This is a genomic window from Nonomuraea sp. K271, from assembly GCF_009908215.1.
Classification (GTDB): Bacteria; Actinomycetota; Actinomycetes; order Streptosporangiales; family Streptosporangiaceae; genus Nonomuraea; species Nonomuraea longispora.
In genome coordinates this window covers 1-56,928 of the sequence record NZ_JAAAHR010000035.1, presented here as the reverse complement: position 1 = coordinate 56,928, position 56,928 = coordinate 1, and the positions used below count along the sequence as shown (strand labels likewise).

The window sequence follows — 56,928 nt, the reverse complement described above, 5'->3', positions numbered from 1 at the left end:
CCTGGGCACACGCCTCGTCCAGCTCGTTCTGGCTGGTCGCGTGGACGGTCAGGTAGATCGAGACGCGGAACAGCCGGGCCTGCCCGCGCGCGATGCGCGAGGCGAGGTCCTGGGCGTCCTCGGCGGCCACCTCTGCGCTCGGGTCGAGGAGCCGTCCGTGCTGCTGGTCGCTGCGCAGCCCGGACTCCAGCCGGGCCAGTTGCTTGCGCAGCCGGTCGGCGGCGACCAGGGACGGCACCGGATCCACGTGCAGCGACACGTCCAGACGGCCGGGGTAGGTCAGCAGCGGCTCCAGCCACCCGGAGTGGACCTCCCGCGGATATCCGCTGACAGCCAGCGTCGCGCACAACCCACCGCCCACCCGCAAATGGGACGGCCGGACCAGCACCGCCTGCGGCCCCAGCCCTCCGCGATTTGACCGTGTACGTCGAAGTTTCACCGGTGCTCTCCCTTCGTGATGACCTCGCCGGGCGAGGCGAGCTGATCGGCAGGCAGGGGCGGCGCGGCCGGGTCGAAGCAGGACGCCAGTACGGCGCTCGTGGCCCCGGCGTTCAGCAGCCGGACCGTGATTCCGCAGCCCGGCAGCAGGCGCGTGGCCTCCTCCACCCGCCGCAGCGCACGCGCCGCCGCCGCGTCCTGCCCGCCGTCGCAGGGCTCGCGCACGATCAGCAGGACCTGGCGGCGGAGCAGGTCATGCCGGGCGGACAGATCAGCCAGGAATGAGGCGTGCCCGTGCGCGGCGGCCGTCAACGCCGGATGAGCCAGATCACCGGTGCCCTTCACCAGCTGGTTGATCGCCGGAGCGAGGTCCACCCGCTGGGCGCGCAGCAAGATCTGCGCCGGACCGGACAGCGAGTTGAGCCAGCGTCCGAACGTCGCCACGAGCGCGTCCTGCTCCTCGGGCGTTCGCAGGGCGAAGCTCACCGTGGACACTTCCGCCACTGCGGCGACGCCGTCCGGGCCGAGATCGATCAGCCCGTCCCCGATCACCCCGCGAGCAGGCAGCCGCAGTGGAGCCGAACGGGCGGCGGTGCGAGCGGCCACCCACTTCGGAGCCGCCGGAGTCTGGTCGAGCGAGGAGGTCAGAGCCTTCGGCGTGAACAGGTGGCGCAGCGCGGCCAGCAGATAACGGTCCAGCGGTACACCGTCACGCCGCCCGACGGCCAGCAGCAGCCCCGCCACCGCGACCGGCAGAGCTCCGGCGGCGAACACCAGCAGCCCGATGCGCTCGCCGGCGATCAGGTACGCGCCGTACAGCAGGGCCGCGGTGCCGCCGAGAATGGCCACCTGACGGGCGGTGAACCCGCCGACGATCCGGTCGTCCTGCTCCACGTCGGCGGGGATCCGGGTCGGCCAGCTCACCTGCGCTCACCTCCCGCATCAGGCGGGGTACGCCGTCGCGGAGCCGTGGTGTTGCCGGGGTAGACGGGCGGCAGGAACACGGCCGGCGGAACTGGAGGCCGAGGTCGGGAAGGAGGGTGGTGCTCGGACGACCTCTGGCCGGTCGAGCCCGGCTGTTGCACCCAGCGCTGGGGCTTAGCGCTGGTGTTCGTGACGCGGACCGGCGGCGCGGACGACGAGGGTGTGACCACCGTCGTGTTCCGCTGGGAGCGGGTGCCGGCCGGTGAGCGTTTGCCCTGGCCGCCTTGGGATGGAGGTCCGGAGGGCGGCTGCGGTCCGCGCTGACCAGCGGGACCGGGTGGGCCGCCACCGGGTGGACGGCGTGGGGGCAGCACCCTGCCCTGCATCCCGTGAGATGTCCGGACACCGGCAGAGGCACGAGCTCCCCGGCCCAGGTGCAGGGCGTTCAGCACGGGTGAGGTGAGCTTGTAGGCCAGGGCGTACTTGACGATGCGCGTGATCGTCGAGCCGCGCCCGGCCGTCTGGGCGAAGAGCCGCCGCGTGACCCAGCGAGGTATGCGGACCAGGATGATCAACATGCAGATGGCAAGGACCAGGTTGATGAGCTGGCCAGACGGTATGAGCCCGAGCACCAGGCGCCCGTCCTGGTTGAAGAAGATCCGTACCGTCATCACCAGCGCCAGCGACTGCGCCACCTGAACGGTCAGCAGCCCGGTGAAGGCCCGCCACCAGAACCTTGCCAGGCCATCGGTGTACGGGAGCGCCAGGCAGGCGAGCGCCAGCGGAGCGGCCACGACCAGCAGCAGCACCAGCGCGGCGCGCATCACGAAGGTGATCAGCAGCAGGGTCAGCAGGATGACCGCGACCAGCGCGAGCAGGATGTAGAAGCTCTCGTCCTGCGCCGGAGGAACGATCATGAACCGGAGCGTCGTCAATGCCCGCCGGCCGTCGAAGTCCTGACCGAGCAGCGCCTGTGACAGCGCGTTGGCCAGCTCGATGATCTTTCCGCAGATGGTGAAGCTCGTGTTCGTGGCCAGGACGGCGACCAGCAGCCGGGGCAGCACCTCTTTGACCGCGTACCGGGTCTGGACCGTCTCGTGCCCCATCGCCGCGATCGCGCCGATCGTGGCCAGCAGCACGAACGCGCTGTTGGCGATCACAGCGCTCGCCTGCCACAGGTCGTACACCCTGGGGCTGGCGGCCACGTCCGGTGTGGCGAGCAGCGTCATCGACAGGACCTTCAGCATCGGCTCGACCGCCAGCGTCACCAGGTTCGCGAACCACGAGTTGATCCAGCCCGCGATCCAGTCCCCGATACCGAACATCGACCTGGTACTCCCGATGGGGACATCCCCCGGCGGCAACAACGGCGGAGAAGGCACAGGGGAGGGCGTCGGCGAAGGGGTGGCGGCGGCAGGGGCTGCCGCCATAGCGGCAACACATCCGGAGATGACGGCAACGGTGCTGGCGAGGCGTGGCATGGCGGTCAACCGCCCACTATGCGCTTGAGCACGCTCATGAACAGCGGCGCCAGCACCGCGAGCGCGTATCCGAACGCCGCTGCTTTCAGTGCTGCCTTGGCCTTCTGGATCTCCCCGGGGTCGCCGCCGGCGATCAGATAGCGCAGCCCGCCGACGGTCAGCATGAGGGTGGCAAGCGTGGCCAGCAGGCCGATCAGCCAGTTCCGCAGGTTGGTGAACACCGTGTTCAGGTCGGCCGGCGCGGCGGCCAGCGCCGCGGTCGCCACCACGGCAACCAGCAGCACAGCGATTGCCGCCGCGGCAACGACCGACAGGACAAGGCCACGCAGGCAGCGCTTCCCGGACCGGGGTTGCCGCGTGTGCCGCCCCCTGGCTCGGCCGGCGACGGACGGGTGATTGGGAGAGATCCGCGCGGAGCCAGGGGTGGTGTCCCTGCCTCCCTTCAGCTCGGTTGCCGTGTCTGCATCCGAAGTTTCCTGGCTCCGCGCGGAAGAGGTGGGGGAAGGCGGGGTGGGTTCGGTGTCCGGCAGCCACAGCCTGCTGACCTGCGAGGCGTCGTGCCGGTTCTGCGGCCGCAGGACGAGGCCGCCGTCTCGCAGAGGTACGTCCTGCAGCCGGGTGAGCATGATCAGCTCGGCGTCGAGCTCGTTGAGCATCCCGTCGTCGACGGCGTCGAGGAGGACCAGATCGGGGTGGTGCCACGGGCGGCCCGCAGGCGGCGGCTCACCGTCCTGCCGCTGCCGCTCAGCCTTGGCCAGCAGGTAGCGGCGAGCGCTCTCGCCCGAGCAGCGGGCCGCCTCGCAGAGGCGGCGCCGGATGTGGGGCAGGTCGGTGTCCACGCGGTGCAGGGCCCGCAGGAACCCGGCCAGGATCGCGATGTCGACGTCCACAGGGTCTCCACACGCCAGCTCGCGTGTCAGGGAGAGGGCGGTCCTGCGAAGGGCTGGCATCGCCATGCCGGCGGCGGCGACGGTCCAGGCCGATTGCGGTTGCCTGGCCCGGGCGACGAGCTCCGTCCAGACGGCGTCTCTGGCCTGCTCGGTGACGTTCTGGCTGGTGAGCAGCACACGCAACTCCAGCAGCTCGATCGGCCCGCGAGGCAGGCCGGGCGCGAACGCCGTGCAGTCCAAGGACAGGCATCCGGGGCCGGTGCTCAGCAGTCGAAACGAGGTCTCCGCCGTGTCCAAGGGCGATTCGGTGAGGCGATGTGCGCTCATGTCGTGCTCCGATTCGAGAAAGCTCCCGTGGTCTCGAAACCGGTCTACGCAGCTCCTCAGAAACCACTCAGAGAGGCGTTGGGAATGGGCTCAGAAATTTCTCAGAAGAAGTGCCACCAGGACTGGGTCAGCGGTCGTGCACCCTTGTTTCTGAGCGACTTCTGAGCCCGCTGCTTGCCTGGTCACACGCCACCAACACCGTGATCGCGGTGCTGGAGGCGCGCATCCGGAAACCGTGTCCCGACAACAGCGATGGAGAAGTCGAATGACATCTTCGCGAGCATCAACAACCGCAAACTGACCAATCCCGCTCAGCCAGAAGCCCGGCGCCTGGTCATTTCACCGATCAGGCTTCAGACCGCTCGGGCCTTCACCGCCTGGACACACCGTTACCCTCTCGCGCCCACCGACGCCGAATTCGTCCTCGGCGTCCGCAACGGCAACGCGACGCTGGTCGGCGTCGTGTTCGCCGGCCCGCCCCGCTCGTGGCGAGACGACGACGGCTCCACGGTGGAGATCTGCTGCCTGGCCACCGACGGCACACCGGGCGCCGAACGAGCGCTCGTGGGGGCGACGTGGTGGGCGGCCCGGGTCAAGGGCTACCGGCGGATGGTCGTCGGCGCCTACCCCGGTGCTGCGCGCGCGAGTGAGGCGCTGTGGGTGGCCCGGACGGTCGGGGGCTGCCGATGACCGTATTGAGGCAGCCGTACTGGCACGACGACCAGGCCGCCATCTACCACGGCGACGCCCGGCAGGTGCGCTCCGAGATGCCCGCGGGCTCGGTGGACTGCATCGTGACGAGTCCTCCGTACTGGGGGCTGCGGCACTACTGCGACGGCCAGTACGGTCAGGAACCCACTGTCGAGGCGTACGTGGAGAACCTGCGCTCCGCCTTCGCCGAAGTCCGCAGGGTCCTGGCGGATGAGGGAACCTGCTGGCTCAACCTTGGCGACCTCTACGCCGCCAACTCCGACGGCTGTGCCCGCGGCGCGGACTTCAACCCGCGCCAGCCCCTCGTACGGCCGAAAGCCCGCCGGTCGGTACCGCCGAAGAACCTGATCGGCATGCCCTGGCGCGTCGCCTTCGCCCTGCAAGAGGACGGCTGGATCCTGCGCAACGCCATCGTGTGGCACAAACCGAACGCGATGCCGCAGTCCGTCCGTGATCGCCTGTCCAACCGGTACGAGCTGATCTTCCTGCTGGTCAAACAGCGGCGCTACGGCTTCGACCTGGACCCGATCCGCCAGCCCTACACCGGCGACCGCCCGATCACCAGACGGTCACGCTCGGGCGGCACAAAGCCGAACAGCATCACCACCCCTTGGCCGCCACCCGGCAAGTACGGCACGACCGGCCAGGACGCGGCAGGCCCGCGCCATGGGGCGGCAATGCGGCCCACGGGCGAGCGGCACACCGCCTGCCACCCGGGCGGGCGGAACCCCGGGGACGTGTGGTCGATCCCCACCCGCCCACTCAAGGCAGCCCACTTCGCCGCCTTCCCGATCGACATCCCGCTGCGGGCCATTGCCGTCGGCTGCCGCCCCGGCGGCAAGGTCCTGGACCCCTTCATGGGCAGCGGCACCACCGGCATAGCCGCCCGGCAACTCGGCCGCACCTTCGCCGGCATCGAACTGAACGCCGCCTACTGCGACCTGGCCCGTACCCGCTTCACGGATGCGGAGGGCCAGGGTGTCTGAACAGCCACAAAGGGCCTGCTCAGGGCCTCAGGAAATGACCACGGAGGCGTACCCTGCAGGGCCCGCACGGGTCCCCTCGGGCGGCGGAAGCGCTGGGCCCAGGCGCGAACTGCGAGTGGAGGTACCCGAGACGAGCCCGTCTCTGACCGCCGGGGCTGCTCGTGCGCTCCTGCGCATTCTCCTGACATGGAACGGCGCTGACACGACGTCAGCAGTAAGGGAGGAAGACTGAATGATCCCGTTCGCCTTCTGGGGGCGGGTGTCCACGGAGGACAACCAGGACCCCACCTCGTCGAGAAACTGGCAACTGTCGCGGTCACGAGCGCTGATCGAGCCTCGTGGAGGTGTGATCGTCGCGGAGTTCTTCGACATCGACAAGTCCCGATCGATCCCGCCGCAACGCAGGCCGCAGGCGGCCATCCTGCTCGGTGAGCTGCGAAACCCGAACCGCGGGTTCGACGCCGTCGTGGTCGGGGAGCCTCAACGCGCCTTCTACGGTAACCAGTTCGGCAACACCTTTGAGCTCTTCAACCACTACGGAGTGCCCTTGTGGGTGCCCGAGGTCGGCGGGGCGATCGACCCCACCAACGAAGCGCACGAGCTGATCATGCTGATGTTCGGCGGGATCAGCAAAGGGGAGCGCAACCGCATCAAGATGCGCGTCCGCACCACCATGGAAGCGCAGGCGAAGATCGAAGGACGTTTTCTGGGCGGTCGCCCGCCGTACGGTTACCGCCTGATGGATGCGGGACCCCATCCCAACCCGAGCAAGGCCGCCGACGGAAAGCGGCTCCACCGCCTGGAGCCGGACCCGCTGACAGCTCCCTACGTGGCAAGGATCTTCGAGGACTTCGTTCAGGGACAGGGCCTCTACCTGATCGCCGAAGGGCTGACCAAGGAGGGCATCCCATGCCCGTCCGCCTACGACAGGGCCCGCAATCGACACCGCTCGGGGGTCGCCTGGTCCAAGTCGGCGGTTCGAGCGATCCTCCTCAACCCGCGCTACACGGGTCGCCAGGTCTGGAACAAGCAGCACAAGCAGGAGGAGCTCCTGGACGTCAACGACGTCACCCAGGGGCACGTGACCAAACTGAAGTGGAACTCCGAAGAGCAGTGGGTCTGGTCGGAGGCGGTCGTCCACGAGCCGCTCATCGACACCGAGACGTTCGAGAAGGCACAGGCGCTGCTGTCGGCCAACGGGCGGCCGGCGAAGCAGCGCAAACCCCGAAGGACCCCGCGCCCCTACGTCCTCCGCCACCTGCTCCACTGCGGCGTGTGCGAGCGGCGCATGGAAGGCACCTGGAACAACGGCCGCGCCCACTACAGGTGCAAGTTTCCCGTCGAGTACGCCTTGGCGAACAAGATCGAGCATCCACGTACCGTCTACGTCCGCGAGGACCACATCCTCGCGGAGCTGGATCCGTGGCTCGGCCGGATCTTTGACCCAGCCGCTCTGGAGGAGACGGTCCGGGCTCTCATGGACGCCCAGACAAACGAGATGGATCGCATCGCCATCGAAGCCGCCCGCAAGACGATCGACGACTGCGATCAGCGGATGGCTCGTTACAGGGCGACCCTGGACGCGGGCGGTGACCCGCAGGAGGTCGGCAAGTGGATGGCCGAAACCCGGGCCGAACGCATGCAGGCCGAAGGACGCATGCGGACGATCAACAGGAAGCGTGAGATCACAGAGAAGGAGATCAAGGAGATGATTCCGGCGATGGCCGAGTTTCCCAAGATCCTGATGAAGGCCGATCCTGCGGACAGGAACGACCTCTACAAACAGATGGGCCTCCACCTCATCTATGACCCCTCGGGGAGGGTTGTCACAGTCGAAGCGAGGCCCAACATGTACCAGAGTGCGTGTCCGAGGGGGGACTTGAACCCCCATGCCCATCACTGGGCACTAGCACCTCAAGCTAGCGCGTCTGCCTATTCCGCCACCCGGACTTGGTGCCTGCACGCTGGACCGTCATCCCGCGTCGGCTCAGTAAGGCTAGCAAACTCTGAGGGGTGAGTCATACCGAGAATCCGGGCTCTCGCCGAAAGGCGGCTGCAGGAGTGCGGGTATGCCGGGTGATGGTGCGTGGCGGGGCGCCTGATGGCGTGCTCATGACGTACGCCAGAGGGCATTGGGCCTGTTGGGGATGGTTTGGGCTATGTGGCGTTGGCGATTTCCTGGTGCTGCGGCGAAAAGGCCTTGCGACAACCTTGAGTGCTGCTACGGTTACGGACCGTTGAGGGGTGAGTCCACGGACCGGCCTCGTCAACGCTGAGGAAGGGTTCTGGGAATTCGGGAGGTCACGTGGCGCGCGCGGCGATGCATCAGCCGGGGGAGAGGTCCCCCGCTGTGTGTCGCCTGTCCGTGGCCTCCCAAGGGCAGGACAAGGCCACCGATCGGGTCGACCGGATGGCGCGGTTCGCGGCTGGTGCCCGTCGGCTCGTCCTGCGGGCAACCGCCGTCGGTTCCCTCGTGGCCGCCGGATGGTTGCTCGCTGTTCTGTTCGGCATGCTCACCGCTGCTCCGGCGGCTGCGGACTCCACCGCGGCGACGGGAGCGTCCCACTCAACATCGGCTGCGGGGGTTCCCGCGTCCGGAACGTCGGCCGCGGAGCTGTCCGCGTCCGCAACGGCCACGGACTTGTACGAGTCCGTGGCGGCCACGGACTCGTACGAGTCCGCAACGGACATGGGCACGCCAGTGTCCGCAACGGACATGGGCACGCCTGTGGCCGAGATGCCCGCGGTCCCCTCCGCGGTCTCAGAAGTCGGCGCGTCGGCCGCCTCCCTCGGCCCCGGTCATGTCTCGGCGTCAGACAACGCCGAAGCCATGGCGGGGCGCACGGTCGACGGCCTCAACAGCCAGCAGGATCCTGGCCTGCCGACACCGTCCACCGCCGGCAAGATCCTGGACACCAACGGCTTGGTGCCCAACGGCGGTGGCAGCGGCCCGTTCGGGTCCGCCACTGGGGACGTCGCGAGGTCAGTGTTCGACCCGCGGCTCGAGGCACGGCGCTCACCTCCGGCGTACGTGCTGCCCCCCGTCGTCCGCACAGCGGCGGACGACCCTTCTTTCTCACCTGACTGATCCCCGCCCGGGCGCCGGTCGGTCTTTCGCGACGGAGTACGTCGCAGGCACCTCGACCCCCGCCGGGCCCGTTCTCTGAACAACACGGCAACACGGCAACACGGCAACGCGGCAACGCGTCGACGCGGCGGAGCGCGGCATCGATCCCCTCCGCCGGCGGGTGAACACGTCAGTTCAGCTGGTTCGCGAATCCGAGGTCTCCGCTGTGCGCGAAACCTCGCACGGCCTCGGGCTGTCCGCGAACCGTTCAGGTAATCCCCCCAAGAACCACAAGGAGCATCGATATGCGTACGTGGGCGAAGGCATCGACCCCTGCGGCCCTTCTCGCAGTGGCCGTCATGTCGTTCGGCGGCAGCGGCACCGCGCTGGCCGACACCTCGGGCGACGCGTCCGTCGGCGGCGGCAACCAGGTCGACCTGCCTATCTCGCTGCCCATCGACATCAGCGGCAACTCCGTCGCCGCGATCGGCTCGTCGGAGGCCTCCTCGCAGGGCGGCGCCGAGGTCGTGAACAACCGCGGCGGCGGAGGCAACCCCAACCGCACGTCGGGCAACGCGAGCATTCTCGGCGGCAACCAGGTCGACGCGCCGATCAGCGCGCCGGTCAACGCCTGTGGCAACGCGGTCTCGCTGATCGGCAGGTCCGACGCGGGCTGCAAGGGCGGGGCCGAGGTACGCCACCAGGGCAGGGGCAATACGGGCGGCAACCGTACGTCGGGCGATGCGAGCATTCTCGGCGGCAACCAGGTCGACGCGCCGATCAGCGCCCCGATCAACGCCTGTGGCAACGCGGTCGCGATCTTCGGCGGCGCGACGGCGGGCTGCAAGGGCGGCGCCACGGTGAAGAACTCCGGCAAGGGCGGCCCCGGCGGCAACCGTACGTCGGGCCGGGCGAGCATTCTCGGCGGCAACCAGGTCGTGGCCCCGATCAGCGCCCCGATCAACATCTGCGGCAACTCGGTCGCGGTCGTGGGGCGGGCGTTCTCCGGCTGCAAGGGTGGTTCGTCGGTCACCAACGGCGGCCCCAAGCGCGGCTACCACCACGGCGGTCACGTGGGCTCGCGCGGCAACGACACCGACGGCCGGTTCGGGGTGGGCAGCGGCAACCAGGTCGTGGCCCCGATCAGCCTGCCGATCAATGTCTGCGGCAACGCCGTGGGCAACGCCACGGCCGGGTGCGCGGGTGGGGCGACGGCGCACAACTCGGGCAAGGGTACGGGCGGCAACCGCACCTCGGGCCGGGCGGGCGTCCTGGCGGGCAACCAGGTCGTCGCGCCGATCACCGCGCCGGTCAACGTCTGCGGCAACGCGGTGGCGCTGGTCGGGCGGGCGTTCGCCGGCTGCAAGGGCGGCGCGCACGTGAAGAACCCGGGCAGGGGCGCGGGCGGCAACCGTACGTCGGGCAACGCGAGCATCCTCGGCGGCAACCAGGTCGTGGCGCCGATCACCGCGCCGGTCAACGTCTGCGGCAACGCCGTGGCCGTGCTGGGCGATGCCGCCGCCGGGTGCCTCGGCGGGGCGCACGTCGGCAAGCCGGGCCACGGAGGCCACAGCGGCTACGAGCACTTGGGCCGCACCAGGTTCGCGGCGGCCAAGGGCGGCGTACTGCCTGTGGTCCCGGCCGTGCCGGTCCTGGGCGGTACGCCCGACGTCGGTGGCGTCGGCGATGTCGCCAAGCTGCAGGGTGGCGGCCTGACCTCGCTGCCCCTCGTCGAGGACGCCTCCCGCACGCTGGGCCTGCCGAGTCTGCCCGGCCTGCCGGGGCTGCCCACTCAGGCGACGACCCCGGCCAACCCCGGTCAGGCGAAGACCCCGGCCAAGCCCAAGCGGACCGCCGTGACCCCGGCCAAGCCCAAGCGCACCGCGGTCAGCCCGAAGCGGACCGCCGCGTCCGCCGCGCCGGCTGACAGGGCGGGTCGCGCCCGGCCCTCCGGCGCCGCTTCGCCGCTCGCTCCGGCGACGTCGCTGGTCGCCTCGACCCCGGTCGGCGGCGCGGTGACCTCCGCCACTCGCAGCCTGCCCGTCGGCAACCTGGGCCTGATGAGCGCCGAGCAGCCGGCCGGCGTGACCGGGATGAACTCCGGCTCGCTGCTCGCCCTCATGCTGGGCGGCCTGTTCGCCGCCTCGGCGACCCTGTTCGCGACCGCCCGCCGGTTCCGTCCGAGCCGCAAGCACTGAGCAGGAAGCCGTAAGCGATCCAGCAGGACAGCGCAGGCGCCTGACCGCGCCTGACCAGATCGGCTGACCCTCGCGTCCGGCGAGCGGTCGGCGAGAGATGCTTTGCCCGTTCCGGGGGCGCGGCCCGGGGCGGGCAAAGCCATTTCCGCGTTCGGGTTCAGAGGGTGCGCCGGACTCGCATGATCTTCCGGCGCAGGCGTACGTGCCGGCTCCCGTCGGGGTGTACGCGTACGCGCGCGAGCTCCCACTGACCGTACTCTGCGTGTTCGGTCAGCAGTTGACGTGCTGCTTCGCGAGTGAGGTCGCGCGGAATGAAGATATCCATGTAGGAGTAGTCGAGCACAACGATTAGTCTCCAGGGTGGGTCAGGGCGCCATGCCGCTCGATGAGCCTTATTCTGCGTGCTTGTGGGTGGACCCGGAAGCCAGTGGGTAGCCCGGGGGGAAGGAAATTTCCGCGAGTCGGGTTACCTTTTCAGTCTGTGCCGACTCCCGGCAGGGGGATTAGCTAGCGAACAGCGAGGTAGGAAGCAGCGTGCCAGCCAAGAACGGCAGCGCCGGCGGAACACGCCTGGTGATAGTCGAGTCGCCCGCCAAGGCGAAGACCATCGCGGGCTACCTCGGGCGCGGCTACATCGTCGAATCGAGCATCGGCCACATCCGCGACCTGCCGGAGAAGGCCGACGACATCCCTGAGAAGTACAAGGGAGCGCCTTGGGCACGGCTCGGGGTGAATGTCGAGCACGAGTTCGAGCCGCTGTACGTCGTCAACCCCGACAAACGATCGCAGGTCAACAAGCTGCGGCAGCTGCTGAAGGACGCCGACGAGCTCTATCTCGCCACTGACGAGGACCGCGAGGGCGAGGCGATCGCCTGGCACCTGCGCGAGGTGCTCAAGCCCAAGGTCCCCGTGCACCGCATGGTCTTCCACGAGATCACCCAGCAGGCGATCCAGGACGCCGTGGCCAACCCGCGCGACCTCAACCTGCGCCTGGTGGACGCCCAGGAGACGCGCCGCATCCTCGACCGGCTCTACGGCTACGAGGTCAGTCCCGTCCTGTGGAAGAAGGTCAAGCCGCGTCTGTCGGCGGGCCGCGTGCAGTCGGTGGCGACGCGCCTGGTGGTGGAGCGCGAGCGCGACCGTATGGCGTTCACGCCTGCCCACTACTGGGATCTGCAGGCGTTGTTCGACACCGGCAAGGCGGAGGAGCGGCCGCGCGACTTCACCGCGACGCTGACCGTGGTCGACGGCAGGCGGGTGGCGCAGGGGCGCGACTTCGCCAGCACCGGCCGGCTGAAGAACGCCGACGTGCTGCACCTGTCGGAGGCGGCCGCGGGTGAGCTGGCGGGCCGGCTGCGGGGTTCGTCGTTCGCGGTCAAGTCGGTCGAGCGCAAGCCGTACACCCGCAAGCCCTACGCGCCGTTCAGGACGACCACGTTGCAGCAGGAGGCCAGCAGGAAGCTGGGGTTCTCCGCGAAATACACGATGCAGGTGGCGCAGCGGCTCTACGAGAACGGCTTCATCACCTACATGCGTACCGACAGCATCACGCTGTCGGAGACGGCGGTGGCGGCCGCGCGGTCCCAGGCACTCAAGCTGTACGGCGCCGCGTACGTTCCCGACAAGCCTCGCGTCTACGCCAGCAAGGTGAAGAGCGCGCAGGAGGCGCACGAGGCGATCAGGCCGTCGGGCGAGGAGTTCCGCACGCCGGGCGAGACCGGACTGTCGGGCGACATGTTCCGGCTGTACGAGCTGATCTGGCAGCGTACGGTGTCGTCGCAGATGAAGGACGCGGTCGGCGAGTCGATCACGGTCAAGGTGGCCGGCCGGTCGTCGGGGGGCGAGGACGTCGAGTTCAGCGCCTCGGGGCGGACGATCACGTTCTACGGGTTCCTCAAGGCGTACGTCGAGGGGTCGGACGATCCTTCGACCGACCGCGACGACTCGGAGAAGCGGCTGCCCGACCTGGCCGAGGGCGACGCGCTCAGCGCGTCCCGGCTCGACGTGGCGGGTCACTCGACCAAGCCGCCCGCCCGATACACCGAGGCGTCGCTGGTCAAGGAGCTGGAGGACCGCGAGATCGGGCGGCCGTCGACGTACGCCTCGATCATCGGCACGATCCTCGACCGCGGCTACGTGTTCAAGAAGGGCACGGCCCTGGTGCCGTCGTTCCTGGCGTTCGCGGTGGTCAACCTGCTGGAGCAGCATTTCGGCAACCTGGTCGACTACGACTTCACGGCCGAGATGGAGAAGGTGCTCGACGACATCGCCAACGACCGGGCGGAGCGGGTGCCTGAGCTGCAGCGCTTCTACTACGGCGTCGACGGCGACGAGGGCCTGAAGGAGATGGTCACCGACCTCGGCGACATCGACGCCAAGGAGATCAGCTCGTTTCCGGTGAAAGGCACCGACATCGTGCTGCGGGTCGGGCGCTACGGCCCCTATCTCGACCGCGACGGCCAGCGGGTCAACGTGCCCGAGGACATGACGCCCGACGAGCTGACGGCGGAGAAGGCGGAGGAGCTGTTCTCGCGGCCGACGGGCGACAGGGAGCTGGGCAAGGACCAGGCGACCGGTCACACGATCGTGGCGAAGGACGGCCGTTACGGGCCGTACGTGACGGAGGTCCTGCCGGAGCCGGCGGAGGACGAGGCGCCGAAGAAGCGCAAGAAGGCCGACGCGCCGAAGCCGCGTACGAGTTCGTTGTTCAAGTCGATGTCGCTCGACACCATCACGCTCGAGGACGCTCTCATGCTGCTGTCCATCCCGAGGTCGGTGGGCGAGCTCGACGGCGAGGAGGTCGTGGCCTACAACGGCAAGTTCGGCCCCTACCTGAAGAAGGGCACCGACTCCCGTTCGCTGGGCAGCGAGGAAGACCTGCTGACGGTCACCATCGAGCAGGCCAAGGAGCTGTTCGCGCAGCCGAAGCAGCGCGGCCGGCGGGCCGCTGCCGCGGCGCCGCTGCGTGAGCTGGGCGACGACCCCAACTCGAAGAAGCCGGTCGTGGTGAAGGAGGGCAGGTTCGGCCCGTACGTCACCGACGGCGAGACGAACGCCTCCCTGCGCAAGGGCGACGCGGTCGAGGACATCACGATCGAGCGGGCGGCGGAGTTGCTGGCCGAGCGTCGTGAGCGGGCTCCCGCGCCGAAGAAGTCGTCCAGGAAGGCGCCCGCGAAGAAGGCCACCGCGAAGAAGCCGGCGACCAAATCGTAAGTAGCATCAGGGTGTGTTCGTCCTGATGTTTCTGGGCGTCGTCGGGCTCGCGCATTTCTATCTGTGGCATCGGATGGTGCGTTCGACGACGGGCCCCGGGCGGTTGCGCAAGGCGCTGACCTGGGGCCTGGTGGGCTTGGTGCTGCTCGTCGCCGCGGCGTTCGCGGGATCGCGGGTGGCGTGGGGGCACTGGCTCGCCTGGCCGGGCTACCTCTGGGTGGCCGTGATGTTCTACCTGGTCGTCATCCTGGTCGTGCTGGAGATCCCGCGGGCCGTGGCGGCGCTGCTGCTGCGACGGGCCGCTCCGCGGGGCGCGACTCCCGAGCCTGAGCCGGTGCCGGTGCTCGCCGGGGCCGGCGGTCCCGCCGAGGACGAGCCGGTCGCGCCTCCCCCGCCGGAGGCGGCCCCGATGAGCAGGCGGCTCTTCCTGGGGCGGGCCACCGCCGCCGTAGCCGGCGTGGGTGCGCTGGGCACGGTCGGGTACGGCATGACGACCGCTCTGGGAGACCCCGTGACCGAGCGGGTCAGGGTTGTGTTGCCGAAGCTGGATCCCCGGCTCAGCGGCCTGCGGTTCGCCGTGGTGAGCGACGTACACCTGGGACCGCTGACAGGGCTGCGGCACACCGAGCGCATCGTCCGCATGATCAACGGCTTGGAGGCCGACGTGGTGGCGATCGTGGGCGACCTGGTGGACGGGCCGGTCGCCGAGTTGGGGCCGCTCGCCCGGCCGCTCAAGAACCTGGAGTCCCGCTACGGGGCCTATTTCGTGACCGGTAACCACGAGTACTACGTGTCCGGAGGCCCCGGCGAGTGGATCGAGGAGCTCGCGGAGCTCGGCGTACGCTCTCTGCGTAACGAACGGGTGGAGATCCGGCATCAGGGGGCCGTGCTCGACCTGGCCGGAGTCAACGACGTCGGCGGGGCGGACGCGGGTGAGCCTCCGGACTTCGGCAAGGCGCTCGGCGGGCGCGCGGCGGGCAGGAGCACCGTGCTGCTCGCCCACCAGCCCATCCAGGTCGCCGAGGCCGCCCGTCACGGCGTCGACCTGCAGTTGTCGGGGCACACGCACGGTGGTCAGCTCGCGCCCTTCAACCTGGTGGTGGGGCTGCAGCAGCCGGTGGTGTCGGGCCTGGCCACGGTCGACGGGGTGCCGGTCTATGTGACCAGGGGCGCAGGGTTCTGGGGGCCGCCGGTGCGCGTGGGGGCTCCGCCCGAGGTCACGATGTTGGAGTTGCGCGCCTGACTTTGTGCAATCCGCTGGTCACGTAGTGCCATGATGGCGTACAGTATCCGACCGGATACGAGTCGGAGGTGCGACATGGGCTCTTCGCCGGTGGAGCAGGCGCTGCGGCAGGAGGTGGCGCTCTGGGCCGAGCGCGGCGGCCTGCTGTTCAGGCAGGCCAGGCATGCCGCGAGCCTCAACCAGAAGACTCTGGCCAGCGTGAGCGGCACGTCGCGCACGACGCTGTCGGCCTACGAGCACGGCAGGAAGTCGCCGACGCTCGAGACGGCCGGGCGCATTCTCGACGCCGCCGGTTTCCGGCTGACGCTGGAGGCGAAGGTCGAGTTCGCCACGCGCGTGACCGGCGACGGGCGCATCTTCCACGTGCCGAGCCGGCTGCGGCGGTTGCCGGTCGCGGCGGCGCTCGGCGTCGTGCGGGTGCGCGGGCGGGCGCACGACCTGGCCGACCGTGGCGAGCGGCGGGCCGCCTACACCGCGCTGTTGTGCGGGGGCGGGCCACAGGAGTTGCTCGACCACGTCGACGGTGTGCTGCTCGTGGAGCTGTTCGACGAGCTGGATCTGCCGCCCGCCATCCGCGCCGAATGGCGGCCACTGGTGGAGGCGGCGCGACAAGAGGCCGGAGTTATCAATTGATGATGGATTTGGGGCCCTTTTCGAGGTGCGAAACCTGCGCACCAGCCCGCGGACGTAATACTCTCAGCCACGAGCAGCCGGGCATTTCCGGCTCCTCCCCTGACTGCCCGCTTCCGGTCAACACCTGGATACGCTGAAATCATGACTGCCCCTGGCCGACGCCGCCCGGCTCACGTGCTGGCCAATGCGCCTTTCCGGCGGCTGTGGACCGCCATGTCGGTGTGCAGTCTCGGCGACTGGCTCAACATCCTGGCGCTCACCGCGCTGGCCGGAAACCTGATGCGCGACGACTACCGCGTGCAGTCGCTGGCCATCGGCGGCGTGTTCGTGGCCAAGATGTTGCCGGCGATCCTGCTCGGGCCGCTCGCGGGCGTGTTCGCCGACAGGTTCGACAGGCGGCTGACGATGTTCGCGGCCGACCTCGCCCGGTTCGCCATCGTGTTGTCGATCCCGTTCGTGCACAGCTACCAGTGGGTGATCATCGCGACCATCCTGGTCGAGTGCATCAACCTGTTCTGGGTCCCGGCCAAGGACGCCACCGTCCCCAACCTGGTGCCCAAGGAGCAGCTCGAATCGGCCAACCAGCTCAACCTGCTGGTCACCTACGGCACCGCGCCGATCGCCGCCATGCTGTTCGCGGCGCTGTCCGTGGTGGGCGACCTGGCCACCAGCACGGTGCCGTTCCTGTCCGGCAGGGACGCCACGGGGCTGGCGCTCATCGTCAACGCCTGCGCCTACCTCGTGTCGGCGTTCCTGATCTTCACGCTGCGGAGCATCCCCAAGCGTGACGGCGCCATCTCCACGCCGTCCGTGCTCAAGCAGGTCATCGAGGGCTGGCGCTACGTCAGCGGCCACCGCATGGTGCGCGGCCTCATCATCGGCATGCTCGGGGCGTTCGCCGCAGGCGGGGCCGTGGTGGGCGTCGCCAAGATCTACGTCGGCGCGCTCGGCGGCGGCGACGCGGCCTACGGCGTCGTGTTCGGCGCGGTCTTCGTCGGCATGGCGCTGGGCATGTTCTTCGGGCCAAGGCTGCTGCGTCAGCTGTCGCGCCGGCGGCTGTTCGGCCTGGCCATCACCGTGGCCGGGCTGGTGCTCGTCACGATCGCGCTGGTGCACAACCTGCCGATCGTGGTCATGCTGACCGTCGTGCTCGGCGCGTGCGCGGGCATCGCCTGGATCATCGGCTACACGCTGATCGGGCTCGAGGTCGAAGACGGGCTGCGCGGCCGTACGTTCTCGTTCCTGCAGTCGACCGCCCGCGTGACGCTGCTGCTCGTGGTCGCCGTGGCCAACCCGGTGGCGGCCATCTTCGGCGTGCACGTGCTGGAGCTGGGCGAGTTCGCCTACCAGTTCGACGGGTCCAACCTGGTGCTGGTGATCGGAGGCGTGCTCGCGACCGCCGTCGGAATCCTCGCCCTGCGCCACATGGACGACAGGAAGGGCGTGCCGTTCACGGCCGACCTGATCGCCGCGGTGCGCGGCGAGCGGCTGGGCACCGAGCCCGCCGAGCACGTTCCGGGCCTGTTCGTGGCGTTCGAGGGGGGCGAGGGGTCGGGCAAGACGACGCAGTCGCGGCTGATCGCCATCTGGCTGCGCGACCAGGGCTACGACGTCGTGCAGACGCGCGAGCCCGGCTCCACCAAGGTGGGCATGCGGCTGCGCGCGATCCTGCTCGACGCGGCCGAAGCCGGCCTGTCGGCCCGCGCCGAAGCCCTGCTCTACGCCGCCGACCGGGCCGAGCACGTGGAGAAGGTGATCAGGCCCGCCCTCTACCGGGGCGCGCTCGTCGTCACCGACCGCTACGTCGACTCGTCGCTGGCCTACCAGGGCGCCGGGCGGGCGCTCGACCCCGAAGACGTGTCGAAGATCAACGCCTGGGCCACGGGCGGGCTGGTGCCGCACCTGACCGTGCTCATGGACACGCCGCCCCAGGTGGGGCTCACCCGGCTGGGCGGCGCGGCCGACCGCATCGAGGCCGAACCGCTGGAATTCCACGAGCGGGTGCGCAAGGAGTTCCGCGCGCTGGCGGCGGCGGCGCCCGAGCGCTACCTCGTGGTCGACGGCACCCTGCCGCCCGACGTGATCACCCGACAGATCCAGGACCGCATCCACGAGATCCTTCCCGACCCGGTGCCGAGGGAGTCGGAAGACGCCACGGGCACGATGCCCGCCATCCGCGACTAGCCTTGCCTCGTGACGGTTTTCGATGACCTGGTCGGGCAGGACCAAGCCACTGCCGTGCTGTCGCGGGCCGCTGCGGCGGCCGGCGAGGTCATCGGGGGCGGGCGCGGCGCGGGCATGACGCACGCCTGGCTGTTCACCGGCCCGCCGGGCTCGGGCAGGGAAGAGGCCGCCCGCGCCTTCGCCGCGGCGCTGCTGTGCCCCGACGCCGGCTGCGGCCACTGCGACCAGTGCCACCAGGTGCTGATCGGCTCACACCCCGACCTGGAGTCCGTACGCCCCGAAGGTCTGTCCTACAGCGTCAAGCAGACCCGCGAGCTCATCCTGCGCGCGGCAGGGGCGCCCACGCAGGGCCGGTGGCGGGTCATCCTGTTCGAAGACGCCGACCGCGCCACGGAGTCTGCGGCCAACGCCCTGCTCAAGGCCATCGAGGAGCCGCCACCCCGCACGGTGTGGCTGCTGTGCGCCCCCGCCCCCGACGACCTCATGATCACCATCAGGTCCCGCTGCCGGCAGGTCACCCTCACCACCCCCGCCACGGAGGCCGTCGCCCACGTGCTGGCCACCCGTGACAGCGTGCCACCCGACCTCGCCAGGTTCGCCGCCAGAGCCGCCCAGGGCCACATCGGCAGGGCGCGGGCGCTCGCGCTCGACGAGGGAGCCAGGACGCGCCGCGAGGCCGTGCTGGGCATCCCACGCGCGCTGACGGGGGTCGGCGAGTGCGTCGCCGCGGCCGAACGGCTGGTGAAGACGGCTGAGGAAGAGGCCGCCGCCGCCACCGCCGCGCTCAACGACAACGAGACCTCCGAGCTGCGCAGGCTCTATGGCGAGGGCTCCACGGGCAAAGGGCTCAACCGGGGGCTCGTACGCGGCGGAGCGGGCGCGCTGAAGGAGCTGGAGGACCGGCAGAAGTCCCGGGCCACCCGCATCAAACGCGATTCGCTCGACTCGGCGCTGCTGGAGCTGGTGTCCTACTACCGCGACGTGCTGGCCATGCAGTTCGGCGCCGCCGTCGAACTGCCCAACGACGACCTCCGTCTCGACCTCGATCAGCTGGCCAGGTCGTCCACGCCGGAGGAGACGCTGCGGCGGATCGACGCGATCATGCAGTGCAGGGAGCGCCTGGCGGCAAACGTCAACCCCCAGATCGCGGTCGAGGCCATGATGCTGGCACTGCGCCCATGAGATGACCGGGTGACAGAAGCAGCAGACGGGGCCGACAGGCGTCTCTGTTACGTGGAAGTCGAACTACTCACCCAACAGGAAGCCCTCGCCCGGCAGCGCGTGGACGTGGCCTCCATCTTCGCCGAGCACCACGTCGGCCTCGTACGGCTGGCTCTGATCATGCTCGGTGACCAGGCCAGCGCCGAGGACGTCGTACAGGAGGCGTTCGCCCGCACCCACGCCGGCCGGGGCAGGCTGCGCGACCCCGGCAAGGCGCTCACGTACGTGCGGTCCGCGGTGCTCAACGGGTGCCGGTCGGTGTTGCGCCGGCGGGCGACCGTGCTGCGGCGGGCGTTGCCGTACGAACCGCCTGTCTGGTCGGCGGAGAGCGCCGCGATGCTCGGGGAGGAGCGGCGGGAGGTGCTGCTGGCGCTGCGCGAGCTGCCGCGCCGGCAGCGCGAGGCCCTCACCCTGCGCTACTACTTCGACCTCACCGACCAGGAGGTCGCCGACACCATGCGGATCAGCGCCGGTACGGCGCGATCCACGATCGTGCGGGGACTCGCCGCGCTCGGCCGGGCACTCAAGGAGGAATCATGAACCACGGTTCGACGGAGGACCGGCTGCGCGCGGCTCTCACGGAGGCGGGCGCGACGCTTGATCCCGGCACGCTCAGGCCGCTGCGGGCGCCGGAACGGCGCTTCCGGCCTAACTACCGGCTGGTGGCGGCGGCCGTGGCGGTCGTGCTCGCGGGGGCGGCGACGGCAGCGGTGCTGGGCGGGCCGGGCGACGTCAACCACGCCGTCGCGACCAACGCGGAAGCAGTCCCGATCGACCAGGCCGATATGATCATCCGACTGTGCACGAAGAGAATGTGTGAAGGTCGCGAAGCCACGCCTGCGCAGATACATGCCATTGAGCAGGCGATATGGAGGCAGCCAGAGGTCGAGGCCGTGGCCTTCGAGGGCCAGGTGCCCGCCTACGAGCGCTTCCGCAAGGAATTCGCGAACGATCAGGCGCTGCTGGCCAGGATCCAGCCGGCTGACATGCCGCCGTCGTTCCGGCTCAATCTCAAGGACGGGGTGGCTCCGCAACAGGTGGGGGCGGCACTTCCCAAGTTGCCCGGTGTCTTCAGCCACGTTGACATGCCTGCCCATCGTGCCTTCCTCGACCAGGCGGAGACCAAGCTCGCCGATGGTGCGGACGTCAGCGTTTTCCTCTGCGGCCGTGGGTCGTCCCAGCCTGCGTGCGGGGCGAAGCGTACCTCTTCCGACGGGCAGGACGTCGAGGTCGTGAAGGAGGGGAGGAAGGTGACGGAGGCGCAGAGGACGGCGATCAAAGAGCTGATCGAGGACATGCCCGAGGTTGACTCGTTCACCTTCGAGGACCAGGAGGCGGCGTACGAGTCCTTCCGTAAGCAGAACGACGACGAGAAGATGGCGAACGCCACCAAAGTGGAGGACATGCCGGAATCCTTCAGGTTGAAGCTCGTGCAAAAGACCGACGCGGACAGGGTCGTTCGCACGCTCCAGAGGCAGCCGGGGGTGGCCTCCGTCAACAGCCGTGAGTGCGCCCTGCGAAACATCTCGATCCTGCGCATCTACGGGCTGTCGCTGCCGGCAGACGTGGTGTGCGGCGCGGAAAGGTGATCTGCCGCGCCTGACCTTCGGCGCGGATGGGCACGTAATGTGGCAACGGAAGGCCGCAAGGACCCCGATGCCGGTCAAGGAGGCGAGCTCGAGCCCATGGGAATGATCATGGCCGTGAGCTTCACCCGCTACGGAAGGCTCTACTACCTCGACCCGGGCGGGCACAGCCCCAAGGTAGGCGACAAAGTGCTCGTGCCCACGGACTCGGGTCCAGAGGTGGCGGAGTGCGTGTGGGCGCCTCAATGGAGCAGCGAGGACATCGACGGACTGCCCGTGTGCGCGGGGCCGGCCGAGGAGGAACACCTCGCCCGCGACGAATCCAACAAACGCCGCAGAGCCGAGGCCCGCAGCGTGGCCAAACGCCTCATCAAACGGCACACCCTGCCCATGAAGGTCGTTGGTGTCGACTACCTCGACGAGGAGAACGTCTACACCGTCTACTTCTCGGCCCCCCACCGGGTCGACTTCCGCGCCCTCGTCCGTGACCTGGCCCGCAACCTGCGGGCCAGGGTCGAACTGCGGCAGATCGGCCCCAGGGACGAGGCACGCCTCCAGGGCGGCATCGGGCCCTGCGGGCGCGACCTGTGCTGCGCCACGTTCCTCAAGGACTTCGAGCCGGTGTCCGTACGCATGGCCAAGGACCAGGATCTCCCCGTCAACCCGCTGCGCATCGCGGGGGCCTGCGGGCGGCTCATGTGCTGCCTCAAGTACGAACACCCGCTCTACCAGGAGTTCCGTGCCTCGGCCCCCCGGGTCGGGACGAACGTGGACACCCCGGAAGGCGCCGGCACCGTGGTGGGACACAACGTGCCGTCCGACTCGGTGGTGGTGCGGCTCAACGACGGAGGACGGCGGTGCGCCTGCTCGAAGGCGAGCGTGTGCGGGCCGCGGAAGGCGTACGACTCTACGTACGGGGAGCAGGGGGGTTAGGTGGGAGCGAGAACCCTCCGGGCTCCTGTAGACTCTTTCACGCCGTACGGCACGCCGCCTTAGCTCAGTCGGCCAGAGCACTTCACTCGTAATGAAGGGGTCTGGGGTTCGAATCCCCAAGGCGGCTCCCAGGTCAGAAGCCCTCCGCGTGATCGCCGAGGGCTTCTGGGTGTCTAAGTGGGTGACCAAGCCTCCCGGTCTCATGTCTTGGTGGCGTCTTCGCGCGACCGGCAGGTCTTCTGGAGGGCTGTCCCTGTTGTCCTCATGAGGTGGGTGACGACCTCAACAGCCGCTCTCAGTGGCGGTGCTGTGCGCCGCCACCCGGCCATGGGCCTGCCGCCCACCAGGCGTGCGGCCTGGGAGAGATCGGTCGGCGCCCGGCCCCAGGTACATCCGCTGGTCACGCCACGTCGCGCGACACCGGCTGACTCGTCCGGCGGGTGCCCACGTGGGGCGGTGCGGTCGACGACGATCGACCGGTTGCCGACCTCACGGCAGGGCAGGGCCGCGCTCGTGAAGTGACGCTACGGGGTGCGCGGCGAGATAGTCCTGAAGTTCGCGGTGCCGGAACTGGTAGGCCGTTCCGGAAATCCGCAGCAGCCCCGCGCCGAACCACCATGTCCTCGCCCGCCGGATCATGGATTCAGCATTCCAAGCGTTTGCCCACCATGCGCACGGCTTCAGGCGTTGTCGCAGCTCAGGACCGAGGCGTGGAGGAAGGTTGGGTGCTGCCTCAGGAACGGTTGGCGCGGATCTCGTCGTGGTGGTCGGCCACCCAGCCGATCAGCTGCTTGACGATCTCGTACAGGCCGCCGCCGAGCGGGGTGAGCGCGTACTCGACGCGTGGTGGCACCTCGGCGTAGGCGGTACGGCTGGTCAACCCGTCCTCTGTGAGCTGGCGAAGGGTGTGGGTCAGCATGCGCTGGGAGATGCCCGGGATCTGGCGCTGCAGGTCGGTGTAGCGCATCGGGCCGCTTGCCAGGGTGGCGACGATCAGCATGCTCCATTTGTCGCCCACCCGGTCGAGCACCTGGCGGATGAAATCCATGTGCTCGGCCGGGATGCTCGCGCATGGTCCGGCCGAAGCCGCCATCGCGGTACCCGCGCTGTCCTGCATGGCGCCCGTTCCTCTCCGTCGCGCACACCGATGTGCCTTTTGTAACGCCTTCAATACTGGCTCATACTGGCGCTACGCACAAAGAGGATGAATTGGAGGTCATGGCCCCTGGTTCGGTCTGAGCGGCCATCGGTCGGCTTGACCGTTCTCGTCGTCGGCAACGACGCGGCGATCCGCGGCCCGGACGGCTGCGCGGCTCCCGCTGAGCACGCCGGCCACGCCTGATCCCACGCACCTGCCGGACATCCGTGCTCGGTTCACATCAAGGAAGAGGTCTCACTGTGCCCACTCTCGCCATCGTCGGCGCCGGTCCCGGCATGGGCCTGGCCATCGCCCGTACCTTCGGCGGCCGCGGCTTCGACGTCGCCCTGATCGCCCGTACCAAGGAGAATCTGGAAACGCTGGTCGACCGCCTCGGCCAGGAAGGCATCACGGCCGCCGGGTTCCCCGCGGACGTCCTCGACCGCGCCTCGCTGACCGATGCCCTCAACGAGGCCAAAGCCCGCTTCGGTGCCATCGACGTGCTGGAGTACTCGCCCGCCCCGCACTCCCCGGTGCCCGGCCTCACTCCGGCCGTACCCTCGGAGGTCACGGTGGACAATCTGCAGCCGATGATCGACTACAACGTGTACGGTGCCATCACGGCGGCCCAGGCGGTCCTGCCCGCGATGCGTGAGGCGGGCGCCGGGACCCTGCTGTTCAGCACCGGTGGCGGTTCCGTGGACCCGGTGCCGATGTTCGGCAACGTCAACGCGGCCGGGGCGGCTCTGCGCAACTGGGTGATCAACCTGAACAAGGAACTGGCCGGCAGCGGCGTGCACGCCGCCCACGTGGTGATCAACGTCTGGATCGGCGGGGGCGGCCCGGAAGGCAGCCCGACGGCCATGCCCAAGGACATCGCCCCTCTGTATTGGGACCTGCACGAGAAGCGGGACCGTTCCGAGGCGATCTTCAACGCCTGACCGGCCGGCCCACCCCGTACTTGTGCTCCTGTGCCGCCCCGACCTGCCAGCCCACAGCGGCCCTGCCCGCGGGCTACTGGCTCGACGACATCTCGGACGAGCGACGCTGAACGGCCCGGTGCTCATCGGCCGGCCGATGCAGGACTGCAGCGATCGGAGAAGGTGTCGGATGCGCTGCGCGTCCGCGGCGGCGTGGTTGATGACCGTCGTCGATGCGGGCCGCGCCTAAGATCCAGAAGTTCGCGACCAGGATCGCACCGCTATGAGACCATGCAATCCCATTTAATGTAGTGATCATTTCCGATGATGTCGTGGAACTGCATCCGCGTGCACCATTCCTGGTTGCCTTTAGGGTTCCGTCTCTGCCCGGTGCCGCCGCTGCAGTACCGGTTTCGGGGGCAGTTCTCCGTGGCGGAGGCCACCTTTTTGTTGTTGCGGTAGAGCTGCACGACCAGCCGCCCGGATGTCTCGCCCTTGCAGCGGACACCGCCACCGCCATAGACGGATCCGCGTTGGTCGACCCGGTCCGCCAGGGCCCAGGAGGTGCAGAAGGCTGCTGTTTTTGCTGTCGTCGCTGTGTCGGTGCTCGCGGTTGTCGTGGCGTTGGCGGAGCCCATTGGTGCGAGCGCCAATCCAGCCGCTACGGTGATGGTGAGTACGGCCATTCCTCGGAACATGTGCGACACGGCTCCTTGCTGTTGATCAATGCTGGATGGAGTTCGTGGCGAAGCTCTTGCTGCCGCTGTCCCAGGAGGCGTTGACCTTGCCGTACCACCGCTGTTTGCCCGGTTCCCTGTCGGTTACCGCCACGGAGGCGTCGCAATACTGGCCGTGAGTCCCCTTCTCACATATTCCGGTGTCGACGAGTGCGCCGGATCGGTACAGCCGAATGCGCAGCTTCATCGGTGTCCAGCTCGGAGCCGCGCAATTGATCCAAGCCCCGGCTGAGACTTTGTTCGGTGAGCTGTCGTGGGTGTCGGTGACGCCGCCGACCGAGCAGCGGATCATGGCATTCGCCGAGATGGCGGGTGCCGTGGCGGCGTGTGCCGATCCGGATAGCGCAACACTCAGCGATGTTGTGATCGCGGCAATGCTGACGACGGTCAGGCGCCTTTTTCGCACGCCGGCGATCGGATCGAGATTCATGAGTCCTCCGGGCAGCGGTATTGCGTGAACGTCCGCCGGTCGCCGGCCGGCTTGACGGACAGGGCGACATCGACACATGCGGCTGACAACCCTTCTGTTTCGGTGTTGCAAGCCGATCCTGGACGCCGCCCGGCGTTCGGTGAACCTGTCAGCTGCCAGGGCACTGATTTCTGTCAAGATCCGGGGCTTATCCCGTTGCTCTTCGTCAGGTGCGTGGAGCCAGCCGGAGGCGTAGCCGGCGGACCGTACCGCTCCAGCGTGCGGGCCGGGCGACGATGCCGGTGACCGCGTGTTCGGCGCGGTCGAAGCTGTCCTCGATCAGCGCGTCGTGCAGCGGCCGGAAGATCAATGGCCAGGTCAGACGTGCCGGTCCGTGCGTGGACATGGCGAGTGTGTGGCCGAGCATGGTGTGGTCGTGCTCGGCCGACACGGCGTACTCGTGGAACCCGTCGAAACCGCGCGGGCCGGTGAAGGTGAACCGGATCCAGCGGCCGGGCACGTAGTGGCTGACGAAGTACCTGACGGGGCCGTGGCCACCGACCGCTCCGGTGCCCAGTGGCCGGTCGAATCGCATGGCCGGCCAAGTGGAGTGCGGCCACAGCAGGTCGGTCGGTCCGGCGAGGGTGTCGATAAGCCGGCCGACCTCGTCGAGCGAGGCCGGCAGCGCGCGCTGGTGGATGTTGAGCACGGCCATGGCTGACACCTCCGTATTGGCGACGCCTCTCTAGAACACGTAATAGAGAGTACTCTCTATTACGTGCCCAGACCACCCCGCTATGACGTCGACGACCTGCTCGACGCCGCCCTCGCGCTGACGGTCGCGCAGGACCGTCGGTTGCGTTCCGCGCTGCGCGCCCTCGCCGGCCGGCTCGAAGTAGACCTCGAGCGCCTCGCGATCGCCGTGGTGGACCTGCCGTACGCCGTGGTGCGCAGGCACCTCGCCAACGGCGGTGCCATCGCGTCCAGCGTCGCCGACACGGTCGAGAACTGCACCGACACCCCTGCTCCGCGCCTGGCTGTCGGGGCCGCAGAGATAGCGCCCGACCCGGATGATCTCGACGGCGGCTGATGACGATCGCCCCCGACCGCCGCCGCTCCCGACCGCGCCGCCACTGGCTCCGGTCCGGCGCCTCAGCCGGCGGCGGCCTTGCGTAGTGCGTCGCCGAGCGCTTCGGTGCTGGTCGCGCCGACGATCACCTCGCCGTTCTCGAAGACGAACCTCGGTACGGTGGTGACGCCGTCCCGCCGGGCCGCGGCCGCCTGGTCCCGTACCTCCGCGACCCCCTCACCGGAGGTGAGGAAGGTCCGCACCTGCCCGCCGTCCAGGCCGGCGCGCTCGGCCAGGTCGGTGAGTGACGCGTGGTCGGCGATGTTCACCCCGTCGCGGAAGTGCGCGTCGAAGAGGGCGGTGGCCAGCGCGGCCTGGACCTTGGCGCCGTGTTCGTTCAGGGCCAGCCACAGCAGCCGGTGCGCGGTCAGGGTGCTGACTGCCACCGCACGGTCGAAGCGGTACTCGATTCCTTCATCGGCGCCCAGCCGAGTCATCCCCGTGAGCATGGCCTCGGCTTGTTCCGGTCCGAACAGCTCGATCACCGACTCCGTCAGGGGGCGCGGCTCCTCGGGAGCGTCGGGGTCCAGCAGGTACGGGCGGTGGACGAGGTCGACGTCCGGTGTCGCGCCCGTCGCGGCCACCGCACGATGGAACTGGTACGTGCCGAGGCGGCACCACGGGCAGGCGATATCGCTGTACACCTCTACGTTCATCCTCCAAGCCTCCCGGGCCTCGGCGTTTCCGGGTAGGCCGCGTTTATCCCAGCCCTGGTAGGGCCAGGCTCGCGTACATACAATTCCGGTTGATGAGCGAGACAGAGCTGGGCGCGTTCCTGCGCGCGCACCGCGAGGCGGTCCCGCCGGCCGCGGTCGGGCTCCCGAACGGGACCCGCCGCCGCACCCCCGGCCTGCGCCGGGCGGAGCTGGCGACGCTCGCCGGCGTCAGCGTGGACTACCTCACCCGGCTTGAGCAGGGACGCGACCGCAGCCCGTCGGCCCAGGTGCTCGCCGCGCTCGCCGAGACGCTGGGGCTGTCCCGTGACGAGCGCGTTCACCTGCACCGGCTGGCCAAGGCCGGCGGTGCCGGCATGTGCCAGGAGGGCGCCACGACACGGGTCCTGACGGTGCGCCCGACCGTGCGGGCGCTGCTGGACCGGCTGGAGCCCGCGCCGGCGCTGGTCACCAACCGGTCAGGCGACCTGCTGGCGTGGACGGCCGGGTTCGCGCGGCTCGCGGGGCTGACCGGGCTGCTGGAGGAAGAGCCGCCCAATCTTGTCCGGTACGTCTTCACCGACCCGCGGGCGCACGACGTCCACCCCGACTGGGAGATGGTGGCCAGGGAGCGGGCCGCCGCGCTGCGGACCGCGGCCGCGCTCGGCGATCCGTACGCGGCGGCGCTCGCCGAGGAGCTGGCGATCACCGCTGACGCCCTCTTCCGTGACCGGTTCGAGGGGTCGGCCGCGCTGCCCTCGCGCACCGGCGTCGAGCGGTGGGCGCACCCGGAGGCGGGGGAGCTGCGGCTGGCGTACGAGAGCCTGGAGCTGCCCGACCCCGACGAGCAGCGGCTGGTGGTCTACCTCGCTTCCGACGACGCCACCACCGCGGCCCTCGACCGTCTCACCGACCATCACCCCGCCGCCTCCTAGCAGGCGCGCCAGGCTCACTCATCTGCGCACCCGGTAGCGCAGGTGGAGCACCCGGGTCCCCTGGATGAGCATGTGAGGGTCCTCCAGCAGGTGCTGTACGTCGACCGAGCCGAAATAGCGTTTGCCGGACCCGAACACCACGGGAACGACGTCCATCGCGACCTCGTCGACCAGTCCCGCGGCCAGCACCTGGCCGCCGACGGCGCCGGCGGCGACCTCGACCGTACGCTCGCCCGCCAGTTCCCGCGCCCTGGCCATGGCGGCCTCGACGCCGTCGACGAAGTGGAACGGCGCCCCGGGGTGCCAGCCTTCGGGCCTCGGCCGGTGCGACACGACGACCATGTGGTCGATCCCGCCCGGAGGCTTGCCACCCCAGCCGTCCGTCAGGTCGAAGACGTGACGGCCGACGACCGTCACGCCGATCTCGTCCCAGTACGCCCGGGTGTAGTCGTAGGACGCCCGCGACACCTTTATGCCCCCGGACTCGTCCAGCGGGGCGTCACCGTTGGACAGCCACTCGAACAGCGGCCTCACCTGGTCGTTGTCGTCCGCGATAAAGCCGTCCACCGACACCGAGCTGTACATGACCACTGTGCCCATGGGCTCTCTCCTTTGATCGGCGGGCAGCGGTCCCACGTCGAGTGCGTGGCCTGGATGTTCGTTCAGGAACCGCCGCCGGACGTCGACGTACCGGGTCGGCGTGAGCCCGGTGAACGTCCGGAACTCGTGAGCTCGGCCGCCGGCATCGGCAGGAACGGCGCCAGCCCCCACGCTTTGAAATGCACGCCGACCGACCTGGTCCCCGGCGGGTAACCGAACTCGAAGGCGCGGGTGGGTGTGGTGAGCACGCAGCCGTCGGCGTACTCGGCCGTCTCGATGTCGGTGCGGATGCGGAACGGCGCTTGGTGCGTGCGCGATAGCATGCGGCGTCTTCTGGTGACCAAGAGGAGAGCGCGGGAACGGGGTTCTCGCCGAGACTGAGGTGAGTTCTGGATGACGTTCCGGCGGCACATGGAGCAGGCGGCCGTGCGGGCCCTGGCTGAGTTTCCGGATAAGTCCGACATCTACGTCGTCACTTTCCGGATCGACAGTGTCGACCAGGACGCCCGATTTCCGTACCTCGCGATCGGCTACAACACCGAAACCGAGGTGGCCCGGCTGCTGGCGAAGCCGAACCCGCTGGACGCATGGGAGGCTCGCTGGAGCTACGCCTGTTTCCCGCCGTCCGGGCTGGAAGGTCACAGTATCGCCGGCCACGACCCCGAGCACGATCCGGCCGGTGCCGAGCTGCACCGGCGTGAGGCGGTGGCGCAGGGCCTCTGGTACGAAGACGACGACGACCTCTCCGAACAGCAGCGCGACGAGCGCGACGAACGGCTTGACGAGCAGTTCCACGAGCTCTGCGTCGACCTCGCCCGGCGGCTGCACGCCGATGGCCGGATCGTCGAGGCCCTGGGCAGGCCCCTGCCGGTGGTCCTGTACGACATGTTCGACCCCGCCGAGATGTTCGCTCTGACCAGAGCCGCCAACCCCCCTGAACTGGTCAGGGAGTTCCTGACGGAGGACCCGGAGGCGCCGTGAAAAAGCAGGCGAGACATCTCTGATGCGCTGCTAACTTATGCTCGTGCCCAAAGCGGACAAGGTGCGCCGTCGCTGAGAGCGGCGGCGCATAACCCCAGTTCACGCCGTCGCTCCTGACCTGTGGCCAGGAGCGCCCTCGAGGCGCTCAAATTTTTCCCTTTCCGGAGCGCTTCCGTGTTCACCTTGTCCGTACGTCAACGTCGGCGTGTCCTCGTCGCCGACCTCATCTCCACAGGGGTGTTCCCGCTCGCGATCACCGGCGCGACCGCGGTCGTCCCCGATGTGACCGAGCGGCTGCCCGGGGCGGACGCCCTGGGGCCATGGATCGTCCTCACCTACAACGGGCTGTTCGCCGCGGCCCTGCTGCTGGCGGGGGTGGCCGCGGACCGCGCCGCCCGTACCCGGTTCTTCGCCGCCGGCAACATCGTCGTCGCGACCACCGGGATCCTGTCCGCGTTCGCTCCTGACCTGTGGTCGCTGGTGGCGCTGCGCACGGTCGCCGGCGTCGGGGCGGCGATGTGCGCCGCCGGCGGATCCTCGATGATCCTGGCGGTCTATCCGCCGGAGGAGCGGCGCCGCGTGTACGGCTACTCGGGCGCCGTGCTGGGCAGCAGCCTGGCGCTGGGCCCGGTCGTCGCCCAGGGCCTCATGGCCGTCGGAGGCTGGCCGCTCGTCTTCGCCGCGCCGGCGGCCGTCGCCGCCCTGGCGGCGCTTGCCACGCTGGGGCTTCCGGCCCTGCGCAGCCCGGAGGTGCCTGAGGGGTTCGACCTCGCCGGGGCCGTCCTGTTCGGGGTGAGCATCGCCGCGGCGGTGACCGCGTTCGGGCTGGGCTTCGGGCCGGAAGTGCCGTGGTGGGGGCCGGTCGCGCTCATCCTCGTCGCGGTGGCGAGCGCCACTGCGCTCGTCCGCGCGGAACGGCGTGCGCCCGACCCCGCCATCCCTGTGGACCTGCTGCGGATCCCCGCCTATCGCGCGTACGCCGTGGCGACGGGCGCCTTCATGGGCATGCTCGTGGTGGGCCTGACCGTGCTTCCGCGGCTCGGCGCCGCCCGGAACATGGGACCAGGAACGTCAGCGGTCATGCTCAGTCTGCTGACCGTGCCGTCGACGGTCCTTCCGCTCGTCGCCGCCCGGCTCGCACGCCGATGGGCACGGCCACTGGTGACGACCGCCCTGTTCGCCTGCTCCGTCACCGCCGTCGTCCTTCAGATCACCGACCATCCCGCCGCTCTGCTCGCCGCGTCAGGGGTCGTCGGCCTGTGCCTCGGGCTGACCGAGGGAGTCCCGGACGGGCAGGCACTCAAGTACGTGTCCTACCAGCGGGGAGGGGCGGGCGCCGCGCTGTTCGGCACGACGCGGATGAGCCTGGAGACACTCACCCTGGCGGCCGCCACAGGGGTGATGGCGGCGCTGGGCCCGTCGTCCGGAATGGCCGTCGCCGGCGCCGTGGCCATGGTCGCCGGAGTCGTCGTGCACCGTACCGTTCCGTCCCGCGACCCGCAGCGGGCCTGAGACACCCCGTGGCCCTGACCGAGGTCGGTCTCGTGGGGGAGCGGGACGACGAGACCGACGAGGGTCCGGCCGGACGCGCCGATCACCGAGCAGCCCGTCGTCTACCTCGCTTCCGAGGGCCGGTGCGGCGTGCGCACGCGAGCTCAGGCGGCGGTCATCCGGCGCAGGCCGATGAGTTGGAGCGCCGCGTAGACGGCCACCACGATGCCTGAGCGGTCAGCTCGCGGCGTGGAACAGGCGGGCGGCGCCAGCTCCACGGGCGGGTTGCCGGGCTCGTCCCGGAGTTCGGTGCGCTCGCCTGCCGGCAGCCGGGGGAGGAGTTCGAGCGCGGTGTCGGTACGGGGACCGCGCTCGGCGTACGGGATCCCGGCGGCGGCCCACTGACCGGGCCCGCCTCCGGAACCGACGCCCAGCACCAGGCGGCCGCCGGAGACGTGCTGGAGGGCGGCGATCTGTTTGGCGGCCCAGACGAGGGGGCGGATGGCGGGGATGAAGACGCTGGTGCCGATCCGTACGCGGGTGGTGACCGCGGCGGCCGTCGCCAGGGCGATCGGCGCGTCCAGGGTGGGGCCGCCGACGGCGAGGTGGTCGCCGTGCCACACGCCGTCCAGCCCGGCGGCCTCGGCGTGCCGGGCGGCGGCGCCCAGGTCGAGGCCGTCGCGCCGCTGCACCGCCACCCCGGGCAGGATGACACCGATGTCGAAGGAGCTCATGGTCGATCAGGATGCAACCTGAAGCCTGGTTGAGGTCAACTGGGCACGGTGGCCGTGTCCGTACGGGCGCTGTGACGCAGGAAGCCGCCGCCCTGCAGCACGATCAGCAGGGCCGAGTTGGCGATCAGCGCCCACCACAGTCCCGCCAGCCCCCATGTCGCCGCCACCGGTACGGCGGCCGACGCCAGCGTCCCGTAACCGGCCGCCACGCAGCCCAGGCTCCACGACGACCGTTTGAGCCCCGCCAGCCCGAACCCCAGCACCGCCTGCGCGCCGTCGACCGCCGCCATGACGGCCACGAGCCAGATCAGTGCCACCACAGTGGTCATGACGCCGGGGTCCGTGGTGAACAGCCCGACGAGCGGGCCGCGGAAGGCGACCAGGAGAGCGCCGCCCGCGGCCAACCCGGTGACGGCCAGCCCGAGCGCCGTTCCCGTGACGCCTCTGACCTCGCGCTTCCCCCGGGCGCGGGCGACCTCGGGTACGGACGCCTGCGCCACGGACAGGGACACGAACATCAGCGGGCCCATCATCGCGTAGAGCACGGCGTGCGCGGCGACCTCCCGCGTGCCCGTACGGACCGCCGCGTATGTGACGACCCCGAGCACCGCGAACTTGATCAGCAGCGTCCCCGACAGCGGGATGCCCACCCGCGCCAGCTTCATGATCTCAGCGGGCCGCGGCCGTCCCCGCCCGACGCCGCTGCCGAGCAGCCGGCGCAGGCGCAGGTTGGACACCGCGAGAGCGGTCGCGCCCGCGGCGATCATCGAGCATCCCATCCCCGTCAGGCCGATCCGGGGCACGAGGACGACGACCAGCACGATCGACACGGCGGCGCTGGACAGGCTCGCCCAGATCACCTGGCGGCTGTGGCCGAGCGCGATCAGCGCCGCGTTCGCGCCGCCGCCCAGGCCGTACAGCAGCACGTACACGACCAGGAGGTAGGGGAAGATGCCCAGCTCGGCCAGCACCTCCGGCGGGGCGCCGCCGAGTGAGGCGACGAGCGGGACGCAGGCCACGGCCGCGGCGGCGAGCGCCGCGACGACGAGCGACAACCACCGTGCGTCCCGCAGCACGGGGACGGCGCCGGGCGGGTGCTCGCGATGGGGGGCGACGAACGGGGCCATGCCGCGCAGCGCCCCGGTGATCGCGGTGAAGGCGGGGTTGAGCACGGCGGCCGTCACCGCGTACGCGGCGAGTGCGGCGGTCGCCCGCCGCCCGAGGACGGCCGTGCCGACCAGGCCCGTGACCTGGTTGACGACCATGGAGAGGAAGAGCGGGACCGCCGCCGCGGCGATCGCCCGATGCTGGAGGAGAGGCATGCAAAGCACAATCCCGGATCGCTGGACGGCCCGGGATTCACCTTTAGCTTATCAGCTCGGTGATCAGAACATAGCGCTCGTCCTCGACGGCGCGGCCCCACAGGGTGGGGTCGGTGAGCCGCTCGTGGCGGGAGACGCGGGCGCCTGCGGCCCGCAGCGCCTCGGTCAGCTCCTGGGCCGTGACACCGCCGGGCCAGCGCAGCGCCGGGGCGCCGGGCGTGTAGGGGTCGCTCGCCTGGGCGCTCTGCCAGCGTCCTTCGACGAGCACCAGGCGACCGGCCGGGCGCAGCAGGCCGAGCCAGCGGCGCAGCGCCGCCTCGGGATCGGGCAGTGTCCACACCAGGTGGCGGGCCAGGATCACGTCGAACGACGCGCCGGCGGCGACGGGCGGGTCACCCGCGTCTCCCACCAGCAACGGCACGGTGAAGCCCGCTGAGGTCAGCTTCCGCTCCGCCTGCTCGACCATGCGCGGCGACAGGTCGACGCCCGTCGGGCGGTGCCCCTGCCCGGCGAGGAGCAGGGCCAGGGAGCCGGTGCCGCAGCCGAGGTCGAGGACGTCGGAAGGGGCGGCGGGCAACCATTCGGCCAGCCGACCCGACCACGCGGCCCGGACCTGGGGGTCGTGCAGCCCGTGGTCGGGCTCGTCGTCGAAGGCGTCGGCCGTAGCGTCCCAGTAGGAGGAGATGGGGGTGAGGTCTGGTGTCGGCATGCGGACAAGGCTCGCAGGCGGCGCCGACAGTTCCGGCAGGGCCGGTCAGGGCGCTTTCGCCGCGGTGAGATGGTCGTGCAGTTCGGCGTGGCGAAACTGGTAAAAGGGGCCCACGGTCCGCAGGACGCCCAGGTGGTGCAGCTCGTGCAGGAAACGCATCAAGCGGAACGGCAGCCGGCCCGATGGCGCGAGGTGCATCAGGGCGATGGTGGACATCAGCCACATATGCTGGCGTTTGTTCACCATGCCTAACGCGATGCCGAAGACGACGCCCATCCCCGCGTGTACGTGGGGCGAGGTGGAAGGCGGCACGAGGGACGCCTCGTTCATGAAGGCGGCGGCGAAGCCGACGGTTGCTCCGAGGAACAGGGCGCCCATCACCTGCACACCGACGAGGCTGCGGTTGACCCGCCACGTGGACTGCGGGGTGACGGCGGCGGTGAACGGCGGGAGCCGGTTCTCGTCCGGCCGGGCGGGTGTCTTCTCCTGCTGCCGCAGCATCCGCACGGTCACATAGCCGAGGCCGAGCGCCGCGAACAGGGCGGCCAGGCCCTGCTTCCAGCCGTACGCGACGAAGGAGTAGGCCACGAACGGCAGGCCGAGGCCGGCCGGCATGATGATGGTCATCTGTCCCACGTCGGACAGCAGGCCGCGGGTGAAGTCCCGCAGCCGTTGCCGCACGCGCAGCGGTGCGAAGTCGGGGGTGCGGGCCGCCTGCGTCGCGGACAGGCCGTAGCAGAGGCCGAAGGCGGCGCCGAAGGCCGGCCCATAGGTCAGCGTGGCGGTCAGCGCGGTGGGGAGCGCGAACACGAGACTGCTCAAACCGCCGATCCAGGTACGGGCGAGCGCGCGCTGTGTCCGGGAGGCGGGCAGTGCCTGGTCGGTCAGCCGCCACCAGGCCAGGTCAGGACCGTCGGCTTCGGCCTGCAGGCGGGCCAGCCGCCGCGTCCATCCGGTGATCCTGGCCGCGTCCCAGGTCGTGGGGCTGATCGTGGTGTGTGCGGTCAGCAGCGCGTCGAGGAGGTTGTCGAGCAGGTGGGCGCGCAGGGCGGCCACGTCGCCTGCGTACTCGGTGACCAGCGGAGCCGGGTCGGCGTCCGGCCGGTCGATGTAGACGGCCCGGACCATCCACAGGCCCAGGGCGGTGGAGGTGATCTCGGCCAGAGCCGGCGCGGTGCCCTCCTTGAGTGCGCGCAGGACCGTGGTCCACGCCGAGGACGCGGAGAGCGCGGGCAGATGGGCACTCAGGTAGTCCGCCGCGACGACGGGGTCGAGCGCCTTGGGCGCGATGACGGCGGCGGCCTTGAGCGGGCGACGCGCGGCGGCGACCGCGTCGCCGTACTCGGTGGTGCGCGAGGTGATGATCAGCTGATCGCGTTCCATGAGCGTGTCGGACAGTTTCGCGATCACCTTGGCGCGTGCGGGCTCGGGCAGTTCGTCGAGCCCGTCGAGCACGGCCAGGATCGAGCCACGGGCCGCCAGGACGTCGGCGCCGTCCTGCCTGTTGCCCGGTGTGCGCAAGGCGGCGTAGTCGGTGCGCACCCGCTCGGCCACCCAGTCCTGGAACCGGGGGCGGGCCTCGGTGTCCCAGTCGGCGACGGGCAGGAGCACCGGGACCGGCTCGTCGTCGGTACGCGTGCGGATCAGTTCCAGCATGAGCTGGATGGCCAGGGTGGTCTTGCCCGTGCCCCGGCCACCGGTGATGACCAGGCGGCGCCGGCGCAGCGATCGGAAGGCCGCGGCGAGCGCCTTGATGTCGTCCGATCGGCCCGCCACCGCCTGCTCGCGGTCGGCGATCAGGTGTGGATGATCCATGAGCTTCGAGCGGCGGGTCATGTGCCAGGAGACGGGAATGGGCGGATCGCCCAGCGAACGCGTCACCACCTCGTCGCTCCACCGCTCCTGCACGAGCTCGGCGAGGACCTTCATCGTGTCGGCGACGCTGCCGGGGGAGGGGGCGAGCACGCGCCCGAACCGCTCGACGACCAGCGCTGACAGCACCGCCACCGCGATGGTGCCGGCGATCCAGGGGCCGCTCCACACGCCGTCGTTGTAGACCTGGTTGGCGGCCACCGACACCATGACCGGCAGGAGCACCGATGACAGCCATAGCAGCCGGATCCGCCAGTTCCACCCGCCCACCATGGAGGCCATCGTAGTGATCGTGACCCGGCGGCGGAGAGCTTCCATCGTCATGCCTCCCCGCGTTCAGTGCTCCGCTGCGAACGTAGGCGGCGACGGGTTGAGGATCTGTTGAGGATCTGCAAGGACGGGCGACAAAGCTATTGATCAGCCGATAAGTCAGTCGTTAGCGTTCGTCGCAACATTGATGTCCCATACTGGTAAAAGAGGCAGTCATGTCCGTGACCGCTAACCTCCGGAGAGCCCTGGCGGTGGCGCTGGCCATCGTCCTCGGGACGACCATGGCGTCGTCCCAGGCGGGCGCCGGCGCGGTGGCCGAGCCCCGGCAACCGAACATCATCTTCTTCCTGGTCGACGACATGTCGGCCGACCTGCTGCCGTACATGGACACCGTGAGCGGCCTGGCGAGGAACGGCACGATGTTCACCGGCTACCACGTGTCCAACTCGCTCTGCTGCCCTTCGCGGGCCTCCATGTTCACCGGCCAGTTCCCGCACAACACCGGCGTGGAGACGAACAAGGGCTCCGACCGCGGCGGTTACGCGGCGTTCGAGCCGCACGAGAGCCGCACGTACGCCGTCTCGCTCGACCGGGCCGGCTACCGGACCGGTTACCTCGGCAAGTACATCAACGAGTATCCGGTGGGCCCCGGCTACAAGGTGCCGGCCGGCTGGGACGAGTGGCACGTCGCGGGAGGCGGCGGCTACAACGAGTTCAAATACCAGCTCACCGGCTACATCAAGGAGGAGTCGGCGGACGACAGACCGCTCGACCCCTCCGGCGGCAAGTACCTGGTGGACGTGCTCGGGCGGCGGGCGACCGAGTTCATCGAGCGTTCGCGTGAGCACGCGCCCGGCGAGCCGTTCTTCCTCCAGGTCTCGCCGTTCTCTCCGCACGCCAGGGTCGGCGTCAAGCCGGGCGAGAAGGAGCCGCGCTTCCCGCCGGCGCGGCGCGACCGGCCGAAGACCCAGTGGCCGGCAGGGGAGTTCCCGAACGGCGACTGCGGCGGCACCGACTGCGCCACCATCGACGTGTCCGAACTTCCCGCCTTCGACGAGGACACCGCCGACAAGCCGGCGTGGGTACGCCGCGACAAGCTCCCCCCGAAACTCGTCAAGGAACTGCGCAAGGACTTCCGCGACCGGATCCGCATGGTGCAGTCGGTCGACGACATGGTGGAGCGGGTCCTGTCCACGCTGACGGAGGAGGAGAAGCGCACCACGTACGTCGTCTTCACCAGCGACAACGGCTTCCACCTCGGTCAGCATCGCCTGGTGCGCGGCAAGTCCACCGCCTACGACCACGACGTACGGGTGCCGCTGCTGGTCAGACGGCCGGCGGCGGGACGGCACGGCGATCTCGTGACCGGCGCGCTCACCCAGAACGTCGACCTGTTCGCGACCTTCCTCGACCTGGCGGGCGCCGACCCGTCGGTGCGCGACAGCCGTGACGGCCGCAGCCTGCTGCCGCTCATCCAGGGCCGCAAGGTCAAGGACTGGCGCGACGCGGCGCTGATCGAGCACGTCAAGCCGGACCTGCAGGCGTCGGGCGCGCCGGACCCCGACGCCGACAGCCTCCAGGCGGGCAACTCCCAGCCGCCGAGCTACGCCGCCGTACGCACCGAGGGCGATCTGTACGTCGAGTACGAGGGCGAGGCGAAGCCCGAGTACTACGACACGGTCGCCGACCCGCACCAGTTGACCAACGACCCCGACCACGCCAGGACCGGGGACCTCGCCAAGGTCCTCGACACCCTGCGCACCTGCGGAAAGCCCGGCGCCCTTGACTGCTGGACGGCCGCCCGCCTCAGGTGACGACGAGTTCCGCCTCATCCGGAGGTCCGTACAGGCCTCCCTTGCGCACCGGCCCCTAATCCTTTAGGAAGGTTTCCTAAGGGATTGGAGCGGCCGGTGAGGCAGGTCTTGGCGGCCCTGGTCCTCCTGCTGGCGGTCGCCTGCGGGCAGGAGGACCCGGACGTCCCGGTCAACGCCGAGGACGTGATGTTCGTCCAGATGATGCTGTCGCACCACCGGCAGGGCATCGAGATCGCCAAGGTGGGTACGTCCCGCGCCACCACCCCTCAGCTCAGGACGCTGACCGCGGCCATCGAGAGCACGCAGCAGGACGAGGTCGAGATGATGCTGCGCTGGCTGCACTCCTGGGACCAGCCGCTGACCGCCGCCGCGGGCGCGCACGACCACCACGGCGGCATGCCGGAGACCGGCGTCGAGCAGATCCGGGCGCTCAGGCGGTCGGCCGACTTCGAGCGCGACCTGCTCGACCTGCTCATCGAGCACCAGGGCGACGCCGTGCGGATGGCGGCCGCGGAGGTGTCGGGCGGGGCGGCCCCGGCCGTCAAGAAGTGGGCCGCCCAGGTGCGCGCGTCGCGCACGGCGCAGATCGACATGATGCGGGACCTGCTCAGCGGCTGAGCGCCGGACCCCTCACCAGGCATTTTTCGCCGGAAATGTGCCCGGCGTCGTAGACGCCGATGGTAATAAGTGATTAGATCACTTGATATGTCCGAGGTAACGCGGCCCACGCTTTCCGACGCTCTCACCGAGCGCATGCTGGAGCTCATCCGCAAGGGCGGGCACCGGCCAGGCGACAGGCTGCCCTCGACCAGGGAGCTCTCCCAGCGTTTCGCCGTCACCACCCCGACGTTGCGCGAGGCGCTACGCAGACTGGAGGCCACCGGCGCCATCGAGCTGCGGCACGGCTCCGGCATCTACGTGGGCGCCGCCATCGAGCGGCTGGTCCTGCCCAACCCCAACATGCGCGAGGTGCACGCCGCCCAGCTCGTCGAGCTGCTGGGGGCGCGCATCGTCATCGAGCCGCCGCTGGCCGCGATGGCCGCGCAGCGCGCGGAGGGCGACGAGCTCGCCGTGCTCAAGGGGGTGCTCGACACGGCGGGCAAGCACCTGCGCGGCGAGGACGCCGAGCTGCACGAGGCGAACATGTCCTTCCACCGGGCCACCGCGCGGATGGCGGGCAACAGCGTGCTCCACGAGGTCGTCGACTCGCTGCTCCTCGTCCACGGGCCGGAGCAGCGGGAGATCCTGCAGATCTTCGACGACCGGCGTCGCGACTACGAGGAGCACCTGGCGATCCTGGAGGCCATCGAGGCACGCGCCCCGGCCGAGGCCGAGGATCGCATGCGGGCCCATCTGGTCGAGGTCAGGACGGTCATAGAGCACAGGTTGCACCCCCCGGGTTGAACCCCCCGGTTGAACCCCCGATGGAAACAAGGAGGCCGGCCATGTTCCGGTCACGTGTGGTCACGCTCGGCGTGGCGGCGCTCGTCCTGGCCGCCTGTGGTGGCAACGGCGCCGACGCGCCGCAGGAGAAGAAGACCGAGCTGACGCTGTACAACGACAAGGGCGCGTGGACGAAGTATTTCGAGGAGATGGGCGCTGCGTCCAAGCAGAGCATCGGCCTGAGCATCAAGCCGACGGGATACACCGACTCGGCCCAGTACCAGGCGTTCATCAAGGCGTCGTTCCGCACCGACGTCAAACCTGACCTGTTCACCTGGCAGACCGGGGGAATGCTGGAGCAGATCGTCAAGCAGAAGCAGGTGGCCGACACCTCGGCCATCTGGCAGGAGGCGATCAAGGCGGGCGACCTGTCGAAGGACCTCCTGCCCTACTACACGATCGGCGGCAAGCAGTACTGCGTGCCGATGAACGTCGCCTACTGGGGCATGTTCTACAACAAAAGAATCTTCGACAAGTACGACCTGAAGCCCCCGGAGACCTGGGACGACCTCGTCAAGACCGCCGACACGCTGAAGCAGAACGGCGTCAAGGCCTTCTACCACACCAGCGTGCTGTTCTCGTTCGTCTGGTTCGAGCAGCTCCTGGCCGGCACCGACCCCGACCTGTACGACCGCCTGTCCACCGGCAAGGCGAAGTACACCGACCCGGGCGTGGTGCGGGTCATGGAGAAGTGGAAGCAACTGATCGACGCCGGCTACTTCATCAACCCGGGCGACAAGACCGACCCCGCCGACGTGCTGAAGAACGGCAAGGCCGCGATGGTGTCGTCCGGCAGCTGGTTCAACACCAGCATGACGCAGCGCAACCTGAAGGCCGGCGAGGACTACGACTTCTTCGTCATCCCCAACCTCAACCCGGCGCTGCCCAAGACCTCGATGATCTTCGAGAGCGGGCCGCTGTGCTCGCTGACGAAGGTGGCCGACCCCGAGGCCGGCACGAAGTACCTCAAGTGGTGGACGACCGCGGAGGCCCAGGAGAAGTGGGCGACGAGCCGGGGTGACGTGAGCGCCAACCCGAAGGTGGAGATCGACGACAAGGCGCTCGGCGCCGTCACCAAGGACGCGGGCAGCGGAAAATACCGCCTGGTCAACCGCTACTTCGAGGCCACGCCGCCGCCCGTGCTGACGGCCGCGCTCGACGGGTTCAGCAAGTTCGTCACCCAGCCCGGCTCGTACAAGGAGGTGCTGGAGACCATCCAGCAGGCCGCCGACGAGTACTGGAGCACGCAGTAGTGAGCGCGGCCAGGAGCACGCGTGGTCCCATGCTCGGCCGCTTCAGGCACGGTTACGTCGCGCCGGCCGCTCTCCTGGTCGCGGGGCTGCTCTACGCGCCGTTCCTGTGGACGGCCTACCTGAGCCTGACCCGCTACGACGGCCTTGAGCCGCCGACGTGGATCGGGCTGCGCAACTTCACCGAGCTGTTCGACGACCCGGCGCTGCTCACCTCGACCCGCAACACGCTCATCTGGGTGGTCGGCACGATGGTGCTGCCGGTCGGGCTCGGGCTGCTGGTGGCGGTCCTGTCGTACGACCTGAAGGGCGGCGCGTGGTACCGCCTGCCGTTCATGTTGCCGTACGCGCTGAGCGGCGCGGGGCTCGCGATGGTGTGGAGCCCGATCCTGTCGCACGGCGGGATCGCCAACCTGATGCTCGGCGTGGACACCGCGTTCCTGCAGGACGCGCCCGCCAACACCGTCGCCATGCTGCTGGTCTGGACGTGGCAGCAGCTCGGCGTCAACACGCTGCTGTTCGTGGTGGGCCTGCAGTCGATCCCCAAGGAGCCCATCGAGGCCGCCCGGCTCGACGGCGCCTCCGGGTGGCGGTTGTTCCGGCACGTCATCTGGCCGCTGATGAGGCCGCTGACGGCCGTCGTGGTGGGGCTCGCGCTGGTGGCCGGGCTGAAGACGTTCGACATCGTGTGGGTGCTGACGCAGGGCGGGCCCGGCCGCAACTCGGAGACCCTCGCGGTGACGATGTACAAGGAGACGTTCGTGGCCAGCGACTACGGCTACGGTTCCGCGGTGGCCGTCATGCTGACGGTGGTCACGGGGCTGGCGTCGTACCTCTATCTCAAGAGGCAGGTGACCGCCACATGATCAGGCGTGCCGTGCTCGTCCTGCTCGGGCTGGTCTGGCTCGGGCCGACGTACCTGCTGCTGGTCAACGCCGCGCGCCCGGCCGGGTCGTACGATCCGGGCAGCGCGTGGGTGCCGTCCGGCGACTTCGCGCTGTTCGAGAACTTCGGACGGGCGCTGGAAAGCGCCGACCTGACCCAGAGCCTGGCCAGCACCGCGCTCTACAGTGCCGTCTCGCCGCTGCTCGGCGTGCTCGTGGGCGCGCTGGCCGGCTACACGATCGTGGTGCTGCGGCTGAAGCACGGGTTCTGGTGGTTCCTGCTGATCTTCGGCGGCACGATCTTCCCCTCGCAGATGTTGCTCGTGCCGCTTTTCGTCGGCTACAGCGACGCCGGCCTGTACGACTCCAGGCTCGGCATGATCCTCATCTACACGGCGATCAACGTGCCGCTGGCCGCGTTCGTGCTGCGCAACTTCTACTCCGGCGTGGCGTTCTCGATCTTCGAGGCCGCCCGGATGGACGGCGCGTCCACGTGGCGGATCTTCTGGCGCATCTACCTGCCGATCTCGGCCAGCGCGCTGACCGCCGTGTTCATCCTCGAGTTCACCTTCATCTGGAACGACCTCATCTTCGGCCTGACGCTGACGCAGACCGAGGAGGTGCGGCCCGTGATGACCGCCATCGCCGGCCTCATGACCGACGTGTACGCCGGAACCCCGGTGCCCGTCGGCCTGGCGGCGGGCCTCGTGGTCTCGCTGCCGACGGTCGTGTTGTTCCTCGCCACCCAGCGCCTCTTCGCCAGGGGCCTGTCTCTAGGGAGTGTTTGATGACGAGCCGGTTGCTCCAGCAGAGTCTGGGCAGTCCCGACTACGACGGGATCAGGCAGGCGCTGCGCGACGACACCTCGACACCGGTGATCAGCGTGCGCGGGCTGGAGGTGCGGATCTCGGTGTTGCCGCTGTTCACCCACGACGGCCGCCAGGCGGTCAGGGTGTCCAGCACCCGGCCGCTGACCCACACCCTGGCGGACGCGGAGAACGAGCTCGACAGCGCGTCGGGCGGCGACGTGACGCTGCTGGTGCCGGAGGTGGACGCGCCCCGCGAGCTGACGCTGGAGTGCCGCGACGACGCGGGCGTGGTCGGCTCGGCCCAGGTCACGGTGACGCCGCAGCGCAAGTGGAGCGTGTTCGTCGTGCACCACTCCCACCTCGACATCGGCTACACCGACCCGCAGGGCACGGTGCTCCGCCACCACCTCGACTACCTGGACGCGGCGCTTCGCCTGGCCGAGGAGACCTCGTCCTGGCCGGACGACGCCAAGTTCCGGTGGAGCGTCGAGTCGTCGATGCCGGCGCTGAAGTGGCTTGACGCGCGGCCGCCGGAACTGGTCGAGCAGTTCGCCGCGCGGGCCCGCGAGGGCGTCATTGAGGTGACGGCGCTGCCGTTCCAGCTGCACACCGAGGCCTGCTCGACCGAGGAACTGCACCGGCAGCTCCGCTTCACCTCCCAGCTCAAGGACCGGTACGGCTTCGCCACCACGTCCGCGATGCACACCGACGTGCCGGGCGCGGTCGTCGGCCTGGTCGACGCGCTCAGCGCGCACGGCGTGCGCTACCTGGCGGCGGCCCACAACTGGGCCGGGCGTTCGGTGCCCTACCTGCACGGCGGTGACAAGCTGACCAGGCCGTTCCGATGGCGGGCGCCGAGCGGCAACGAGGTCGTCGTGTGGTTCACGGACACGCCGCACGGCATGGCGTACATGGAGGGCAACACGGTCGGGCTGACCGACTCCTTCGAGTTGGCCGACGACCTGCTGCCGCGCTACCTGTCGGCGCTGGCCACGCGCGGTTACCCGTACGGGCCGGGCACCTTCGGCTGGCAGGGGCCCGAGGCGCCCAAGGAGCCGTACGAGCTGGACGTGCTGCACCTGCGGGTGCAGGGCGCGCACGCCGACAACGCGGGCCCGTCGATCGTGCCGGCGTCGATCGCCCGCAGGTGGAACGAGCAGTGGGCCTACCCGCGCCTGCGCTCGGCCGCCAACAAGGACTTCTTCGAGCACGTCGAGGAGCGTTACCTCGACCGGCTGGCCGTGCACGAGGGCGACTGGACCGACTGGTGGGCCGACGGGCTCGGCTCGGGCGCGCGCCCGCTCGGCTACGTGCGCAGGGCGCAGTCGGCGCTGCGGGCGGCCGAGACGCTGCACACGCTGGCCGGCGAGGACGCCACCGAGGAGATCGACGCCGCCTACGACAAGGTCGCGCTGTTCAACGAGCACACCTGGGGCGCGGCCAACCCGTGGGAGGACGCCGAGGAGGCGGGCGACTCGGGCGGCCTGCAGTGGACACGCAAGTCGTCGGGCGCCTACCAGGCCCAGGACGACGCGTCCGACCTGCTGCACGCGGCGACCCGCAGGTTCGCCGCCGCGCTGACGAGGGCCGGCGGCGAGGAGGGCACGGGCGGGGCACTGGCCGCGTTCGCCGTCTTCAACCCCGGCACGCGGGCGCGCACCGACGTCGTACGCGCGTTCCTGCCCAGGGACGTGGTGGGCGTGGACGTGCCGATCGCGCTGGTGGACGCCCGGACCGGGCGCACGCTCCCGCACCACGAGGAGCTGGTCGACCCGGTGGACTGGCCGACCAGGCCGATCGGACGGCACGTGCACGCGGTCGTCGAGGACATCCCGGGCTACGGCTACGCGCGCCTCGACGTCGTGCCCGGCCAGACCCAGGCCCCCGAGCCGGTCGAGCTGGGCCCGGACGGGGTCATCGAGAACGAGTTCTACCGGGTCGCGTACGACGTGCGCGAGGGCTACGTCAGATCGATCTTCGACAAGAGGGCGGGCCGCGAGCTGGTCAACGGCGAGGCCGCGGCGGGCTTCGGCCAGTACGTCTACGACCAGTACGCCACCGCCCCGCATTTCAACCACATGTCCGGACACGTGGGGGCGCATGACCGCACCCTGCTCGGCGATCGCGCCATCGGCAGGAACGCCGTCATCACCAAGGTCCAGCGCACCGCCGTGGGCGAGAAGCTCGTCGTGGAGCTGCAGGCCAAGGGCGTCGACTGGCTGCGCACCACGATCGAGGTGCACAACGGCGTGCCCAGGGTCGACCTGACCTACCAGCTCGCCAAGCAGGGCACCTCCTCCAAGGAGGCGGTGTTCCTGGCCTTCCCGTTCGCCGCGGGCCAGGCCACGGCCTGGGAGCTGACCGGCGGCGTGGGCGGCCCCGACGTGCCGCGGGTGCCGGGTTCGGCCGAATACATGCTGCCGATCCGGCACTGGATAGCGTTCGAGGACTCGGAGCTGACCATCGCCTGGGCCACGCTCGAAGCGCCGCTGGTGCAGCTCGGCACCATCCACATGCCGTACGCGCCGTTCCCGCCGACCCTCGACCAGGAGGACGGCACGGTCTACTCGTGGGCGCTCAACAACATCTGGGACACGAACTTCCCCGCCCAGCAGCAGGGCGAGACGACGTTCCGCTACGCGGTCACCAGCGAGGCCGGAACAGGGGACAGACGGCTCGGGGCGGCGGTGGCCTCGGGACTCACCGAGCCGTTCGTCGGCGCGCTCATCGGCGACGGCCCGGCCGCCGGCCGGACGTACGTCTCCGTCGACCACCCCGACGTGCTCGTCACGTCGCTCGGCCGGTCGGGTGACGAGCGCGTGGTGCGGCTGCAGTCGCTGGCCGCCGAGCCGGTGGAGGCCACTGTCACGCTGCCGGGCCTGAGCTCGGCCCGCGGGCTGGACGTGGTCGACGAATCGGTCAAGGTACGGCTGCCCGCGTGCGGGGTGGCCGTCGTCAGGGGGACGTGCGCGTGAAGATCGTTGACATCAGGGCCACGACGGTCGCGGTCCCGCTGGAGGCGCCGCTGCGGCACAGCAACGGCGCGCACTGGGGGCGGTTCGTCCGCACGATCGTCGAGGTGGAGGCCGACAACGGGCTGATCGGCCTGGGGGAGATGGGCGGCGGCGGCGAGAGCGCGGAGGCGGCCTTCCGCGCGCTCATGCCGTACCTCGAAGATCATGATCCTTTCCAGCTTGAGGCGCTGCGTTTCAAGATCGCCAACCCGACGGCCTCGCTCTACAACAACCGCACCCAGCTGCTGGCCGCCATCGAGTTCGCCTGCGTCGACCTCATCGGGCAGCACCTCGGCGTGCCCGCCAGCGACCTGCTGGGCGGGCGCGTGCGCGACGCCGTCCCGTTCGCCTCCTACCTGTTCTTCCGGTACGCCGCCGAAGGCCACGCCGAGATCCGCACGCCCGGCCAGCTCGTCGAGCACACCGCGCAGCTCAAGGCGGCGCACGGGTTCACCGTGCACAAGCTCAAGGGCGGCGTGTTCCCGCCGGACCACGAGCTGGAGTGTTACCGGGCGCTGGCCGAGGCGTTCCCCGGCGACCGGCTCAGGTACGACCCGAACGCCGTGTTGTCGGTGGCGGAGGGCCTGCGTTTCGGCCGGGCCATCGAAGGGCTGAACAACGACTACCTGGAGGACCCGGTCTGGGGGCTGGAAGGGCTCAGAGCCGTGCGCGAGCAGGTCAGGGTGCCGCTCGCGACCAACACGGTCGTGGTCAACTTCGAGCAGCTCGCCTCCAACGTGCTGCGCAGGGCCGCCGACGTGGTGCTGCTCGACACGACCTTCTGGGGCGGCATCCGGCCGTGCGTGAAGGCGGCCGGCGTCTGCGAGACGTTCCAGGTCGGCGTGGCCGTGCACTCGTCGGGCGAGCTCGGCATCCAGCTCGCGACCATGTTGCACCTCGGCGCCGTGCTGCCGAACCTCACCTACTCCGCCGACGCGCACTACCACCAGCTGCGCGACGACGTGATCGAGGGCGGCAAGATGGCGTACTCGGAGGGCGCCATCGCCGTGCCGGACGGCCCGGGGCTGGGCGTGCGGCTCGACAGGGACCGGGTGGCGCAGTACGCCGAGCTCTACCGCGAGATGGGCGGCTACCCGTACGACCGCGACCCCGGCCGGCCCGGCTGGTACGCGACCGTGCCGAACGCACGGTTCGCCGACCCCTCCGTGTCTGTCGAGGTAACGCCATAATGGTGCCTTATGTCTGAACCCTCGCGGCCCGCTCCGCCCGCCGACAACCTGGTCACCACCTGCCACGCCCTGCCGTCAGGGGAGCGCTACACCGCCACCGCCGGCACGATGGTGCTGCGCGAGGAGGTCTTCACCGACGGCGCCTTCGACGGCCTGCGCCCGAAGGCCGAGATGTTCGTCACCGCGTACACGCTCGACGGCGCCGACCCGCTGAGCCGGCCGGTGACGTTCGCCTTCAACGGCGGGCCCGGCTCGTCGAGCGTGTGGCTGCACCTCGGCGTGCTCGGGCCGCGCCGGGTCGTCATGGGGGACGCGGGAGCGCTCCTGCCTCCCCCGTACGGCCTGGCCGACAACGAGGAGAGCTTGCTGACGGTGAGCGACCTGGTCTTCATCGACCCGGTCTCCACCGGCTACTCGCGGGCGGCCGAGGGGGAGAAGCCGGAGCCGTACCACGGGTTCACCGGAGACCTGGAGTCGGTCGGCGAGCTCATCAGGTTGTGGACCACGAGGAACGACCGGTGGATGTCGCCGAAGTTCCTCGCGGGCGAGTCGTACGGCACGGTCAGGGCTGCCGGGCTGGCCGAGCACCTGCAGTCGCGCTACGGCATGTACATCAACGGCGTGATGCTGATCTCCTCGGTGCTCGACTTCATCACCGGCGAGTTCAACCAGGGCAACGACCTGGCCCACGTCCTCTACCTGCCGACGTACGCGGCCATCGCCCACTACCACGGCCTGCACGGCGACCGGCCGCTGGCCGACGTGCTGCGCGAGGCCGAGGAGTTCGCCGAGCGCGACTACCCTTGGGCGCTGGCCCGCGGCAGCCGGCTCGCCCCTGACGAGCGCGCCTCGGCTGTGGCCAGGATCGCCGCGCTGACGGGACTCACCGAGGACTACGTCGACCGGGTGGACCTGCGGATCGAGCACATCCGGTTCTTCACCGAACTGCTGCGCCCGCGCCGCCAGGTCGTCGGCCGCCTCGACGGGCGCTTCACCGGCTGGGACCCCGACGCGGGGCGGGAACACTTCTTCGCCGACCCCAGCATGAACGCGATCATGGGGCCGTACAGCGCCGCGCTCAACCACTACCTGCGGGCGGAACTCGGCTACGCCAACGACCTGCCGTACGAGGTGCTGACCTCGCGCGTGCGGCCGTGGTCGTACAAGGAGTTCGAGGGCGCGCACGTCGCCGTCACCGACAAGCTGGCCGCCGCCATGCGCGCCAACCCGCACCTTCGGGTGCACGTGGCCTGCGGCTACCACGACGGCGCGACCCCCTACTACGCCGCCGAGCACGCCGTCGCCCACCTGCCGGTGCCCGCGGAACTGGCCGCCAACGTCGAGTTCAAGTACTACGAGGCCGGCCACATGATGTACGTCCACGAGCCCAGCAGGCTGCGCCAGTCAGCCGACCTCGCCGCTTTCGTGCTGGGCGAGCAGGCCTGAAGCCCGTTTCAGCCGCTGCTTGAGGTTGGAGCGGAGGGCGGCGAACCGCTGGGGATTGTCGGCGATCACGGCCTGCTGGAGCTCGGCGTCGGCTCCGTACCAGGCCAGGACGAGCCCCGACGACCACTTGCACCTGGTGTCGGCGGTCGCCGTCCGCTTCTCCTCCTCGGTGACCGCCGGCTCGTCCAGGTTCCAGCGACCGTCGGCGATGGCCGCCTCGGGCGACGGGTAGGAGTGGCCGGCCTGGCGCATGCACGACTGCCAGCGTCTGACCGCCTCCTTCACCATGGGATCCTTGGCGGCCTGCTCCAGCGTGAGCGAGTCCTGCAGCGAGAACCACGGCCAGTCCGCCTTGCGCGCCCCCTTGTCCAGGGCCTGCGTCGCCCGGTCGAGGCAGCCGCGGTCGGCGGCCGTGCCGTACAGGCGGTGGCGGACCGGCTTGGGCAGCTTGGCGGCCCACGCGCCGGTCGTGTCGGGAGAGGGCGGCCTGGCCAGGTGGTAGCCGTACTGCTTGGCCGCCTCGATGTCCGTGACACCGTAACGGCGGGAGTTGCCGGGATCGACCGCGGCGATCTCGGCGGCGTCCTCGGCGGGTGGGGTGACGGTGCTGCCCCGCTCGCGCATGCACTGGACGACGAGATGGTTGTGGGCATTGCCCAGAACGGCCCGCTGCTCGGGAGTGGTCTTGTAGGCGTCGAACGGCAGCACCAGCTGCGTCATCGCGGTGCTGTCCTGGTCGGGCGACGCGGGCGCGGCTGGCTCGTCGGCGGCGCAGGCCGCGGCTGACGCCACCAGCAGCAGCGCGCTCGCGAGGAGTCCCCGGCGACCGGTTTCCGGCGGCCAAGCCCGGAAACCGGCACTCCCGTCAATTCTCAGCGGCACCAGATGTCGATCGCGCTGGTGCGATTGTTGCCGATGGCGTTGTTCGACAGGTAGCCGTCGTTCGAGTTGTGCGTGAACGTGCTGTGCGCGCCGGTGTAGCCGGGGTGCTGCCAGAGGGTGGCGCTGCAGCCGACCCGGTTCCTGACCGAGCTGGTCTCGTTGTCCATGCTGTGCCAGGTGTTGCTGAAGTCCCAGTTCAGCCAGTTGTTGTCGGCAAGGTTGGAGTCGTCCTTGACGAAGTCACGCCAGTGGTCGATCTGGCCACGGTTGTAGTCGAAGCCCGCGTACAGGCAGACACGACCGCCGTAGCAGGTCGAGCGGGGGCTCGCCACCGCGGCAGCCGCGGGGGCGACCACGGTGAACATCGCGGCCACGGCGACGATGCCGGCGGCCTTCCTGGATAGCCTCACAGGTCTCTCCTCGATCGGTGAGTCGTTTTCGACCTCGGTAACTTAGCGTGCCGAATCGAACACGAGTCGTTGTGACTCGCCGATCCACAAGGGCTGCGCGCCCGTGCAAGGTCGCGTGCCCTGGCTCGCCGACTCACTCGTATCAGGCCTGTGACATGGGCTTTCGTCGCGTTGACGGAACTGTTGCCGGCTCTGGTGCGCCGGTGGAGGAACCCGTGGCCTCCCCTCTACCTACTCGGGCAGCGCCGCCGGGTTCTGGGCGAGCAGCCCGCCGTCCACGCGGTGCTCGGCCCCGGTGATGAACGACGCGCGCGGGCCCGCGAGGAACGCCACCAGCTCGGCCACCTCCTCGGGCCTGCCCACGCGGCCCAGCGGGTGAGACGTCCCCCACTGCGCGACCTGTTCCTCCTGCGACAGCTTGCCGCGCCACAGGTCGGCCGCCCAGCGCAACATCGGCGTGTCCACCGAGCCGGGGCAGACCACGTTCACCCTGATCCCGTCGGCCGCGTGGTCGAGCGCCATGGCCCTGGTCAGGCCGTTCAGCGCGGCCTTGCTCGCGGTGTAGGCGGCCACCTGGGCCTGCGAGGAGAACGCCTGGACCGACGACATGACCACGATCGAGCCGCCGCCGCGGGCCCGCAGCCTCGGGACGGCGGCTTTGCACGTGAGATAGACGCCTTTGAGGTTGATGTCGAGCACCTCGTCCCAGACCTCTTCAGGGGTGTCCTCGACCGTGCCGTAACGCTGCACGCCCGCGCACGTCACCACGATGTCGAGCCCGCCGAACCTGGCCACGGCCAGGTCCACGAGATCGCGCATGGCGCCGGCGCTGCGCACGTCGGCGATCCTGCCGACGACGTGCTCGCTGTCGAGCTCGGCGTCCTTGTCGGCGCCGCAGAAGACCACGGACGCGCCGCCGTCGGCCAGCCGGTCGACCACCGCCCGCCCGATGCCCATCGAGCCGCCCGTGACCAGCGCGACCTTCCCGCCGAACTCGCTCATGCCAGCACCTCCGCGCGCAACCGCAGTTCTTTCGTCTCGTGAGGATCAAGGGTGAGGGCCGTGCCGTTGGCCACGGCGGCGGCCAGGCCGTCGGTGGGCATGCTGGAGAAGGGCTCAAGGCCGACCGTGTAGGCCCGCCCCCACCAGGGGTGATCGGTGGACGCCCCGAGCTCCTGCCACATCCACAGGTACGGCAGGACCGTGGCGTCCCATTCCACCCGCATACCGATGTCCCCAGAAATCTCGTACCAACCCTCGTGGAAGCCGGTCAGGTACACGATGTCGCTGGGCGTACCCCGTTCCGGCACCACGCTCAGGTCCGTCTCGCCGCCGCCGTGCCCGAGCGTAGCCGGAAGACCTTCTCCACCAGGTACGGCAGCCGCCGCGTGCGGACGCGCAGGCGTACGGCGACCTCGGTCTCGGAGTCGGCCACGACCTCGCACTCCCACGGGAGCCCCGAGACCTCGCCGTGCTGCGCCAGCCGCGCGCCCCGGTATTCGCTCGGAGCGCCGCCGTTGGGGAAGACCTCCTGCCAGCCGCCCTCGTAGTGGTCGACGAACTGGGCGACGTCGTCGGCCGCGCCCTGGAGGTGGTCGCGCGGGTTGCGAAGCCCCTGCGGGGAGAGCCAGACGAGGTCGGTGTCGGTGGCTTTGTGCAGGAACTCCACCACGTCGCCGCCCTTGTCGGGCACGACGGTCACGCGCAGCCGTTCGTTCTCCAGCACGACCGCCCGCAGCCCGTCGATCGTGATGTGCCGCAGGCGGGCCGCCCAGTTACGTCTCACTCGAAGGTCACATCCAGGAACCGGGGCCGGTAGATCGTCACGTCACGGTAGTGGTCGGTGTTCACGAAGCTGTTGACGTTGTACGAGATCACGAGCCCGTTGCCCTTGACGTCGGGATGGGCGTGGGCGTTGTAGGTGAAGACGTCGCCCTTGGTCTCGGGGGTCGTGTAGACGTGCTGCTTGCCGGTGAACGGGCCGGACGGGGAGCAGGAGGAGTAGGCGACGATGGTGGGGCTGAGCTCCTCGGTGGTGTCATGAGTGATCAGGACATATCCGGATCCGACCTTGCTGACGCTGTACTCATTCGCCACCCCGCTCATCACCCGCGCCGAGTCGGCCTCGTCGGGCGACCAGGTGCCGTCGGCCTTGAGATACTCCCAGCGGCCCAGCAGGCTCTGCCCCTTGACCCTGGCGACGTGCATGTACTTCGGCGACCCGAGGTCCTCGACGCCGTAGACGTAGGTGTACCCGCCGTCCTTGAGCGTCGCCGAGGCCCACGAGACGCCGTGTCCCGAGGGCAGGTCGTGCACGCTGATCGGCTCGTCGAGCCGCCCGGGGGCGAACCTGGCCACCACGTTGCGGTGCCAGCGCCAGTCCCACGCGCCCTCGCCGAACCGCTCGTACTCCTGGTAGGTGACCTCCACGATCCCGCCGGCCAGCGTCGCGTCACCGGCCCAGAACCAGTGCTCCTCGTCGCGCGGCGGCATCACGGCGGTCGGCTTCTCCGGGGTGCCGTCGTGGATCGTGGACAGCCTGCCGTCGCGCTCGACGGCGAACGTGTTGTTGAGGAAGACGGTCGTGCCGCCCTCCTCGACCACGGGCGGCCGCGAGCCGTCCGGGTTGACCTGGCCGAGGAAGGTGTCGGAGAAGATCCACAGGTCCTTCCCGCCGGGCAGCTTGAGCGAGTAGGTGCCGTCGGCGCCCGTCCAGTCGTCGAGACGGCTGTTGTCGTTGCCGTAGGCGGTGAACAACCTGGTCAGGCGGGCGTTCGTGGAGGCGCCGGCGACGGTCGGCGCGCACTCGGAGGCGGCGGTGGCCTGCCGCTCCTGTGGCGTCGCCGAGTGCGCCGGCCGGGGAGGCGCGGCCCAGACCGGCTGCGGCACGGCCGTCAGGCCGGTCAACGCGATGGCGAGGGGTGCGAGGGCGGAGCGGAATCGCGTCATCACTGGTCCTTGGGGGAGGAGGCTCCCTACAGTTCTAGTCATTAGATCACTTACTGTCTAGAGTCTCCGCATTCCATCCGAAATCTGAGGCTGCCACCACTACAGTGACGCCCGCGTGCTGATCACAGCAGAACGGATGGTGATGATGTCCTCGCACATGCCGGTCACCCGTCGGGGTTTGCTCAGAATCGGGGCGGGCGCCGCCGTCACGGCCGTGGCGGGCGCGACAACCGCCTCAGCCGCCGCGGCCGCCTGGGCCGGGGGCCGCTTCCAGCTGACCGCCCCCTCCAGCCTGCTCATCTGGAAGAAGGCGCTGCGCGACGAGACCGTGCTGCAGTCGTTCTCCTTCGACAACGACAACGGTCACATCTACACCGTCCAGGTGAAGAACGGCGGCGGGTCCAACGCTGCGGGTGACCTGTGCCTCACCAAGCTGAGCCTGAGCGGCTCGGTTCTCGGCCACATGTACCTCATGGGCTTCGGCCACGGCGTGCAGATCGGGGTCGAGCCGTCGGGGAGTTCGGCGTACCTGTGGACCGAGACCGACGCCGTGAGCGACGGCGACTCCGCCAGGGGAAGCAGGCTGGCCCGCTTCAAGTTCGTCAACGGGCAGACGCTGACGAGGTCGTCGTCGGCGCTCACCAAGTTCAGCCCGATCTCAGGAGCGGTGAACACCACCTGCGCGACGGACCCCTCGACCGGCCGGCTGGTCATGCGCTACCACGACGGCAGCTCTTTCCGCTTCGCTGTGTTCTCGCTGGCCGCGCTCAAGTCGGGCTCGGCCGACCCGATCCACGACGTGCCGCAGATGTCGGGTCTGGGCACCTTCCAGGGGTACGCCCCCTACGGCGACTACGTGTACATCCTGACCGGCAACGCCTACAGTGACGACAACCCGCCGCCCGGCAACTCGTTCATCACGTGCCTCGACCTTCGCACGGGAGACCGCGTCCAGCGGGCGCGCACCGAGGCGGGCAGGTCGCTCGACTTCCGTGAGCCGGAGGGCATGGCCATCCAGCTCACCTCCGGCGGTCCCCGCCTGTGCCTGGGACTCGCCTCGGGCGTACCGAAGGCGCGCAGGGCCAGCATCTTCTACAAGACCGAGCTGATCTGAGCGGCCGGAAAAGGTGATGCTCCGTCACGAACGGGCCGGGTAGCCTGCGCAGCATGGGCCACGTCGAAGTAGGACATCTGACATACGTGCTGCCCGACGGGCGGCCCCTGCTCAACGACGTGTCCTTCCGGATCGGCGAAGGCGTGAAGGCGGCGCTGGTCGGGCCCAACGGGGCGGGCAAGACCACGCTCATGCGGCTGATCGCCGGCGACCTTCAGCCGGTCGAGGGCAGCGTGGCGGGCTCGGGCGGGCTGGGCGTGATGCGTCAGTTCATCGGCAGCGTGCGCGACGGCAGCGACGTGCGTGCCCTGCTGCTGGGTGTCGCACCGCCCGCCGTGCGGCAGGCGGCCGAGCGGCTCGACGAGGCCGAGCTGGCGATGATGGAGCGCGACGACGAGAAGACGCAGATGCGTTACGCGCAGGCCATCAGCGACTACACCGACGCCGGCGGCTACGAGATCGAGGTGCTCTGGGACACCTGTACGGTCGCCGCGCTCGGCATTCCGTATGAACAGGTGAAATATCGCGACGTGGCCACCCTGTCGGGCGGCGAGCAGAAGCGCCTGGTCCTGGAGGCGCTGCTGCGCGGCCCCGACCAGACCCTGCTGCTCGACGAGCCCGACAACTACCTCGACGTGCCCGGCAAGGAGTGGCTGGAGCAGCAGCTCAGGGAGACGCCGAAGACGGTGCTGCTGGTCAGCCACGACCGCCAGCTGCTGGCCAACGCGGCCGACCGCATCATCACCGTGGAGTCCGGCGGCATCTGGATCCACGGCGGCGGGTTCGCCACCTACGCCGAGGCGCGCAGGGCGCGCAACGAGCGGCTCGACGAGCTGCGCAGGCGCTGGGACGAAGAGCACGCCAAGCTCAGGGCCCTGGTCAACATGCTGAAGAACAAAGCCCGCTACAACGACGGCATGGCCCCCGCCTACCACGCCGCCCAGACGCGGCTGCGCAAGTTCGAGGAGGCGGGGCCGCCGGAGGTGGCGCCTGCCGAGCAGAACATCACGATGCGGCTGCGCGGCGGCCGCACGGGCAAGCGCGCGGTCATCTGCGAAGGTCTGGAGCTCAGCGGGCTGATGAGCCCGTTCGACCTGGAGGTCTGGTACGGCGAGCGCGTCGCGGTGCTCGGCTCCAACGGCTCGGGCAAGTCCCACTTCCTGCGCCTGCTGGCGGGCGAGCAGGTCCGCCACGAGGGCGTGGCCCGACTGGGCGCCCGCGTCGTGCCGGGGCACTTCGCCCAGACGCACGCCCGTCCCGAGCTGCTCGGCCGCACGCCTGTCGAGATCGTCATGACCGAGCACGCCCGGCTGAAGAACGAGGCGATGAAGACGCTGGCCCGTTACGAGCTGGCGGGCAGGGCTGCCGAGCAGCGCTTCGAGTCGTTGTCGGGCGGGCAGCAGGCACGCCTGCAGGTCCTGCTGCTGGAGTTGTCGGGCGCCACGCTGCTGCTGCTCGACGAGCCGACCGACAACCTCGACCTGGCCAGCGCCGAGGCGCTGCAGGCGGGGCTGGACGCGTTCGACGGCACGGTGCTGGCGGTCACCCACGACCGCTGGTTCGCCACCGACTTCGACCGTTTCCTGGTCTTCGGCTCCGACGGCACGGTCTACGAGTCGCCCGAGCCGGTCTGGGACGAAGCCAGGGTCGTACGTCCGCGTTAAAGACTTGGTACGGCAGGCGCGTGTCTCCTGCCATCCGTGCCCATGCACGGGTTATCACGGCAAAGTGATCCCGCGTAGCCGAACCGTCAGCCTCCTCGCACTCGGGGCGATCTGCCTCACCGGGTGCGCGAGTGAGGAACAACCCGTCCAAGAGCTCAAGCCGCTCGCGCTCAAGGAGCAGGTCTCCAATATCGTCAAGTCCGCCGACGGGTACGCCGTCAACTGGGCCGGCGTGCTCAGCAACGCCAACCCGTGGCACTTCGGCGAGCACGTGGTGGCCACGATCGTCGGACAGGACACCAAGGGCGCCGAGGTGGTCAGGATGGACCAGCCGCTCGACGCCGTGCCGCCGGGCGGGTCGCTGGCCTTCACCGGCCAGGCCACCGCCACCCAGAAGCCGGCCAAGGTGACGATCCAATACCGTCCGGCGCAGTGGCGGCTGGCGGGGCGGATCCCGTCGGCGTTCCGTGAGTTTCCTATCACCCGGACCCAGACTCTGCGCCAGAAAGACGGCTCATACCTTATTACCGGATATGTGGATAATCCCTATCGTACGGCGGCGAGCAGTCTTGTCGTCAATGCTCTCCTGCGCGACAAAACGGGCAAACTCCTGGCCGGTGGCAGCACGTTCGTGGACGACGTGAAGGCGGGCCGCCCCCCGCGCTTCATCCTCACCGTGTCGGGGGTGCCCCCGCGCGCCAAGGTGGCCAAGACCGAGATTACCGCGCGGACCTGGGGATCGACCGGCCGCCCTTACGAGGATCTGGCGCTCGGGGGCGCTCTGCCGGTGCACACGGTCAAGCCGACGACCGAGCCGTTCGCGGTGGACCGGAGCACCGAGATCGTCAGCAAGTATAAGCAATGATTTTCTACCTCAAAGCTCGATAAATCTAGTCGCAGGGGGCTATCGCGAATATTCATGAGGAACCGGAACATGCCGCCCGACAAGCCATGCCACCGGCGCGGAAATGGTGGAACTACTAGTTACCGATCCATTACCTTCGGTCACATGGATGACCGCGTTCTGGTGGAAGCCCTTCGTGCCCGCGACACCGACGCCGTGGCCGCTCTCTACGACGCACACGCGGAGAGCATCTACCGCTACTGCTGGTCCCTCCTCATGAGTGCCGACAGTGCGCAGGTGGCGCTCCGGGACACGCTGATCGCGGCCGAGGCGCACGCCGACGCGCTGGCCGAGCCGGAGCGGCTGCGCACCTGGCTGTACGCGCTGGCCCGCGCCGAATGCCTCCGGCGCAGGGCCTGCGCGCCGCCCGGCCCCGCGCAGGCGCTCGCCGAGGCACCGCCGCTGGACGACCCGGCCGATGCCGACCTGCGGGTCATGGCGTGGAACGCAGTCCACGGCCTGCCCGTGACCGACCGCGAGGCGCTGGAGCTGGCCTACCGGCACGAGCTGCCCACCACCGAGCTCGCCCAGGTCCTCGCGCTCCCGCCGCGCCAGGTGGAGCAGGTCATGGAGGAGGCCCGTGAACGACTCGGCGGCGCGATCACGGCCGAGATCCTCGCCAGGAAGGGCCCGTACGACTGCCCCACGCGCGCCCGCATCCTCGCCGGCTTCTCCGGCGAGCTGACCCAGGACATGCGCGAGCACCTGGTCAGGCACCTGTCGCGCTGCGAGACCTGCGCGCCCCACCGCGACCGCGAGGTGTCGGCGCCCAAGGTCTATGCGCTGCTGCCGGCCGTGGCGCTGCCGCAGCCGCTGCGGGTCAGGGTTCTGAGCTGCTTCGGCGACCCGGAGTTGCTGCCCTACCGGCGCTATGTCGCCAGGCGGACCAGCGGCCTTGGAGCCGCCGGGTTTCCCGTTCCCGCGGACAAGGGCGCTGGAAGGTGGCCTCAGGCGCTGGCGGGTGCGCTGGCGGCGGTCGCGGCCGTGGTGGCGATAGCGGTGATCTTCCAGCAGATCGGCAGGGACAACGGCGGCCTGTCGGGCGTCGCGACGGCGGCCTTCCCCCCGACGGGCGAGCCGCCCGGCATCAGACTGCCCTGGCAGGGCGAGCCGAAGAACCTTCCCGTCACCGTGGTGCCCATCGTCGACGCCACGACCATGCGCCCCCTCGGCGTCACGGAGTCACCCGGGTTCCCGCCGCCCCTGGTCATCCCCTCACC

Annotated in this window: 53 protein-coding genes, 2 tRNA genes and 1 pseudogene (1 of these 56 only partly in view); 32 read left to right on the top strand and 24 right to left on the bottom strand. The window is 69.8% G+C overall.

Annotation, left to right across the window (positions count from 1 at the left end):
- From GUY59_RS15180 to GUY59_RS48670, 4 genes are all read right to left on the bottom strand, one after another.
- Window positions 1–439, bottom strand: partial view of a VirB4 family type IV secretion system protein gene (locus tag GUY59_RS15180; RefSeq protein ID WP_138205928.1) — the start only. 1,295 nt of this gene lie to the left of the window's left edge; the window shows 439 of its 1,734 coding nt (coding positions 1–439); its start codon is at window positions 437–439; the stop codon falls past the left edge of the window.
- A complete protein-coding gene (locus GUY59_RS15175) occupies window positions 436–1,362 on the bottom strand; it encodes a PrgI family protein (protein WP_138205926.1) in 927 nt (308 codons plus the stop codon). The genes GUY59_RS15180 and GUY59_RS15175 overlap by 4 nt, the downstream gene beginning before the upstream one ends.
- Window positions 1,359–2,687 carry a conjugal transfer protein TrbL family protein gene (locus GUY59_RS15170; protein ID WP_138205924.1) on the bottom strand — a complete coding sequence of 443 codons (1,329 nt, stop codon included), beginning with the start codon at window positions 2,685–2,687 and terminating at the stop codon, window positions 1,359–1,361. The genes GUY59_RS15175 and GUY59_RS15170 overlap by 4 nt, the downstream gene beginning before the upstream one ends.
- Window positions 2,688–2,848: 161 nt before the next feature.
- Entirely contained in the window at window positions 2,849–4,060 is a 1,212-nt protein-coding gene (locus tag GUY59_RS48670; RefSeq protein ID WP_236667170.1) for a hypothetical protein, read from the bottom strand.
- A gap of 252 nt (window positions 4,061–4,312) precedes the next feature.
- Here GUY59_RS48670 and GUY59_RS15160 point away from each other — a divergent pair, with 252 nt between their 5' ends.
- The 3 genes and pseudogenes from GUY59_RS15160 to GUY59_RS51345 form a co-directional block, all read left to right on the top strand.
- Window positions 4,313–4,750: an XF1762 family protein gene (locus tag GUY59_RS15160; RefSeq protein WP_138205922.1), complete on the top strand. Its 438-nt coding sequence runs from the start codon at window positions 4,313–4,315 to the stop codon at window positions 4,748–4,750.
- The gene (locus GUY59_RS15155) at window positions 4,747–5,757 is read left to right on the top strand and encodes a DNA-methyltransferase (protein WP_201760897.1); all 1,011 of its coding nucleotides are present in this window, start codon (window positions 4,747–4,749) and stop codon (window positions 5,755–5,757) included. Before GUY59_RS15160 ends, GUY59_RS15155 begins: the two co-directional genes overlap by 4 nt.
- Window positions 5,758–5,989: 232 nt before the next feature.
- Window positions 5,990–7,105: pseudogene (locus GUY59_RS51345) on the top strand (recombinase family protein); the annotation flags it as partial.
- A gap of 516 nt (window positions 7,106–7,621) precedes the next feature.
- Here the strand turns inward: GUY59_RS51345 and GUY59_RS15145 are convergent.
- Window positions 7,622–7,707: transfer RNA gene (locus GUY59_RS15145), tRNA-Leu, on the bottom strand.
- A 355-nt stretch (window positions 7,708–8,062) separates the two neighbouring features.
- Between GUY59_RS15145 and GUY59_RS47485 the strand changes: the two genes are divergently transcribed.
- Together GUY59_RS47485 and GUY59_RS48660 are read left to right on the top strand one after the other, a co-directional pair.
- Window positions 8,063–8,845, top strand: coding sequence for a hypothetical protein (locus tag GUY59_RS47485; RefSeq protein WP_201760896.1), 783 nt, complete (start codon window positions 8,063–8,065; stop codon window positions 8,843–8,845).
- 284 nt (window positions 8,846–9,129) lie between these two features.
- Window positions 9,130–11,022, top strand: a complete 1,893-nt coding sequence (locus tag GUY59_RS48660; RefSeq protein WP_138205920.1) for a chaplin family protein — start codon at window positions 9,130–9,132, stop codon at window positions 11,020–11,022.
- A 157-nt stretch (window positions 11,023–11,179) separates the two neighbouring features.
- On the opposite strand, the gene GUY59_RS15130 is transcribed toward GUY59_RS48660, so the two are convergent.
- Window positions 11,180–11,365, bottom strand: a complete 186-nt coding sequence (locus GUY59_RS15130; protein WP_103957247.1) for a DUF5703 family protein — start codon at window positions 11,363–11,365, stop codon at window positions 11,180–11,182.
- 191 nt (window positions 11,366–11,556) lie between these two features.
- On the opposite strand from GUY59_RS15130, the gene topA reads away from it, so the two are divergent.
- The 9 genes from topA to GUY59_RS15085 all read left to right on the top strand — a co-directional run bounded on the left by topA (window position 11,557) and on the right by GUY59_RS15085 (window position 22,162).
- The gene (gene topA / locus GUY59_RS15125; protein WP_138205918.1) at window positions 11,557–14,235 is read left to right on the top strand and encodes a type I DNA topoisomerase; all 2,679 of its coding nucleotides are present in this window, start codon (window positions 11,557–11,559) and stop codon (window positions 14,233–14,235) included.
- A 13-nt stretch (window positions 14,236–14,248) separates the two neighbouring features.
- Window positions 14,249–15,478 carry a metallophosphoesterase gene (locus GUY59_RS15120; RefSeq protein WP_212746296.1) on the top strand — a complete coding sequence of 410 codons (1,230 nt, stop codon included), beginning with the start codon at window positions 14,249–14,251 and terminating at the stop codon, window positions 15,476–15,478.
- A gap of 75 nt (window positions 15,479–15,553) precedes the next feature.
- A complete protein-coding gene (locus GUY59_RS15115) occupies window positions 15,554–16,111 on the top strand; it encodes a helix-turn-helix transcriptional regulator (RefSeq protein WP_138205916.1) in 558 nt (185 codons plus the stop codon).
- A 141-nt stretch (window positions 16,112–16,252) separates the two neighbouring features.
- Window positions 16,253–18,295: a dTMP kinase gene (tmk, locus tag GUY59_RS15110; RefSeq protein ID WP_138205915.1), complete on the top strand. Its 2,043-nt coding sequence runs from the start codon at window positions 16,253–16,255 to the stop codon at window positions 18,293–18,295.
- A 9-nt stretch (window positions 18,296–18,304) separates the two neighbouring features.
- Entirely contained in the window at window positions 18,305–19,477 is a 1,173-nt protein-coding gene (locus GUY59_RS15105; protein WP_161714551.1) for a DNA polymerase III subunit delta', read from the top strand.
- Between the two features lie 51 nt (window positions 19,478–19,528).
- Window positions 19,529–20,056 (top strand): SigE family RNA polymerase sigma factor, encoded by a 528-nt coding sequence (locus GUY59_RS15100; protein ID WP_252375075.1) that lies wholly within the window; start codon window positions 19,529–19,531, stop codon window positions 20,054–20,056.
- A complete protein-coding gene (locus tag GUY59_RS15095) occupies window positions 20,053–21,105 on the top strand; it encodes a permease-like cell division protein FtsX (protein WP_161714550.1) in 1,053 nt (350 codons plus the stop codon). Before GUY59_RS15100 ends, GUY59_RS15095 begins: the two co-directional genes overlap by 4 nt.
- A gap of 96 nt (window positions 21,106–21,201) precedes the next feature.
- Window positions 21,202–22,035 (top strand): PSP1 domain-containing protein, encoded by an 834-nt coding sequence (locus tag GUY59_RS15090; protein WP_442938987.1) that lies wholly within the window; start codon window positions 21,202–21,204, stop codon window positions 22,033–22,035.
- Between the two features lie 53 nt (window positions 22,036–22,088).
- Window positions 22,089–22,162 (top strand) — tRNA-Thr (locus tag GUY59_RS15085).
- Between the two features lie 362 nt (window positions 22,163–22,524).
- On the opposite strand, the gene GUY59_RS15080 is transcribed toward GUY59_RS15085, so the two are convergent.
- A complete protein-coding gene (locus tag GUY59_RS15080; RefSeq protein WP_161714549.1) occupies window positions 22,525–22,674 on the bottom strand; it encodes a hypothetical protein in 150 nt (49 codons plus the stop codon).
- 94 nt (window positions 22,675–22,768) lie between these two features.
- Window positions 22,769–23,083 carry a winged helix-turn-helix transcriptional regulator gene (locus GUY59_RS15075; protein WP_236667168.1) on the bottom strand — a complete coding sequence of 105 codons (315 nt, stop codon included), beginning with the start codon at window positions 23,081–23,083 and terminating at the stop codon, window positions 22,769–22,771.
- Window positions 23,084–23,433: 350 nt separating this feature from the next.
- Between GUY59_RS15075 and GUY59_RS15070 the strand changes: the two genes are divergently transcribed.
- Window positions 23,434–24,114 (top strand): SDR family NAD(P)-dependent oxidoreductase, encoded by a 681-nt coding sequence (locus GUY59_RS15070; protein ID WP_138203614.1) that lies wholly within the window; start codon window positions 23,434–23,436, stop codon window positions 24,112–24,114.
- 260 nt (window positions 24,115–24,374) lie between these two features.
- Here GUY59_RS15070 and GUY59_RS15065 read toward each other — a convergent pair whose 3' ends face one another.
- The 3 genes from GUY59_RS15065 to GUY59_RS15055 form a co-directional block, all read right to left on the bottom strand.
- Complete coding sequence (locus GUY59_RS15065) at window positions 24,375–24,779, bottom strand: hypothetical protein (protein ID WP_138203616.1); 405 nt, start codon at window positions 24,777–24,779, stop codon at window positions 24,375–24,377.
- A 37-nt stretch (window positions 24,780–24,816) separates the two neighbouring features.
- Entirely contained in the window at window positions 24,817–25,260 is a 444-nt protein-coding gene (locus GUY59_RS15060; protein ID WP_138203618.1) for a hypothetical protein, read from the bottom strand.
- A 205-nt stretch (window positions 25,261–25,465) separates the two neighbouring features.
- Complete coding sequence (locus GUY59_RS15055) at window positions 25,466–25,954, bottom strand: SRPBCC family protein (protein WP_138203620.1); 489 nt, start codon at window positions 25,952–25,954, stop codon at window positions 25,466–25,468.
- 63 nt (window positions 25,955–26,017) lie between these two features.
- Between GUY59_RS15055 and GUY59_RS15050 the strand changes: the two genes are divergently transcribed.
- Window positions 26,018–26,329 (top strand): hypothetical protein, encoded by a 312-nt coding sequence (locus GUY59_RS15050; RefSeq protein WP_138203622.1) that lies wholly within the window; start codon window positions 26,018–26,020, stop codon window positions 26,327–26,329.
- A 62-nt stretch (window positions 26,330–26,391) separates the two neighbouring features.
- Here the strand turns inward: GUY59_RS15050 and GUY59_RS15045 are convergent, their stop codons facing one another.
- Complete coding sequence (locus GUY59_RS15045) at window positions 26,392–27,024, bottom strand: DsbA family oxidoreductase (protein ID WP_138203624.1); 633 nt, start codon at window positions 27,022–27,024, stop codon at window positions 26,392–26,394.
- Window positions 27,025–27,116: 92 nt separating this feature from the next.
- Here GUY59_RS15045 and GUY59_RS15040 point away from each other — a divergent pair, with 92 nt between their 5' ends.
- Entirely contained in the window at window positions 27,117–27,956 is an 840-nt protein-coding gene (locus GUY59_RS15040; protein ID WP_138203626.1) for a helix-turn-helix transcriptional regulator, read from the top strand.
- 18 nt (window positions 27,957–27,974) lie between these two features.
- Here the strand turns inward: GUY59_RS15040 and GUY59_RS15035 are convergent, their stop codons facing one another.
- Window positions 27,975–28,556: a dihydrofolate reductase family protein gene (locus GUY59_RS15035; protein WP_138203663.1), complete on the bottom strand. Its 582-nt coding sequence runs from the start codon at window positions 28,554–28,556 to the stop codon at window positions 27,975–27,977.
- 62 nt (window positions 28,557–28,618) lie between these two features.
- On the bottom strand, window positions 28,619–28,879 hold the full coding sequence (locus GUY59_RS15030; RefSeq protein ID WP_201760895.1) for a hypothetical protein: 261 nt from the start codon (window positions 28,877–28,879) through the stop codon (window positions 28,619–28,621).
- 88 nt (window positions 28,880–28,967) lie between these two features.
- On the opposite strand from GUY59_RS15030, the gene GUY59_RS15025 reads away from it, so the two are divergent.
- The gene (locus tag GUY59_RS15025) at window positions 28,968–29,537 is read left to right on the top strand and encodes a hypothetical protein (RefSeq protein WP_138203665.1); all 570 of its coding nucleotides are present in this window, start codon (window positions 28,968–28,970) and stop codon (window positions 29,535–29,537) included.
- A 174-nt stretch (window positions 29,538–29,711) separates the two neighbouring features.
- A complete protein-coding gene (locus GUY59_RS15020) occupies window positions 29,712–31,049 on the top strand; it encodes an MFS transporter (RefSeq protein ID WP_138203628.1) in 1,338 nt (445 codons plus the stop codon).
- A 143-nt stretch (window positions 31,050–31,192) separates the two neighbouring features.
- Here GUY59_RS15020 and GUY59_RS15015 read toward each other — a convergent pair whose 3' ends face one another.
- The 4 genes from GUY59_RS15015 to GUY59_RS15000 are packed head-to-tail and all read right to left on the bottom strand — an operon-like array spanning window position 31,193 to window position 35,983.
- Window positions 31,193–31,762: an LLM class flavin-dependent oxidoreductase gene (locus GUY59_RS15015; protein WP_236667167.1), complete on the bottom strand. Its 570-nt coding sequence runs from the start codon at window positions 31,760–31,762 to the stop codon at window positions 31,193–31,195.
- Window positions 31,763–31,797: 35 nt separating this feature from the next.
- Window positions 31,798–33,084, bottom strand: coding sequence for an MATE family efflux transporter (locus GUY59_RS15010; protein WP_138203630.1), 1,287 nt, complete (start codon window positions 33,082–33,084; stop codon window positions 31,798–31,800).
- A 43-nt stretch (window positions 33,085–33,127) separates the two neighbouring features.
- Complete coding sequence (locus GUY59_RS15005) at window positions 33,128–33,793, bottom strand: class I SAM-dependent methyltransferase (RefSeq protein ID WP_138203632.1); 666 nt, start codon at window positions 33,791–33,793, stop codon at window positions 33,128–33,130.
- A gap of 45 nt (window positions 33,794–33,838) precedes the next feature.
- The gene (locus tag GUY59_RS15000) at window positions 33,839–35,983 is read right to left on the bottom strand and encodes an NACHT domain-containing protein (RefSeq protein WP_161714548.1); all 2,145 of its coding nucleotides are present in this window, start codon (window positions 35,981–35,983) and stop codon (window positions 33,839–33,841) included.
- Window positions 35,984–36,150: 167 nt separating this feature from the next.
- Between GUY59_RS15000 and GUY59_RS14995 the strand changes: the two genes are divergently transcribed.
- The 9 genes from GUY59_RS14995 to GUY59_RS14955 all read left to right on the top strand — a co-directional run bounded on the left by GUY59_RS14995 (window position 36,151) and on the right by GUY59_RS14955 (window position 47,785).
- Entirely contained in the window at window positions 36,151–37,749 is a 1,599-nt protein-coding gene (locus GUY59_RS14995) for a sulfatase family protein (protein WP_138203636.1), read from the top strand.
- Window positions 37,750–37,845: 96 nt separating this feature from the next.
- Window positions 37,846–38,367, top strand: coding sequence for a DUF305 domain-containing protein (locus GUY59_RS14990; RefSeq protein WP_138203638.1), 522 nt, complete (start codon window positions 37,846–37,848; stop codon window positions 38,365–38,367).
- Window positions 38,368–38,454: 87 nt separating this feature from the next.
- Window positions 38,455–39,153: a FadR/GntR family transcriptional regulator gene (locus GUY59_RS14985; RefSeq protein ID WP_138203640.1), complete on the top strand. Its 699-nt coding sequence runs from the start codon at window positions 38,455–38,457 to the stop codon at window positions 39,151–39,153.
- A gap of 41 nt (window positions 39,154–39,194) precedes the next feature.
- Window positions 39,195–40,445, top strand: coding sequence for an ABC transporter substrate-binding protein (locus tag GUY59_RS14980; protein ID WP_138203642.1), 1,251 nt, complete (start codon window positions 39,195–39,197; stop codon window positions 40,443–40,445).
- Window positions 40,446–40,474: 29 nt separating this feature from the next.
- Window positions 40,475–41,308, top strand: a complete 834-nt coding sequence (locus GUY59_RS14975; protein ID WP_138203643.1) for a carbohydrate ABC transporter permease — start codon at window positions 40,475–40,477, stop codon at window positions 41,306–41,308.
- Window positions 41,305–42,114, top strand: coding sequence for a carbohydrate ABC transporter permease (locus GUY59_RS14970; RefSeq protein WP_138203645.1), 810 nt, complete (start codon window positions 41,305–41,307; stop codon window positions 42,112–42,114). The genes GUY59_RS14975 and GUY59_RS14970 overlap by 4 nt, the downstream gene beginning before the upstream one ends.
- Window positions 42,114–45,110, top strand: a complete 2,997-nt coding sequence (locus tag GUY59_RS14965; protein WP_138203647.1) for a glycoside hydrolase family 38 C-terminal domain-containing protein — start codon at window positions 42,114–42,116, stop codon at window positions 45,108–45,110. The genes GUY59_RS14970 and GUY59_RS14965 overlap by 1 nt, the downstream gene beginning before the upstream one ends.
- A complete protein-coding gene (locus tag GUY59_RS14960) occupies window positions 45,107–46,339 on the top strand; it encodes an enolase C-terminal domain-like protein (RefSeq protein ID WP_138203649.1) in 1,233 nt (410 codons plus the stop codon). Before GUY59_RS14965 ends, GUY59_RS14960 begins: the two co-directional genes overlap by 4 nt.
- Before the next feature lie 9 nt (window positions 46,340–46,348).
- Window positions 46,349–47,785, top strand: a complete 1,437-nt coding sequence (locus tag GUY59_RS14955) for a S10 family peptidase (protein ID WP_138203651.1) — start codon at window positions 46,349–46,351, stop codon at window positions 47,783–47,785.
- On the opposite strand, the gene GUY59_RS14950 is transcribed toward GUY59_RS14955, so the two are convergent.
- From GUY59_RS14950 to GUY59_RS14930, 6 genes are all read right to left on the bottom strand, one after another.
- Entirely contained in the window at window positions 47,744–48,577 is an 834-nt protein-coding gene (locus GUY59_RS14950; RefSeq protein ID WP_138203653.1) for a hypothetical protein, read from the bottom strand. The two genes, GUY59_RS14955 and GUY59_RS14950, sit on opposite strands and share 42 nt — an antisense overlap.
- An 80-nt stretch (window positions 48,578–48,657) precedes the next feature.
- Window positions 48,658–49,077: a peptidase inhibitor family I36 protein gene (locus GUY59_RS14945; protein WP_132331763.1), complete on the bottom strand. Its 420-nt coding sequence runs from the start codon at window positions 49,075–49,077 to the stop codon at window positions 48,658–48,660.
- Between the two features lie 231 nt (window positions 49,078–49,308).
- Complete coding sequence (locus GUY59_RS14940) at window positions 49,309–50,079, bottom strand: SDR family NAD(P)-dependent oxidoreductase (RefSeq protein ID WP_138203655.1); 771 nt, start codon at window positions 50,077–50,079, stop codon at window positions 49,309–49,311.
- The gene (locus GUY59_RS50710; protein WP_330849167.1) at window positions 50,076–50,390 is read right to left on the bottom strand and encodes a DUF4432 family protein; all 315 of its coding nucleotides are present in this window, start codon (window positions 50,388–50,390) and stop codon (window positions 50,076–50,078) included. Before GUY59_RS50710 ends, GUY59_RS14940 begins: the two co-directional genes overlap by 4 nt.
- 2 nt (window positions 50,391–50,392) lie before the next feature.
- Window positions 50,393–50,863, bottom strand: a complete 471-nt coding sequence (locus GUY59_RS48650) for a DUF4432 family protein (protein ID WP_330849166.1) — start codon at window positions 50,861–50,863, stop codon at window positions 50,393–50,395.
- Window positions 50,860–52,026: a DUF4185 domain-containing protein gene (locus tag GUY59_RS14930; protein ID WP_138208448.1), complete on the bottom strand. Its 1,167-nt coding sequence runs from the start codon at window positions 52,024–52,026 to the stop codon at window positions 50,860–50,862. Before GUY59_RS14930 ends, GUY59_RS48650 begins: the two co-directional genes overlap by 4 nt.
- 178 nt (window positions 52,027–52,204) lie before the next feature.
- Here GUY59_RS14930 and GUY59_RS14925 point away from each other — a divergent pair, with 178 nt between their 5' ends.
- From GUY59_RS14925 to GUY59_RS14910, 4 genes are all read left to right on the top strand, one after another.
- Window positions 52,205–53,140: a phage baseplate protein gene (locus tag GUY59_RS14925; protein WP_201760894.1), complete on the top strand. Its 936-nt coding sequence runs from the start codon at window positions 52,205–52,207 to the stop codon at window positions 53,138–53,140.
- A 53-nt stretch (window positions 53,141–53,193) separates the two neighbouring features.
- On the top strand, window positions 53,194–54,804 hold the full coding sequence (locus tag GUY59_RS14920; RefSeq protein ID WP_138208447.1) for an ABC-F family ATP-binding cassette domain-containing protein: 1,611 nt from the start codon (window positions 53,194–53,196) through the stop codon (window positions 54,802–54,804).
- Between the two features lie 64 nt (window positions 54,805–54,868).
- On the top strand, window positions 54,869–55,669 hold the full coding sequence (locus GUY59_RS14915) for a hypothetical protein (protein WP_138208446.1): 801 nt from the start codon (window positions 54,869–54,871) through the stop codon (window positions 55,667–55,669).
- A gap of 144 nt (window positions 55,670–55,813) precedes the next feature.
- The coding region (locus GUY59_RS14910) for an RNA polymerase sigma factor (RefSeq protein WP_138208445.1) at window positions 55,814–56,928 on the top strand (1,115 nt) is incomplete at its 3' end.

Coding starts and splice junctions, on each gene's coding strand:
- GUY59_RS15170 (WP_138205924.1), bottom strand. CDS start 2,687: ATGTTCGGTATCGGGGACTGGATCGCGGGCTGGATCAACTCGTGGTTC.
- GUY59_RS48670 (WP_236667170.1), bottom strand. CDS start 4,060: ATGAGCGCACATCGCCTCACCGAATCGCCCTTGGACACGGCGGAGACC.
- GUY59_RS15160 (WP_138205922.1), top strand. CDS start 4,313: ATGGAGAAGTCGAATGACATCTTCGCGAGCATCAACAACCGCAAACTG.
- GUY59_RS15155 (WP_201760897.1), top strand. CDS start 4,747: ATGACCGTATTGAGGCAGCCGTACTGGCACGACGACCAGGCCGCCATC.
- GUY59_RS48660 (WP_138205920.1), top strand. CDS start 9,130: ATGCGTACGTGGGCGAAGGCATCGACCCCTGCGGCCCTTCTCGCAGTG.
- GUY59_RS15115 (WP_138205916.1), top strand. CDS start 15,554: ATGGGCTCTTCGCCGGTGGAGCAGGCGCTGCGGCAGGAGGTGGCGCTC.
- tmk (WP_138205915.1), top strand. CDS start 16,253: ATGACTGCCCCTGGCCGACGCCGCCCGGCTCACGTGCTGGCCAATGCG.
- GUY59_RS15095 (WP_161714550.1), top strand. CDS start 20,053: ATGAACCACGGTTCGACGGAGGACCGGCTGCGCGCGGCTCTCACGGAG.
- GUY59_RS15090 (WP_442938987.1), top strand. CDS start 21,202: ATGGGAATGATCATGGCCGTGAGCTTCACCCGCTACGGAAGGCTCTAC.
- GUY59_RS15080 (WP_161714549.1), bottom strand. CDS start 22,674: ATGATCCGGCGGGCGAGGACATGGTGGTTCGGCGCGGGGCTGCTGCGG.
- GUY59_RS15075 (WP_236667168.1), bottom strand. CDS start 23,083: ATGGATTTCATCCGCCAGGTGCTCGACCGGGTGGGCGACAAATGGAGC.
- GUY59_RS15065 (WP_138203616.1), bottom strand. CDS start 24,779: ATGGCCGTACTCACCATCACCGTAGCGGCTGGATTGGCGCTCGCACCA.
- GUY59_RS15060 (WP_138203618.1), bottom strand. CDS start 25,260: ATGAATCTCGATCCGATCGCCGGCGTGCGAAAAAGGCGCCTGACCGTC.
- GUY59_RS15055 (WP_138203620.1), bottom strand. CDS start 25,954: ATGGCCGTGCTCAACATCCACCAGCGCGCGCTGCCGGCCTCGCTCGAC.
- GUY59_RS15045 (WP_138203624.1), bottom strand. CDS start 27,024: ATGAACGTAGAGGTGTACAGCGATATCGCCTGCCCGTGGTGCCGCCTC.
- GUY59_RS15040 (WP_138203626.1), top strand. CDS start 27,117: ATGAGCGAGACAGAGCTGGGCGCGTTCCTGCGCGCGCACCGCGAGGCG.
- GUY59_RS15035 (WP_138203663.1), bottom strand. CDS start 28,556: ATGGGCACAGTGGTCATGTACAGCTCGGTGTCGGTGGACGGCTTTATC.
- GUY59_RS15030 (WP_201760895.1), bottom strand. CDS start 28,879: ATGCTATCGCGCACGCACCAAGCGCCGTTCCGCATCCGCACCGACATC.
- GUY59_RS15025 (WP_138203665.1), top strand. CDS start 28,968: ATGGAGCAGGCGGCCGTGCGGGCCCTGGCTGAGTTTCCGGATAAGTCC.
- GUY59_RS15015 (WP_236667167.1), bottom strand. CDS start 31,762: ATGAGCTCCTTCGACATCGGTGTCATCCTGCCCGGGGTGGCGGTGCAG.
- GUY59_RS15010 (WP_138203630.1), bottom strand. CDS start 33,084: ATGCCTCTCCTCCAGCATCGGGCGATCGCCGCGGCGGCGGTCCCGCTC.
- GUY59_RS15005 (WP_138203632.1), bottom strand. CDS start 33,793: ATGCCGACACCAGACCTCACCCCCATCTCCTCCTACTGGGACGCTACG.
- GUY59_RS15000 (WP_161714548.1), bottom strand. CDS start 35,983: ATGGAAGCTCTCCGCCGCCGGGTCACGATCACTACGATGGCCTCCATG.
- GUY59_RS14995 (WP_138203636.1), top strand. CDS start 36,151: ATGTCCGTGACCGCTAACCTCCGGAGAGCCCTGGCGGTGGCGCTGGCC.
- GUY59_RS14985 (WP_138203640.1), top strand. CDS start 38,455: ATGTCCGAGGTAACGCGGCCCACGCTTTCCGACGCTCTCACCGAGCGC.
- GUY59_RS14980 (WP_138203642.1), top strand. CDS start 39,195: ATGTTCCGGTCACGTGTGGTCACGCTCGGCGTGGCGGCGCTCGTCCTG.
- GUY59_RS14975 (WP_138203643.1), top strand. CDS start 40,475: ATGCTCGGCCGCTTCAGGCACGGTTACGTCGCGCCGGCCGCTCTCCTG.
- GUY59_RS14970 (WP_138203645.1), top strand. CDS start 41,305: ATGATCAGGCGTGCCGTGCTCGTCCTGCTCGGGCTGGTCTGGCTCGGG.
- GUY59_RS14965 (WP_138203647.1), top strand. CDS start 42,114: ATGACGAGCCGGTTGCTCCAGCAGAGTCTGGGCAGTCCCGACTACGAC.
- GUY59_RS14955 (WP_138203651.1), top strand. CDS start 46,349: ATGTCTGAACCCTCGCGGCCCGCTCCGCCCGCCGACAACCTGGTCACC.
- GUY59_RS14940 (WP_138203655.1), bottom strand. CDS start 50,079: ATGAGCGAGTTCGGCGGGAAGGTCGCGCTGGTCACGGGCGGCTCGATG.
- GUY59_RS14930 (WP_138208448.1), bottom strand. CDS start 52,026: ATGACGCGATTCCGCTCCGCCCTCGCACCCCTCGCCATCGCGTTGACC.
- GUY59_RS14920 (WP_138208447.1), top strand. CDS start 53,194: ATGGGCCACGTCGAAGTAGGACATCTGACATACGTGCTGCCCGACGGG.